Origin of the sequence: Psychrobacter sp. TWR1-1-1, assembly GCF_049895865.1 — a bacterium.
Classification (GTDB): Bacteria; Pseudomonadota; Gammaproteobacteria; order Pseudomonadales; family Moraxellaceae; genus Psychrobacter; species Psychrobacter immobilis_A.
On record NZ_JAFCTE010000016.1, the window covers coordinates 1 to 44,654 of the forward strand.

32 protein-coding genes, 1 tRNA gene and 1 pseudogene are annotated in these 44,654 nt (G+C 40.2%); 11 read left to right on the forward strand and 23 right to left on the reverse strand.

The window, feature by feature from the left end; all coding sequences use genetic code 11:
• Positions 1–94: 94 nt before the first annotated feature.
• The 3 genes from ACP69U_RS12105 to speB form a co-directional block, all read right to left on the reverse strand.
• On the reverse strand, positions 95–769 hold the full coding sequence (locus ACP69U_RS12105) for an FAD-binding protein (protein WP_426138637.1): 675 nt from the start codon (positions 767–769) through the stop codon (positions 95–97).
• 50 nt (positions 770–819) lie between these two features.
• Complete coding sequence (locus ACP69U_RS12110; RefSeq protein ID WP_314885027.1) at positions 820–2,553, reverse strand: 5-guanidino-2-oxopentanoate decarboxylase; 1,734 nt, start codon at positions 2,551–2,553, stop codon at positions 820–822.
• 124 nt (positions 2,554–2,677) lie between these two features.
• Positions 2,678–3,646 carry an agmatinase gene (speB, locus tag ACP69U_RS12115; RefSeq protein WP_055125012.1) on the reverse strand — a complete coding sequence of 323 codons (969 nt, stop codon included), beginning with the start codon at positions 3,644–3,646 and terminating at the stop codon, positions 2,678–2,680.
• 233 nt (positions 3,647–3,879) lie between these two features.
• Here speB and ACP69U_RS12120 point away from each other — a divergent pair, with 233 nt between their 5' ends.
• On the forward strand, positions 3,880–4,779 hold the full coding sequence (locus ACP69U_RS12120; RefSeq protein WP_060491318.1) for a LysR family transcriptional regulator: 900 nt from the start codon (positions 3,880–3,882) through the stop codon (positions 4,777–4,779).
• 40 nt (positions 4,780–4,819) lie between these two features.
• Here the strand turns inward: ACP69U_RS12120 and ACP69U_RS12125 are convergent, their stop codons facing one another.
• From ACP69U_RS12125 to ACP69U_RS12135, 3 genes are all read right to left on the reverse strand, one after another.
• Complete coding sequence (locus tag ACP69U_RS12125; RefSeq protein ID WP_426138638.1) at positions 4,820–6,595, reverse strand: potassium/proton antiporter; 1,776 nt, start codon at positions 6,593–6,595, stop codon at positions 4,820–4,822.
• Positions 6,596–6,809: 214 nt separating this feature from the next.
• Positions 6,810–7,145: a GlpM family protein gene (locus ACP69U_RS12130; protein WP_227676529.1), complete on the reverse strand. Its 336-nt coding sequence runs from the start codon at positions 7,143–7,145 to the stop codon at positions 6,810–6,812.
• Positions 7,146–7,338: 193 nt separating this feature from the next.
• Positions 7,339–9,009: an alpha-keto acid decarboxylase family protein gene (locus ACP69U_RS12135; RefSeq protein WP_314885028.1), complete on the reverse strand. Its 1,671-nt coding sequence runs from the start codon at positions 9,007–9,009 to the stop codon at positions 7,339–7,341.
• Positions 9,010–9,270: 261 nt separating this feature from the next.
• On the opposite strand from ACP69U_RS12135, the gene ACP69U_RS12140 reads away from it, so the two are divergent.
• Positions 9,271–9,345, forward strand: a tRNA-Gly gene (locus tag ACP69U_RS12140).
• Between the two features lie 428 nt (positions 9,346–9,773).
• On the opposite strand, the gene ACP69U_RS12145 is transcribed toward ACP69U_RS12140, so the two are convergent.
• Positions 9,774–9,998: a helix-turn-helix domain-containing protein gene (locus ACP69U_RS12145; protein ID WP_105245245.1), complete on the reverse strand. Its 225-nt coding sequence runs from the start codon at positions 9,996–9,998 to the stop codon at positions 9,774–9,776.
• Positions 9,999–10,194: 196 nt separating this feature from the next.
• Between ACP69U_RS12145 and ACP69U_RS12150 the strand changes: the two genes are divergently transcribed.
• From ACP69U_RS12150 to ACP69U_RS12170, 5 genes and pseudogenes are all read left to right on the forward strand, one after another.
• Entirely contained in the window at positions 10,195–10,410 is a 216-nt protein-coding gene (locus ACP69U_RS12150) for a hypothetical protein (protein WP_011513303.1), read from the forward strand.
• Positions 10,411–10,426: 16 nt separating this feature from the next.
• A complete protein-coding gene (locus tag ACP69U_RS12155) occupies positions 10,427–11,650 on the forward strand; it encodes a tyrosine-type recombinase/integrase (RefSeq protein ID WP_426138639.1) in 1,224 nt (407 codons plus the stop codon).
• A complete protein-coding gene (locus ACP69U_RS12160) occupies positions 11,647–11,940 on the forward strand; it encodes a hypothetical protein (RefSeq protein ID WP_201613213.1) in 294 nt (97 codons plus the stop codon). Before ACP69U_RS12155 ends, ACP69U_RS12160 begins: the two co-directional genes overlap by 4 nt.
• A gap of 10 nt (positions 11,941–11,950) precedes the next feature.
• Positions 11,951–12,268, forward strand: coding sequence for a hypothetical protein (locus ACP69U_RS12165; RefSeq protein ID WP_426138640.1), 318 nt, complete (start codon positions 11,951–11,953; stop codon positions 12,266–12,268).
• A gap of 653 nt (positions 12,269–12,921) precedes the next feature.
• Positions 12,922–13,005 (forward strand): annotated as a pseudogene (locus ACP69U_RS12170) (IS5/IS1182 family transposase); the annotation flags it as partial.
• 167 nt (positions 13,006–13,172) lie between these two features.
• Here the strand turns inward: ACP69U_RS12170 and brxL are convergent.
• The 8 genes from brxL to ACP69U_RS12210 form a co-directional block, all read right to left on the reverse strand.
• On the reverse strand, positions 13,173–15,224 hold the full coding sequence (gene brxL, locus ACP69U_RS12175; RefSeq protein WP_426138641.1) for a protease Lon-related BREX system protein BrxL: 2,052 nt from the start codon (positions 15,222–15,224) through the stop codon (positions 13,173–13,175).
• Positions 15,225–15,320: 96 nt separating this feature from the next.
• The gene (locus ACP69U_RS12180; protein WP_426138642.1) at positions 15,321–17,591 is read right to left on the reverse strand and encodes a hypothetical protein; all 2,271 of its coding nucleotides are present in this window, start codon (positions 17,589–17,591) and stop codon (positions 15,321–15,323) included.
• 1 nt (position 17,592) lies between these two features.
• A complete protein-coding gene (locus ACP69U_RS12185; RefSeq protein ID WP_426138643.1) occupies positions 17,593–19,674 on the reverse strand; it encodes a GmrSD restriction endonuclease domain-containing protein in 2,082 nt (693 codons plus the stop codon).
• An 11-nt stretch (positions 19,675–19,685) separates the two neighbouring features.
• Positions 19,686–23,381 (reverse strand): BREX-1 system adenine-specific DNA-methyltransferase PglX, encoded by a 3,696-nt coding sequence (gene pglX, locus ACP69U_RS12190; protein WP_426138644.1) that lies wholly within the window; start codon positions 23,379–23,381, stop codon positions 19,686–19,688.
• Between the two features lie 12 nt (positions 23,382–23,393).
• Positions 23,394–27,059, reverse strand: a complete 3,666-nt coding sequence (brxC, locus tag ACP69U_RS12195; protein WP_426138645.1) for a BREX system P-loop protein BrxC — start codon at positions 27,057–27,059, stop codon at positions 23,394–23,396.
• A gap of 9 nt (positions 27,060–27,068) precedes the next feature.
• The gene (locus ACP69U_RS12200) at positions 27,069–27,626 is read right to left on the reverse strand and encodes a hypothetical protein (RefSeq protein ID WP_426138646.1); all 558 of its coding nucleotides are present in this window, start codon (positions 27,624–27,626) and stop codon (positions 27,069–27,071) included.
• Entirely contained in the window at positions 27,610–28,398 is a 789-nt protein-coding gene (locus ACP69U_RS12205; RefSeq protein WP_426138647.1) for a BrxA family protein, read from the reverse strand. The genes ACP69U_RS12200 and ACP69U_RS12205 overlap by 17 nt, the downstream gene beginning before the upstream one ends.
• 135 nt (positions 28,399–28,533) lie before the next feature.
• Positions 28,534–29,601: a hypothetical protein gene (locus ACP69U_RS12210; protein ID WP_426138648.1), complete on the reverse strand. Its 1,068-nt coding sequence runs from the start codon at positions 29,599–29,601 to the stop codon at positions 28,534–28,536.
• 111 nt (positions 29,602–29,712) lie between these two features.
• On the opposite strand from ACP69U_RS12210, the gene ACP69U_RS12215 reads away from it, so the two are divergent.
• The gene (locus tag ACP69U_RS12215) at positions 29,713–30,609 is read left to right on the forward strand and encodes a competence protein CoiA family protein (protein ID WP_426138649.1); all 897 of its coding nucleotides are present in this window, start codon (positions 29,713–29,715) and stop codon (positions 30,607–30,609) included.
• 117 nt (positions 30,610–30,726) lie between these two features.
• Here ACP69U_RS12215 and ACP69U_RS12220 read toward each other — a convergent pair whose 3' ends face one another.
• The 3 genes from ACP69U_RS12220 to umuC all read right to left on the reverse strand — a co-directional run bounded on the left by ACP69U_RS12220 (position 30,727) and on the right by umuC (position 32,750).
• On the reverse strand, positions 30,727–30,930 hold the full coding sequence (locus ACP69U_RS12220; RefSeq protein WP_426138650.1) for a hypothetical protein: 204 nt from the start codon (positions 30,928–30,930) through the stop codon (positions 30,727–30,729).
• 194 nt (positions 30,931–31,124) lie between these two features.
• The gene (locus tag ACP69U_RS12225) at positions 31,125–31,439 is read right to left on the reverse strand and encodes a S24 family peptidase (RefSeq protein WP_426138651.1); all 315 of its coding nucleotides are present in this window, start codon (positions 31,437–31,439) and stop codon (positions 31,125–31,127) included.
• Positions 31,440–32,750, reverse strand: coding sequence for a translesion error-prone DNA polymerase V subunit UmuC (umuC, locus tag ACP69U_RS12230; protein WP_426138652.1), 1,311 nt, complete (start codon positions 32,748–32,750; stop codon positions 31,440–31,442).
• A 315-nt stretch (positions 32,751–33,065) separates the two neighbouring features.
• On the opposite strand from umuC, the gene ACP69U_RS12235 reads away from it, so the two are divergent.
• Positions 33,066–33,326, forward strand: coding sequence for a hypothetical protein (locus ACP69U_RS12235; RefSeq protein WP_426138653.1), 261 nt, complete (start codon positions 33,066–33,068; stop codon positions 33,324–33,326).
• A gap of 107 nt (positions 33,327–33,433) precedes the next feature.
• Here the strand turns inward: ACP69U_RS12235 and ACP69U_RS12240 are convergent, their stop codons facing one another.
• Positions 33,434–34,147 carry a hypothetical protein gene (locus ACP69U_RS12240; protein ID WP_426138654.1) on the reverse strand — a complete coding sequence of 238 codons (714 nt, stop codon included), beginning with the start codon at positions 34,145–34,147 and terminating at the stop codon, positions 33,434–33,436.
• 244 nt (positions 34,148–34,391) lie between these two features.
• On the opposite strand from ACP69U_RS12240, the gene ACP69U_RS12245 reads away from it, so the two are divergent.
• Together ACP69U_RS12245 and ACP69U_RS12250 are read left to right on the forward strand one after the other, a co-directional pair.
• Entirely contained in the window at positions 34,392–35,126 is a 735-nt protein-coding gene (locus ACP69U_RS12245) for a hypothetical protein (protein ID WP_426138655.1), read from the forward strand.
• A 499-nt stretch (positions 35,127–35,625) separates the two neighbouring features.
• Positions 35,626–36,489 (forward strand): leucine-rich repeat domain-containing protein, encoded by an 864-nt coding sequence (locus ACP69U_RS12250; RefSeq protein ID WP_426138656.1) that lies wholly within the window; start codon positions 35,626–35,628, stop codon positions 36,487–36,489.
• A 241-nt stretch (positions 36,490–36,730) separates the two neighbouring features.
• On the opposite strand, the gene ACP69U_RS12255 is transcribed toward ACP69U_RS12250, so the two are convergent.
• Genes ACP69U_RS12255 through zorA form a run of 4 tightly spaced genes read right to left on the reverse strand, consistent with a single transcriptional unit; the run spans position 36,731 to position 44,205 of the window.
• Entirely contained in the window at positions 36,731–39,958 is a 3,228-nt protein-coding gene (locus tag ACP69U_RS12255) for a DEAD/DEAH box helicase (protein WP_426138657.1), read from the reverse strand.
• Positions 39,959–39,967: 9 nt separating this feature from the next.
• Positions 39,968–41,389 (reverse strand): EH signature domain-containing protein, encoded by a 1,422-nt coding sequence (locus ACP69U_RS12260; RefSeq protein ID WP_426138658.1) that lies wholly within the window; start codon positions 41,387–41,389, stop codon positions 39,968–39,970.
• Positions 41,390–41,394: 5 nt separating this feature from the next.
• Positions 41,395–42,126: a type I Zorya anti-phage system protein ZorB1 gene (gene zorB1 / locus ACP69U_RS12265; RefSeq protein WP_426138659.1), complete on the reverse strand. Its 732-nt coding sequence runs from the start codon at positions 42,124–42,126 to the stop codon at positions 41,395–41,397.
• 18 nt (positions 42,127–42,144) lie between these two features.
• Positions 42,145–44,205 (reverse strand): anti-phage ZorAB system protein ZorA, encoded by a 2,061-nt coding sequence (zorA, locus tag ACP69U_RS12270; protein ID WP_426138660.1) that lies wholly within the window; start codon positions 44,203–44,205, stop codon positions 42,145–42,147.
• Positions 44,206–44,654: the final 449 nt, after the last annotated feature.

The window sequence follows — 44,654 nt, forward strand, 5'->3', positions numbered from 1 at the left end:
GTTCAAAATTGTTGCTCATAAATATCGCAACCGTCGTCAGCGCTATGATCTTAGAATGAAGCTATTCGCCGCTGTTGTGAATTTCGAGCTTGGTTTATGACTTTTGCAAGAGGTCTAATGTGCCAGTTTGTAAGTTTCTAAGCATCTCTTCTGGATCCGCACCTAAATCAATGCCCAAGTGATTGATTAATTCAAACTCACCCATGGCATTACGTTTGGCAAATAGCGACATCTCGGTATACGCCGGACCACGCTGCACCAACATACCGCCAGAGCTGTTGCAAATACCGCCAATCACCGAAGCACCAACACAACTTGAGCCCAGCACTGAATGCGGCTCACGCCCTAATGGCGCAAGCTGAGACTCCAACTGCTGGAGGCTAGCCGCAGGCAAAGCAACAAGCTCTGCTGCATCATTGAGCAGATGAACACCGCCCAATCGTTGCATAGAAATTACGACGACTGCTCGATCGTACTCTCCGTACGGTGTTGAGCCTCCGGTCAACCCTGTGTTAGCAGCCTGTGCAATAATAATCACATCAGCCGCCGCACAGAGATTAATGACGCGCCATAGTGCCACAAGAGAGTCTGGTATCACAACTGCCGCGACAGCATCGGTGATAGAAGCAATCGCCCCTTGTGTATACGACTGCTGCTGGCTGGGTTTGGTCAATACATTGGTCGCGCCAACAACGGCGGATAAATCCGTTAATAAGCTTGCCAGCGAGGTACTTAAGCGACCAGACGAGCGGTTAGCATGTGGCATCATAGACGTTCTTCCTTGAGCGACCAGCCTTTATTATATTTGACGTATTAACATTAGCTAAAGCAGGTAAACGTCATACCCATTTCAATCAAAAAGTCGTCGGCTTCATCAACTTCATAAATGATGGGTTGCTTGCCCTTGATGTCTTCTTTTAAAGCGTCGAGCAATTGCTGTTTGGCTGTGATTCTGCGATAACCTGCACCAAATCCTGCTGCCAGCGGCTCAAAGTTCGGCGTCTTAATATTAACCCCGATTAGTGGCAATCCGCCCTCTTCCATATAACGACGAATCTCGCCATAGCCTTGATTGTTCCACAGCAGCACAATCAATGGCAGCTCAAGCTCGGCGGCGCAGATAAGTTCTGCAATCGTAAACTGAATACCGCCGTCGCCAATCAAGCTGACCACTGGACTGTTGGAACCAATCATGGCGCCAATGGCAGCAGGCAAACCATAACCTAACGTGCCAAATCCAGTCGATGAATTAAACCATCGACGCGTCGCCAATGCCTCAAAACCAAGATTGCCGCTATAGACAGGCTGCGTTGAATCACCAACGAAGATGACGTCTTTCACTTCATCTCGAATCAATTGAAGTAGCGCATTTTGACCCGCAAAGTCTGGTGTCATTCCTGCTAATAGTGCTTGTTTTGCCTCATTTACTCGTGATACCGCTTGATGATTTAACACCTGACCCTTTAAACGACTACATAGACCACTTACCGCCATTTGCGCATCGGACAATACCGCGATATCGGCTCTAAAAGGACGCTGTAATTGCTGGGCATCGCAGTCGATACGAATCAGCGTGCCATTGATTTTGAACTGGCCGTTAAAGAACACATCATAATCAGTTTCACCCAGCTCAGTACCAATCGCCAACACCCAATCAGCCTCAGCAATAACGGCGCGACCTGCCTCTAATGACTGATTGCTACCCAAACTTAATGGGTGGCTAGGTGGCAGCAAACCTTTGGCATTGATGGTCAAAAACGTCGGTGCATCGATAATCTCTGCTAGAGTCTGCGCGTCATGATCGACATCGACGCAGCCACCACCATAAAGTATCACTGGATTTTTTGCCGCTTTTAGAGATTCAACGATCAAATCTAATTGCGCAGGATTGGGCAGCGGTCTCATTACTTGAGGTGACGTTAAACCATGTGCATCAGTCGAATTTTTTGCAAAGTTATTTAAATAAGGAGTTAAATCAGAGGGCTTTGCGACATGACTGGCATCGGCGGTAATCACATCAATGGGCAGCTGGATATGCACTGGCCCTGGACGTGCGCCATTAAATAATGCAAACGCTTCAGCGATGACCTTGGGTAACGATTCAGGCTGCCAAATAGTTTTGCTCGTGAGCGCTACCTTGCTGACCATACCTTGCTGATCGTGCAATTCATGCAAGTGCCCTTCACCGCTGCCCGTATCTGCCACTTTATTAACACTAGAAATCACTAACATCGGGATGGAGTCAGCCAACGCCTGCGCCATGGCCGTCATGATATTCGTCATACCCGGACCTGTGATGATAAAACACACGCCAACTTTGGCAGACGCGCGGTAATAGCCATCAGCCATAAACCCCGCACCTTGTTCATGACGCGGTGTCACGTGGCGAATGTTGGTGTTTGGCAGACCACGATATAGCTCGACCGTATGCACACCCGGAATACCAAATACGGTCTCTACCCCATAATACTCTAGCCACTGTACGAGCAGCTCACCACATGTCAGAGACGGCGTGGCGGGCGCTGAAGAAGATGTTTGAAGCGTTTGCGTCATGAGTTAATCATCCTAAAAAGTTCAATCGCGTTTAAATAAGTTGTTCAGTGTCAAAACCCAAGCTGCCCTTTAATCCATTATAAAAAGCAGCTTGATAAAAGCAGTTTGCGATTACAAATCATTCTTAATACACCGCCTTTACCTTATCGTCATAGCGCACACCCGGTAAGATACATAACATCTCAAACAGTAAGTTTGCCGCCAATACTGAGGTGTTACCAAAGGGGTCATAAGGAGGAGACACTTCTACTAAATCGCCACCCACCACATCAAGTCCGCGCATACCGCGAATGATTTCTATCGCTTGCGTTGAGGTCAAGCCACCGATTTCAGCAGTGCCCGTACCCGGTGCAAACGCAGGATCAATACCATCGATATCGAAACTTAAATAGACGGGGCCATCACCGAGCTTTTCGCGTACTTCTGCCATCAATGGCGTCAGAGACTTGTACCAGCATTCCTCGGCAGGGACAACACGAAAGCCTTGTTGGGTTGACCAATCAAACTCTTCGGCGCTATAGCCTGTACCACGTAAGCCAATCTGTACCACGCGGTTGCCATCGATTAAGTTCTCTTCGACAGCACGGCGGAACGGTGTACCATGAGCGATTTTTTCGCCAAACATCTCATCGTTGATATCTGCATGCGCATCGATATGCACCATGCCGACAGGGCCGTGTTTTTTGGCAAGCGCACGCAAGATAGGCAAGGCAATGGTATGATCGCCGCCCAAAGTCAATGGAATAGCACCATGATTCACGATTTTATCGGTATAGAATTTTTCGATGATATCAATACTTTTTAAGAGATTAAAGGTATTGATAGGCACGTCGCCGATATCAGCAACTTGTAAAGACTCAAAAGGCGCTGCACGAGTGGCGACATTATAAGGACGAATCATGCGTGATTCATCACGAATTTGTCGTGGGCCCAATCTCGCACCACTACGGTTTGACGCACCGATATCTAAAGGCACACCCACAAACGCCACATCTAACCCTTCTGCATCGGCCTGAGTCGGCAAGCGCATCATAGAAGCAAAGCCGCCAAATCTTGGCATATCGTTGCCGCTTAATGGTTGATTGAATTTCATAAATCACATCCTTGTTTCAGTTTGTTTAAAATAGGCAATTTTTTATATGCTTTGACAATACCTAAATATTTGAAGTCAGACCATGGTAAAATTTAGAAGTAAACTTCTGATTTTTCGTAGTAATTTAGATTTAACCGTTATTATCAGAAGTTTGATATAAATTTGATGTTAGAAAAGTGATAAATAGAAGATGCATTTTGATGGACATCAGAGGTACTGAGGAATAATGACCGATGCTAGATGAATTGATAAAAATAGACATCAAAACCTTGCGTAGCTTTATGGCAATCGTAGAATGTCAGGGCGTGACAGCCGCACAGTCTCGCTTAAATGTGACGACCTCTGTCATTAGTGGTCATTTGACCCATTTAGAAGATCGCTTAGGCATGACGCTTTGTCATCGCGGACGCGCGGGTTTTAAGCTCACAGAAGATGGTGCAGCAGTATATGAAGCTTGCTTGAGTTTTACCGAAGCGGTTGCCAGTTTTCAGCATCAACTGCACTATATTCGCCAATTGGATTCGGTGCGTGGCGGTCATATCCGACTGTGTCTCATTGACCAGATGCCGACGTTTTTTTATGACGCCTTGCGCCAATGCTTGGCTGCTAGCTATCGTGACAATCCCCTTATTCACTTTTCTATCGATGTGCAAAGCCCTGAAAGCATGCTAGAGAAGCTGCTAAGCAACGAGAGTGATATTGGTGTGGGATATTTTGGCAGTTTTCCACCACTACTCACTTTTCAACCAGCGTTTATTGAAAAACAAGTGGTGTGCTGTGGGCGCGAGCATCGATTGTTTTATGAATCAGAAGGGTTAACATTTGAGGATTTGGAACAAAACTATCCATGGATAAAACGAGGCTATATTACCGATTTGAGTATCAATCATGTCCGCCCAAAAACTTTGAGTGCCACCACTTATCACATGGAGGCAACTGCGCAGCTCATTCTGGCGGGTCATCATGTTGGTTACTTGCCCAATGATTTAGCCAAGCGTTATGAAGAAATGGGGCTGATGAAAATACTACTGCCCAATGAGGCCAGTTACGAGGTCAAGCATCATTGGGCTTATCGAGAAAACTTACACAAACAAGTCGCCGAATTCTTAAGTCAAATGACGCGTCTTTTGTGAATAATGACGGCAAATAGCTACATAGCTACCCTACTGTTAATCACTTTAGATGCTTTAAACCAATCGTTCTAAGCTTTCCTTTATCATCCACTTCTTTTATGACCAACGACCATTCGTCATTGATATCGACCGTATCACCCGATACTGGCTTTATCTCTAAGCTATCATTGATATATTCAGCGACTGTTTGATCCCACATGCTTTTGGCGCTGTCTTCAGATTTGGATTTGAGTTTATCGACAAGCGACTCAGACGCCATAATACTGGTAAAAAACGGTAAATCTCCAAGCTTCACACTTGGGGATAGCAGCCAATCGCCATAAAAATCATCCATGGCTTTATGGTCAAGGGTCGTGTCATTGAAAATCTTAGCAATTTGGGTGGCGTGGTTCCCTGTCATCGCATACCACACCCTATCACCGCATTTGAGCTTGGTATTTTCATCAACAACGATAATATGCTGCCTGCGTACCAAGGCAAAGACACTTATTTCATTAGGGCTTATGCGCTTAGAGATGGCCATTGGATGACGATCAATCGCAAATGCCCCTGACTTTACTTCAAACTCATATAAAGTAATGCTTGCTTTGTCAGATACCCAAACCTCATGCTCTTCTTCTGGGTCTTTATTACTAGGAATACGCACTTTGAATAAATTTGCCATAAAAGGAATGGTTGTGCCTTGTAAAACCAAAGACAAAACCACCACGCCAAAAGCAATATCAAACAACATAAAAGCGCCATCTATTCCCGCCATCACCGGTAATATGGCAAGCGTAATAGGAACCGCACCGCGCAAGCCAACCCAAGAAATAAAGCCAATTTCTCTATCTTTAAATTTAAAGGGTTTCACACTGATATAGACCGCAATAGGGCGAGCAATAAAAATCATAAAAGCGGCAATCGCGACGGAGTAATACCAAACATCAATCACATGCGATGGCGTCACCAATAACCCTAGTACCACAAACAATACCGCTTGTGACAACCACGCAAAGCTATCCATCACCCGCATCACATGCTCAGTTGAGCGCACTTTATGGTTGCCAATTAGCACACCAGTGAGATAAATTGCCAGAAATCCGCTACCGCCAATCAGATTAGTCGCGGCAAAAACTGCCAGGCTCGCAGACATGATCAAAATGGCATACATACCCTCTGCCAAGTGTATTTTTGGTAATAGCCTTGCCAATAAATAACCAAACAGTAAGCCCATGCCCAAACCAAAGCCAAGCTGCTGTAATAACAACCCTAAAAAGCCCAGTATTGTCTGTCCAGCGGGATCAACATTTAAAGCGATTAATCCTGTCACCAGCAAAATAGCCAAAGGATCGTTCGCGCCCGATTCTAGCTCCAATGTGGCTTGCACACGATCGTTAAGTTTGACGCCGCCATTACGCAATAGCGAAAACACCGCTGCTGCATCGGTTGAACCAACAATGGCCGCCATCAACAAACCAAGACGCCAATCAACATCGAGTAGCCAAGTGACGAATATACCCAGTATTATTACCGTCGCAAGTACGCCCCAAGTGGCTAAGGTAATAGCAGGCTTGAGACCCACTCGAAATGACTTAAAAGACGTGCGTAGCCCACCATCTAACAAGATACAGGCAAGAGCCGCCTGCCCGACAAAGTTAGCAAGCCCGTATTGGGCGAACTCGATACCTAAAATGCCATCTTCGCCTGCCAACATCCCTACGATCAAAAACAACAGCAATAGCGGAACGCCTAAGCGCGCCGATAACGTACTTGCCATAATACTGGCGAAAATTAACAATGCCCCTACGAGATAGATGATATTTAAGGTATCCATCTTTTTTTAAGCCCTATTTTTATAAATTGTAATGAGTGGAGTTATCGTGATAATTCTAATCTTAGTTTGCTACAGGTCACACCATAAAATCGCTCTTAAGCATAACATCTACGACCGAATCTATAAAAATTATCTGTAGAAATATGTACCGAATTTTATATATACCTTTGATATATTGCCCTTTGACAGAGTTTACGTTTTTTTCTAACCACAACTAAGCCTGAATGTACTGCCATGTAAGGACCAAAATCGCTGCGGCTATTGTCCAAGCGACAACGCCGAACAGTAATGCCTTATATAAGCTGACGTAACCGATGCTAAAAAATACCACAAAGGTATAAATAAGGTGCGGTATGACACCGAGCATACTAAATATTAATGCGACTTTTAAATCAGCGGGGCTACGCTCAGTACCTACAATAAAGTGACTGATTAATGTAAATGTGGGGAACAATGGCGCGAGTGCTGCCAAATAAAAAAATCTGGTTTGCGCGAATAATTGAATCGCCAATACCATTAGAGCACCAATAAGCATTTTTAACCAAATCACGACGGGGTCATCTCCTATGGAATGATAAGGGCTGGAAATAGCCCAATCCACCATGATACTAAAGTCTGCAAACCGACATAAGAGCCATCGCTGATTAATTAATCTATATGATAAAAAAGTGCAAAAAACCCCATCTAGCAATGGGGCTAAATGGGGCTATTCATTTTTATGAAGCGAGTTTTTTATTACTCACTCAATCATTTTTTGGCTTCAGTGCGGCACTGATATCGGCGAGTAGTGGCGGGATATCATGCTTATCAGCGATGACCTCTAACATAACCAACTTGTCTTTTACAGCCGCTGCTTGCGTAAGAGCCGCTTTTAACTCGCCTGCTGTTTCTGCTTTTAGCAGCAGACTATTATCATCGGTGGCACCAAAAGCTTTTGGCATCATCTGCCAGTTACACTTAGGAATGTCATTATAGCGCTGGTTTTCACCATGAATCGCCCGCTCCACGGTATAGCCATCATTATTAATCAGTACAATCACTGGATTGATATGCTCTTGAATCATCACCGCGATTTCTTGAATGGTCAATAATGCTGAGCCATCACCAATCAATAAGACACTGCGCTTGTTTGGCGATGCAATAGCCGCACCCAAACTTGCCGGCAACGTATAACCAATCGAGCCCCACATTGGTTGTCCATAACAAGTCACGCCTTCTGGTAAACGCACATCACTGATGCCAAAATACGCCGTTCCCTGTTCTGCAAACACCAAATTATTATGATCTAAATGATCGGCAATGATATGCCATAGATCATCTTGAAGAATAGCCTCGCTGTCCTTACCCTGCTGCTCATGCGGCTTGACTTCTTTACAGAACTGCTTTGGCACAATATTAATATCTGAGGTCAAGACTTCATGTAGCGTTTTTAGGGCGTCTTTTAGGGCAATGGGCGCAAAATTTTTGCCAGCAATGCTCGCGCGCTCATAATGCAAATCAACCACTGTATTTTCATCAATGTCTTGGCTAAAACCCGCCGTCGTAGTATCGGTATATTGCACACCGATTTTTATTAAGCACTCACAGTTTTCGACTGCATCCTTGACCACGGGACGTGATGCCACGCCAGCATAAGTCCCTGCCCAGCGCTCACTATTTTCGTCAAGCAAAGTTTTGCCCCATGACAACGTCGTATAAGGAATATCCGTATCGGCAATCAATGCCTTAAGCTGATTTTGCAGCCCTAAACGATGCACCATCAAATCTGCCATCAGCGTCGTGGTTTTGTTTGGCAGAAATTCTATGAGCGCTTGTTTGAAATCTGCCAATGCTGCTTGACTGGTGATGTCTTCTTGGCTATCCACAAGCTTTGTAGTCGGTGGATAAATAGGTTGACGAGCAACGTCAGGCGATAGTAACAGATAGCCCGGGCGATGTTTTTTAAGAATTAAGCGAATCACACGATCGATTTCTGAGGCAGCATTTTCAGGGGTAAGCTGCGCTCGTGCTACCGTGACCGGCTCTACCATTTTAATAAAATGATTGAACACGCCGTCACCAAGTGAGTGATGGATGCGGCGCTTTGAATCTTGTAGAGCCGTACTTGGCGCGCCCACGATATGAAGCACTGGTGCATACTCAGCAAAAGAGCCTGCGGTCGCGTTAATCGCTGACAATTCTCCCACCCCAAAGGTCGTCACCATCGCCGCAAAGCCGCGCTCACGTGCATAGCCGTCAGCTGCGTAACCTGCATTTAACTCATTGGTGTTACCCACCCAGCGCAGCTTATCAGAGGCGATAATATTGTCTAAAAAAGTTAAGTTGAAATCACCAGGTACGCCAAATATCTCTGACGCGCCTGCTTCTGCGACACGATCAAACAAATAATCAGCGATGGTATATTGTTGACTCATAGTACTTATCCTTAAGTGTTATCTTTATAAATCATAAAAATGATTAATATGGTTAAAGTCATTATAAAACTGTATTCCAGCCTATTTATAGAAAGCAAAGCTTTTGGAATATAGATTACAACAATCTGTTATATCACAGATGAAGGCTAGGATAATATGGCAATTTACTATCTTTTACTTTTTTTCATACTAACTGTTGACACGTTCAAAAAAATGCGTATAATACGCCTTCATCAACTAACGATAGTTAATTGATAATTAGCGGGAATAGCTCAGTGGTAGAGCATAACCTTGCCAAGGTTGGGGTCGAGAGTTCGAATCTCTTTTCCCGCTCCAAATACTTAAAAAGCCTCACTTAACAGTGAGGCTTTTTTTTGTCCAATTTTCAAGGGCTGTAGCGTTTTTCAGCATGAGCTATTCAGTCTAATTGTTAAGTTCATCTAACATATTAAAAGCTCAAAAATCAGCACCGTGACCAAAACGTGACCATTTCGTGCCCACGCTATAAACACTAATTTCGTAATTGACCCCAACTTATTATTCTTATCTTTATAAAAAGCGATGCTAAGAAATATTTTCTTAACATCACTTTTCCTTTTTTACTGCTTTTGTATGTTGAGCTCATAGCGTGACCAAAACGTGACCAAATCATGAAAAAGTAAGTTTTAAAAATAACCCCAACCTTAATTGTAGGCCTTGGAACGTCATATATATAAGGCTCTCACACTTATTGCTCTGCGCATCTTTTTCAACTTTGTAGGTCCTCAAGACTCTTCATTATCTTTATTATTTGGCTTATAAATAAATAAGTCACCCACCTGCACATCTAAAAACTCACATAACTGGTCGATGGTATTGAAGTCAATTCTTGATGACTCTTCATTGTATAACTTATGAAGGGTTGATTTGCTCATACCTGTTGCTCTTACAACATCTGCTACACGCAACTTTTTCTCTGCCAAAATTACAGGGAGTTTAGACACAATCATAATTAATACCTCTTTTCGGGTAAAAATGCTTTACATTGAGGTAAAAAGATAATATAGTACACAAATCGGTTACTAATTACCTCTAAGCAGGTAAATCACAGCTGATACTTCAAAGGTGCATTTTTACAGGCTGATAAAATATTTTCTATTCTATCACTTAATGCAATTACTTAATAACTGAAAAGAGGTAAACACTATGAGCAATACTTATTTAACAACTGATGAGTTAGCCGAACGCATCAAGTACGACGCACGTACTATCCGCAATCAAATGAAAGACACCGTTTTGATTGAAAACATCCATTACATTCGTCCTTTCGGCGGTCGCAAGATTTTGTACGTATGGGAGCGTATCGAAGAGGATATGTGTAAGCCAGTTATGAGCGCCATCAACGGTATGGCACTTCAGTAATAAAAGGAGAATTACTATGGCTACTATGCGAGGACGGTTTGGCAAGCTGGTCGTTGACTTCCGCTACTTAGGTAAGCGCTGTCGAGAGAAAACCAGTTTAGAAGACAATCCAGCTAATCGTAAAAAATTAGCGCAAATCTTGAAAAAAATGGAAGCTGAAATCACCTTAGGTATCTTTGACTACGCTACTTACTTCCCAAAGAGTGAACGAGCACAAGAAATGAATGCACTGGCTGATAGAGCGGAAGCTTGTATCAGTCGCAACCCTACCTTTAGGCAGTTTTCAGAGATTTGGTATGAGGAGAAGAAGATTGAATGGCGGCCAAGCTATCGGCAAAAAATAAAGATTATTCTTGATAAGTACTTGTTGCCTGAGTTTGGTGGTAAAGCAGTACATGCCATAAAAAAACCAGACTTGCTGACCTTCCGTAGCTCTCTCGCCAAAGTTCGTTACGGTAAAGATGGTCAGTCAAGTCTGTCAGTAGCACGAATCAATCAGATCATGATACTTCTTCGTATGATACTAGAAGAAGCGTCAGATCGCCATGAGTTTGAGATGCCTTATAAAAATATTAAGAATCTCAAGCAAGCTCGTCCGGATGTAAACCCGTTTACATTGAGTGAGGTATGGCTGATTTTAAAGCATGTGCGCGCGGACTATAAGCCCTACTACACCATTCGCTTCTTCACCGGGATGCGTACCAGTGAGATCGATGGGCTTAAGTGGGACTGCGTTAACTTCGATCGGCGTGAAATCAGTATCCGTGGTGCGTTAGTAAACGGTGAGATGGGTCCGACAAAGACATTAGGCTCACAACGTGATATTGCGATGTCGCAGTTGGTCTATGACGCCCTACTAGAGCAGAAGGAACGTACCTTTGGTAAGTCAGAGTTTGTATTTTGCAATTCACAAGGCAATCCGATGGAGTACCGTAATGTGAACAGGCGGGTATGGAAGCCTACGCTTGCCCTACTCGGTCTCAAACATCGGCGTGCTTATCAGACTCGGCATACCGCAGCGACGCTTTGGCTCGCTGCTGGTGAGAACCCTGAGTGGATAGCTCGGCAGATGGGTCACAGTAGTACAGAGATGCTGTTTCGGGTATATAGCCGCTATGTGCCTGATATCACCCGCCAAGATGGCTCAGCGATGGATAATTTGCTACTGGCGAGCAAGGAGAAGTTAACCAGCGCAGCAAATAGCTCTAATGCACAAACTGACAAGGAGACGTCACTATGACAATTATCAATTATGAAGAGCTATTTGCTGAGTTTAAGCCTGACGGTGCAATCAGTGAAGATGCGAATAAGATTGCTAATGCATTGATGCGTGAGTTTTATATTTCATCGGGTCATAACCTCGCACGCTTCTTGGGAGTGAAGCACTGCTTTGATAACGATATGGCGATGCGTATATGGGTGCAGAAGCGCTTAGATGACAGTCTTGACTATGTGATTGAGGATATGCGTTTTCAGCTTCAGAGCGAGCTTTATGAGCTATTACCGCAGCCTGGCTATGGCGGCTACTGAGGAGAATGTGATGAGTGTAAAGCTTCAGCCAAATATGACGCAGAACGCACGCGATCTAAGAATCTGTGAGGATTACTGGGCATATGATAACGAAAGTGATTATATCGCACATGTAGAAACCCTCTGTGAGAAGTATGAGATTGGCACACAAGTACTATTCAAGACAATCGGTGAGTGTTTTGCTTATTTAGATGATGTGCGATGCGAGTACTGTGGTTATGTGTGTCCTTTACAGATACCAGCAGACATTCCTTATATGCGAGCAAAAGATAATTGGTGCTGTGAGGTATGTGAGCATGCTGTATGGCGGGAACATAATCATAGATAAGTCGTTCAAATTTTAAAGCCAGGCAGCTTAGACTGCCTGGCTTTTTTTCTATTACTCTTTGAGTATTAATCAGTTTAATAATCCTATTTGACATAATAATTAGCGCTCATAACAACCATGTTTTAATAAAAGACTAGGGGTTGTCCTAAGGCGTGGGATAAATTGGTACAGTCATTTTAGGATAAGCTATACTAATTCTATATATAGCAAACTGGGCTCAACTACTATGACAAGGCGAAATGTCCTAAGTGATGATCAATGTGAGAGGATTAAAGACATACTACAAGGTCGATCAAGTAACATTGATGTTACCGCAATAGACAAAATATTATTCGTAGAAGCAGTTCTGTGCCACTATAGTCAAGGAATTTTAGAATCGCTACAAGGTGACCGACCGCAGATAGTATATTGAGTACATCTAGGGCGGGTAACACCGTAGCGGTTTAAAAGTGCTGTGACTATATAAAGAAGCATCCATTGGCATGACCTACCATAACGCTTTGGCTACTTCGTAGTTATTCATACTCGTTTTATTCGCTAGTCAAAAAAGGCATATGGGAGTAGATTTTTAATCAGCTGTCCAAACAATCAGATGATGAGTATGCCATGATAGATGCCAATATTTTTACAGTCCATTAGCATTAGCATGCTAGGGCAAAAGAGCTCAAGCCATTGGACGCAGCAAAGGTGGTCTGACAACTAAAACACATACTCGAACAGATGCATTAGGCAATCCTAATCATCTGCGTAAGTTTAACGGGGTGCCAAAAGAGCATTCCCATCTGAACGTGAGTGGTGCTTTAATCGCAGTGACCCACAGCATCAACTATTGAATTTAAAACAATCAGTTAAAAAGGGGATGTAATAGTTATGTAGGACACCTCCAATTAATAGTTATTAAAACCTAATCCACAAGAATAGCTTTTTGCATTAGCAATTGATTGTTTTGATAAAACTGTATGTCAGTGTTACCCAACACCGTAGCAGGTATACCTGTTAGCTCTGATAAATTATCAATTGGTACGACCACAGACTTCGCACCGTTATCAGACAGCATAGTAATTTTATCTGCAAAGTTAATAGCTCGCTCCACAGCACCACCGACAGAAATATTCCCAAGTACAGCAAGTCCAGACTTAAGGTTCTTTTTATATAAAGCTGACACTATGGCTATGTACACAGCTGAGCCAATACCTGATGATATTGAAGCGCCTAGCATATTGGTGATCTGAATAGTTATATCGTAATTCTTAAGAGAATGCTGCTCATTCAAAATCGTTTTTTCATTGGCATTTATATACTGGTAGGTGTTTTTGATATTGTCTTTAACAACCGTATTATTAACTCCAGATATATACATCTTACCTGATCCAGAGGTGACTACAGCCTCGATTCTAACCAAAGCCAAACTATCACCATCACTAGTACAGGTGTAACAGACGCCTGGTGGTAATGGTGTATTTTCTATTAAGTTCGAGCCTTTCTCTTCTGGTAAACCAACGAAGTGCTCTTCTTGAGTTTCTTTGTCGATATAAGAAAAGTTAGTCTCCCAAAACTCCATACCGCCAATACGCTTAAGCTGCTCTTTGACACGTCGTCGCATTTCGAGTGCAATTTCTAGATACTCTCGAACATCTTCTTTGGTGTACTCCCCATCTGGATGCATTAGCTTAATAAAGCCAGAGACAGTCTTTTTAACAGGCTTGGTATCACGCTGCTTAAGATGAGACCCTAACGAAAAGTAATCCTCTAGGACGTCTGTATAGGTCACTCTACGTAAAGATTTGAGTGCTTCTGAAAAATAATCCGTACTAAAGCCAAAATTAGAGGTGAAATGATGAGGTGAAAACTTGATCATCTCCCAACCCGGAAGATAAAAATGGATACGATCCAAAAATGCTGTATCGTTATTTACCTCATCTGAAAGCGGACTAAATAGGTGAGAAGTCTGTAGGACTGTTTCCACTGGTTGGTTAATATTACCGTTAAAAATTATCGAAGCGACACCAGTAATTTCTCCTCCCGCTCCAGCTCGTGAGAACGATCCTGACTCCATGTAATCTTTCATTAGGGGGATGGCATCTCGATCTTTGAAAATCTTATCTGTCGCTTCATCGAAACAGATAGCATCCCATTGTCCTACTGAACCTACCTTATTGGTGGTGCCATGCACGAACAGCTTGGCAACTGTTCCTTGTCCACCAGATATCAATACTGCGTAGGGTGTTAGCTCTTTGAATACAAATGATTTACCAGTCGATCGTGGTCCAAGTTCAATGAAGTTAAAATTACTTTCAACCATGGGCAGTAGACGAGATAACAACAACATTTTGATGCGGTCGGTTACACCTTCTGCATTAGGCTCATAACCACAGCTTCTCAATAAAACATCTAGCCACTCACTTTTAGTAAACTCTTTACGTTTACTAATTATTTTACTGTTGTCAAATGTAGATAGCTGTATTGGCTTGATATTACTGATAACAAAGGGATAGATATTTTGGCCTATTTTGATATCAGAGTCGTATTCAACGTCAATGATCGCCCATATGCCACCCATCAACATTTTTTCATGCTCTGTGACTAAACGATCCGAGATATTGCCATTTCTTATATTACTATTTTGTAGCTTAGCCCAGTACACATCTCTATTAGAGTCCAACTCAACTGAAATCTTATCAATGATCTTGAAGCGACCTTTTTCTCGTATCTTAGAGTGGATTAAGGCACTTTCTTCAGGATTCACATAGTGCTCGCTAAGAATCTTCTTAACGTTACTCATCCCCTCTTTAATCTTTTCTTCATCATCAGTCGAGCAAGAGTTAGCAATTAAGTACTCTAATACAAAGACAGGTACATTAGCCCCTACCTTGACTGAGCGTACTAAGTCTTTTTTTACCACATAACCTTTAAAATGCTCTAAGAGTTTTTGGTCTAACTCATTTAAGACAAACATTGCCAATTCCTTGTTTTAACTCTTAGTAAATACCGCTAGGAAAATTAAAAGAAGCTCTAATAGTAATATCGATACTGATAATGAAGTATGAGCTTTTTAGAAAAGCCCACCCAAGTCACGATCATTATTCTTTTTGACCACAACTCGATCAAGCTGCTGTTTCGTTACCGCATCAATGAGTTGCACCTCAATTTCGTTATGACTATCAAAGGTATACTCTTTACCGATCTCGCTGTTACTTTGAATGGCTATCACATCACTCTTATTGATCATGCTCTTATTAGCTGAAAATAACAGCATGACCTTTCGCTCTTGCGTGAACAGATCTACTTCACTTGCATTTGCTTTCAGTGCTATTCGATAGAGCTCTCCAGTGACGCTAAACAATTCACTTTTATTAGCAATAGATACCTCTAAATTCAATCCTTCGTCACTGTCTTTTGACCAACAAAAATATGGCGTTACCAGCTCTTGAGGAGCTAGCCCACCGTGAGCAAACCCATAAGTACTAGGCGTTTTGAAAGGACTCATACTTTTAGCAAAGTAAAGATAATTAAAGTTTTTGTAGCTTTTAGCTTTCTCAACAAACTTCTCTGCAAAATTGTTATCCTGCTTGTTCACAGTCCACATATAACGTTCATATATACTTGTGTCGCCTGTAGGCTTACTAACAATCTTATCAGCTTCAGTTAGAAGCCCAGTTAGTACAAAACCATGATCAGTAATGAGATAAACTTTTGCATAACCAATTTTTAATAACTGGTTGATTTTTTCACCAAAAAAATCGATGGATTCAGGGAAGTATTTTAGTGCTTTACTGTTAAGCTTATCTCCCATGTCATCGATGTCTTTATAAGTACAAATTAGTACTCGACCTGTTAAAGCTTCATCGTTCACTTCATCTAGACGTATATAGTCGATACTAGTTTCAGAGTTTTTCGCTGTGAGATATTTTTCACGCTTACTCTGTATAGGCTCAACGGTGCCATCAGAGATATAAATATGGCTCATGTTGTTTTCAGTGACAGAAGGCCAATCAGCAAGAATGTGTTTCCGTGTTAGCTTGCTGTCGCTGCCTAAGCTTTCGACCTTTATCGCTACCTGTTCAGCGATCTCATAAGCGACCCCATCACCTACGATAACAGCAATCTTACCGCTGTTTGAATCGATGAGGTCTTGTAATATGCCAGTTTGATCTTCTCGATACTGATCGAAATACATAAACCATTTATCTAAAAATAAGGCAACGTAGCCTTTATACAACTCTTGAAAAGGATCAAGAACATCGTCTTGTTGCAAAAACTCAGTATATAGATTACGTATTGCTGTATCTAAAGGGCTAAAGTGATCTTTATAATAATCAACACATTCAGCAAAAGTATTTAGGTAGGCAATGTTGTTAGGCTCAAACTCAAGCAAGGTAGTGATATCTTTCCAAAAGGTAATTCCCAAAGCTTGAGCCTGCTTGCTCTTATTGCGTTGTTTGAGTCTAGCTATAAGCTGTGACTTCTCTCCTTGCTCAAGCTTGTTATTGGCCAACTTGTGACCTATTTGCTTTAGCCAATTATTATCTACCTGCCTAAAAGGGTGGTTTGGATCAACTCGCCATACATCCACGTTCGCATCTAACGTGTATTTAGCCAGGTAAGCTGCAAATGAATCACGATAGCTCATAGAGTCTAACCAAGTGCAGTACACTTCCATTAGCGTGCCATTAGAGCTATTGGTCGCTAGACCATCTAATAAAGCCTTGACGACTTCATCAGCTAATGTTTTGGCTGGCTTGTCCATATATTCTTGGCCAAGAAGATCGTTAACTTTACGATAAAAAGTTGTACGTATTTCCTGATCATACTTTTCTGTTTCATAAGCCTTCGGGTCATGAACGAAAGGAAGCAGCTCTTTTTTAAGATCAAATATCTCAGAAGCACCTTTATGACTTAGATCCATCCAATAAGTACGATCCTTCCCAACACTCACTTTAGCGGCCGCTATCAGGTCTTCTTTAGGTAGGTTGATATTAATGTTCAATGTTTCGTGAACATTATCACTGATATACTTTTGTAAATAGCGTATTTCGATACAACCATTAGTCTCACAATACTCACGTATAAAGGTAAGCTTACTCTTAGCTAGATGAGTATAGATCACAAAATTTTGACCCAACATAGAGTTTTGCTGTAGCGCTTTTTCAACCTTATACTTAGCCTCTAGCTCACCCAACTCACTATTGGTGCGATAAATCGTACTATCATTTCCCAGAGTTTTTAGTAAGAATTCAGCTTCACCGCTTTCATCAACGAATACTGCTACTGGATGCTTTTCATGGATGCGTGATAAGTCTTTCTTAAACCAAGTATCAATCACACTAATTTTCCTCTACAAGCTGCTGAACATTATTATTAATCATGAACTCTAGACCTAAGATGACCAAAGCCTCTTCCTCATTCAACTTATCAGTAGTTTCACCAATCATGATCAAGAGCGCTGTTAGCATTGAAAGTCCTCTTTCTTTTATAGTCTCTGGTGTCCAATCAAGATATCTATTAGCAACTATCTGTGCACTCATTGAATCGTAACGATACCCTCTTGCTTTGTAACCAGGACCTTTATTTGACTGGTCTACCTTATGGTCAAATTGGTCATTACTAAAGCTAGCATTATCACTATGAGATATAGCGAGTAAGTTGCCCAAACTATTACAGAGCCTCAATTTTTGATCAGGTGTATAGTCTTCAAAAGCTGACCATTTCTGCTGTATTTTTTGATAGGCTAACTTTTTTTCAGGAGTATCTTCACCTTTACAGTATTGATCATAGCTTAGGGCTGCACTTTGAGGGTATATATGCTCAATAGTGTTCTTATCTTTAAAGTCCTGCCAATTTATTTTACTAGCATGGGTAGAAGTGAGGTTTTTATCACGTAAAAAAGAATCATACTCGAATAGAAAATAATGTATCCCTGACCAACCGTAGAAGCCTTTGGAGCCCCTCGCTTCATGAATATTTTGCATCTGATTTTTGAAAAATAAAAAAACATAATAATCTTTAGTTTGGTTCTCTATTTCATTGTAAGCATCTTGAGCAGATATGTTTGAGTAATAAACTCTTGGAGCACGACGATAAAGCCTACTGTTACCTGTATGAGAAAGTCTGTCTGATACGTCAAACACCTTGAATGCGTAGCTCTCTAATGCTTGAATCATTGGCAGATAGTCGCTAGCATTAGTTTGTCTTAATGCGGCTAGTACAAGAGGTTTAAACGATGCTTGAAAACCCACACGATGAAGGCCTAGAATACTTGATTTTATGTTATCTTCATGAGCTTCAAAAAACCTAGGGTAATGGATTTTATTCCATATAACGGCGCAGCTTTGTAGTGACTTAACATAGTGGCGAATATCATTTGCAGTAAGCAACCCTTCATAGACACGCTCAAGCGTAAAGTACTCATTGAATAGATGTATTGCATGAGCATTTGACTCACTACGGTTATAGCGGTCAAAATAAGTGATCCAATGGGCTTTGATAAAATTATTATCACTTAAAGGAGATTTTTTATTTGCTCCCAAAGCCTGATAAATGGTTATCCAGCCTTTATTGATAGAATCTATAAGGTCTTGCTTCTGTGCTATTGTAAAATACTCTGACGACGAACTCTCTGAGTTGTCTGCTTTCATTTCAAACTTATCACTTAAATACATTAGACGGTTTTTTAACTTTTCTAGCTCAGATAATGGTTTGCCACGATTGTTCATCGTTTCAAAAACGACGTATTCATCAAGGTCCTCTGGTAATATATATTCATTAAAGCGTAAGCCACCAGTTACTCGATCAAATAGCTCCTGCAAGCATTGCTCTTCGTTATCAGACTCTTTCAAATATTGACTGACCATTTTCTCAAAGAAGGATTTGGCATTTTTTAAGTTCTCGGTATAGACGCTTTCACGGCTATCGTCTTCTACTCCATCTAGCCCTAGTATATGTTGTCTAAAAAACTTATCACTTGGGTTATCTTGGTCATAGCCAAAAATATACGCATATAGACCATCTTTTTCGATATGTAAGTAACGAATGGTTGTATCGCCCTCTCGTATCCCAAACTCTATGCCAAGCTTTTCAGCTTTTTCTAACATGACTGTTATAAGGATAAGAATGCTAGTGATGCGTTGCTGTCCGTCTACAATAGCAAATTGCTTATATCTTGGTAGCCATGGATACTCGCAGTCTTTGACCCCTACTAGAGTAAGTAGGCCTGTATAGTGCCATTTACCTTGAGGGATATTAATAATATCGTTCCAGAGATCTATCAGTTCACCTTTTATTTTCTTTAAATTTTCAGCTTTGACGTTGTCGCCAGTTTCACTGTTACTCCAAGAATAACCTCGCTGATAAGACGGTATCCTTAGGATACGACTTGTAAAAATATCGTGTATTGATTTTAAGTCCATTTACTTAATCCTTACCAGTCAGCGTTGAGGTATTTTTTTAGTTGTCCAGCATTGAGCACATCGTAAGCCAGCATTTTTTTCTGCTGTAATGGTGCAATATTCTTACCTACGCCATCATCTAGGATTGGGTTATAACCCTCTTCTAGCAACTCATCAATCTTACCCTTAAAGACTTCAATCTCTTTCAACTGCTTAAAGATACGGTCTTTTTCATTCTGAGCACTGGCACTCTCATTCTCAGCAAGGTCACTCTGACGATTCTGTAGGGCACGTTCACGATTCTCAATATAGACTGAGCGAAGACGCATCAAGTTATCACGGCTCCATTTATAAATAATAATATAGCAATCAAACCCCTGCTCTGGACCACTGGTTAAGTGCCAGATAAAGGGAGTCTTGGGTAAATACATAAATAAATTTAGATGATCAGATAGCTCTGCAAAAAAGTATTTATTGATATAATCGTTGAGTGGTCGCCCAAGCACCGAATCAAAATTAGAATACTGAGCAGTGCTAAAACCTTTTTCGTAGAACTTTTCTTCTATCAAGTCTAGCAGTTGCTTACCACCAGAATTTGGCATTAATGAAACAATACCATCCTCATCTTCAATAAGAATTTTGCGGATCATGTCTGCTAAAAACTCCATAGCCATTGTATTCATACGCTGTTTTGGTATCACATTACTTTGCTTAAACCAGTACCATACGTTGATAGGGTTTACTTGATGACGAATACAAAACTCTTCTAAGTTATTATTGCTTTGATAAAGTGTAGGGAAACCCGACTCTATTTTTTCACGCTCTTCTTCTGTAAATTCTTTTAAAGGTAAAGCACTAATAAACTGTTTAATATCATTCAGTGGAAACTCTTTTGCTGCTTCTTCTGATAAATAAGCTAGATGAGCCTCTTCTGATATTGGAAGTTCGCCAATACTAACTCCTTCTTTTACGAGCACCATTTCTTTATCTTTTTCCGTCAGTTCATAAATTTCAAATATTTTCTTATTAATTCTTGCCTCAAGAATAGCAACTTGAGATAACAAATAGTTTTCAAAGCTAAAGAATTCTTTAACTTTAATATTAATATCTTTTTTATTGTTAAGATGTTCGATGGGTGTTTGTATAAAATCTGGATTTATTAGTTCTGTTTTTTGAAGCTCTAATTTTATTTTGATACAAGCTTGAGCATCAACATCACAGTCATATGATATTACAGCGGGAAGCCTTCTAATATCCTCAGGCTGCTTATTAACAGTAGGATTGAAGCAATTGAGTACATAGTTAAATAGTTTTGAGTTTGAGTAGGCAATCCAATAAAGACTTTCTTTATTATTACGATAAATAATTGAGCTAGCCGCCATATCAAACAATCTATTTTCAGTAAACGCCCTACCGCATACTCCTTTAACAGATCTAGTTGAAAGAGTGACCCCTTGTTTAAAAGCAAGACCTTTTTCTATTTGTTGTGAATTTTTTTGTTCTTTTATTCTCTTTCCACTATTTTCCCATTCAATTACTAACCACTCATTACCTGACCACCTATTAAATTCGCCACCTTTAAGATAATGAACCCATTTCTTTTTATCCGTTAAAGACTTAGATACTTTATTACTATCAATCTCCCAATGAAATCGGAGAAACTTGTTATTATTTGCAGTTTTAAGACCGAGAGCAACATCAGTTATGTCTCCAACTGTATTTGATATAAACTTCTTTCTAAACTCGTCAGATATCCAGTATATAAAAGGCCATGAATCGATTAGCTTTAGCTTCGCTTGATCTAACTTATAAGCACGCTCACTGTCTAAACTTTCTATAACATTAGTTAAATTATCAAAGAATACTGTTTTCTTAAACTTTTCTTGAAGATTATTCGTAAGGTTAAAATACAACCCATAATCTTCACTATCAGATTTACTTAATACATAAAAAGTAGCATCTAGCAATATTCCTGGCCCAAACATATTGACTCGATCTAAACCATAATCAACCATTACATCAATATGTGTATTATTAACAATGAATTTACGAACATCCTCGAATGACTTAATAAACATAAAAGTATGCGGATGAATCATGGCTATCATGCCATTATCATTTGTTAGTTCATAACAACGTTTTACAAAGGCCGCATAAAGATTAGCACTGAATTTATACGGCTTCTTATAATTATCATTAATAAACTTCTTTAATTCTGATCCGAAGTCAGCACTGTCTGTATAAGGAGGATTAGCAGCTGCCACATCATATTTTATAGTTAACAGCTCAAGAAACGTAATAGCATCCTGGGTTTGACTAGTTAAAAATGTATCACTGCTTGTACGTGCATATTGCTCTACGGCTTCAGACAAGTTCTTAAAGAAGGTTTCAGCAAAGCTTTGGTGCTCAGCTAAATCCGCTGCTGCGAATAAATCATCATGAGCTCGCTCTTCAACAGCTCTTAGCTGCTCCTGTATCTGCTCATCGATTTTCACTAGAGAGCCGAACTTATAAGCGTTCTGCAGATCACTCCAGACCTTCTCTATCAACTCTTTTTGGTTTTTATTTAGTGTATTACCTTGCTCGAATATTTGGCGGACACGATCATATTCAGGCAGGTAAAAGTCTGATGAGACGATGTTATAGTTTATCTCACCGATACTGCTGCGCTTCTTCTTAGCTTTGATAAATAGACCAAGCTGGGCTAGCTGAATGGCTCGATCATCAAGATCAATACCATGCAGATTATTTTCTATAATCAGCTTGGGTATATCACTTTCATCATAATCAGCACTATAGTTTTCTATCTGGTCGATATATAGCTCATAGAAGAAATCAAAGGCATACAGTAAAAAGTTACCTGAGCCGCAAGCTGGATCAATGATTTTGACTTCATGTAATGGCTTGAGAGTGCGAGTCTGAGTAGAAGGTGCGTTGGCAATTCTATGATTGTCTTTAATCTCAGAATCTGGGTACATTTCGAGATACATTTTACCCAGTGAGTTCTCAACAAGAAACTGTACTACCCAACGTGGCGTATACACTTGCGATTGCAGTGAGACCTTATGGTATTCAGTTTTATCTTTACTGTCTTTGTGGGCTTGTTTCTTTTGGTTGTTGTAGCTTTCATACATCCAACCTAAGACATCATCGCTGTTCCAAATACCATCAACATATTCTCTAGTGATTTGTTCATCTTTCTCGACTGCATTAAACCGATCAATGATATCGTTGAGACTGATAGTATCTGGCAGTAATGCATAGGCGTACGCTTTACTATAGAGCGGTAGCGTCCCACCTAACTCATCAAAGGCAAACTTAATATAGTCTCGGATGCCTTCAAGCTCTTCGTCACGCATGTGCGGATATATCTCTAACCACATTTTATGGCCAAGTGAGCGGTCTCCATGCTCCACCTGCTTGGTTAAAATAGGTGGGAATAAGTTAGCTGCTTCCATGACTTTGATAGCAGCTAGGCGGTTAAATAGGGTAAAAGTTAGCTCATCTAAAAGCTTTTCACGACCACTCTCGTAGCTACCTGTCTCACTGATATGATTATCGAGCATAGCGACAAAACGTTCACGCTTAGCTTTAACCTCGTCAGGTAGGTTGGCAACTTTGTCGTCGTCCATTTGCTTAGTCTTGCCAAAGCCTAATCGAGCAAACTGTTTGTCAAAAGAGGCTTCTATCAGTTCTCTTATTTGCCCTACGTGATCAGCTAACTTCATTCCATTTCTACCTTAGTCTTGTATTTCTATTTCGAGTTCGATTTCATCTTCTGGCTTTGCACTCACTAGCGCACGCAGTTGGTCACTTAAAAATGTTTTATAGTCCTGCACAGTCATTACACGGTTCGGTAGATTAAAAGCAACCTTGCGAGGTTTTTTGGGTGCTGGTGGTGTGTATTGATCAGAGTCATTCTCGTGATTACTTTCTATATTAGTGACAAGTTCTGAGACGTCTGGCTGTGGTGGCAACTCTTTAATAAAGCCACTTTTTAGGATCAATAGATCATTGTCTTTTAGAGGTGCTTGAATAGTGTAATTCAAAATATCAGACAATGAATAACCACTATTTGAGCAGTTGGTACTATAGCCTAGAGTAGGTTCACCAACCACGCGTTTGTCAACGGCACTCTTTATTAAATCCAATTGTTGTAGGTTTCGCTTGTTAGGTTCAGCAGGATACTTTTGAAGCTCACGCTGCGCTTCATCAACCTTACCTTGAAGTGATCTATACTCGTGGCTCATTGCTTCTGAAGCCGTTTTAACGAGCTTATAGTAAGCATCCTTCACTACCTGTACTTGCTGTTGTAGCTCACCGAAGTTTCTTACTATATCTTGCTTAAATAGACGATCAAAATTTTGAGACGCGTCTTCGATATCTACATTCTTACGATCTGCCTTTGCAAGCTCTTGTTTGACACTATCAATAAACTGTTGGAAACCTTTTACTTTTGGCAGGTTGTTTTTGACAAACTTCTGTGTTTTTAGAATCGTCTTAATAGCATTACTAAACTCATCTTTATTAGCTAAGAGCAATTCAACTTTATCAATATAGTTACTCTCTATCACTTTCCCAGAAAAAGGCTGTAATATAGTTTTTAGCTCAACTACTGCTGGGAACATTTCATCGAAATTTTCTTCAGTACTATGAAGGCTGTTAATAGCGCCAATAAAATATGTCGCCATAGCGCTAATACTTTCAGCTAGATCAAAATCGTTAATGTTCCAGTCAATTTTCTTATCAACATAATCCTCAGCTGATAGATCCATTAATAACCGTACAGCTTGGCTCTTTTGTGTAGCCGTTAAATTAGCGGTAATCGACTTAAAAGAAGCAGACTTGAACTTAGTAGTATTAGTAAAGGCCTCATGCACTGCTTTCTGGTCATGTGAAAAATAAGGTTCATTATTAAACTTAACAGTTAGGCGACCAGCTCGAAGCAAAGCTGCAAGCGCAGCCGCTAACGTTCCATAGGTATAGCCCCATGGTGCTCCTGAAAAATCACTCTCTAAAGACTTGCCATCTATATAGCGCCCTTTGATTTTAGCATTCAGCTCTTCAACAACTTTAAGGTTATCACCGATAAAATTACCGTTTTTGTCAAAAAACTGAAAATCATTTGCCGTAAATAAATCGCTGACACTCTCCTTGTGTGCGCTAAAGATCTTAGGAATTAAGCTTTCAGACAGCTGGTTTGATAAACGCTTGGTAAAGATATTCTTCACTGCATCCCGTTGACTACTATTTATAACACTCTTGAAACCATCGTTATCTAGCAGATCATCATTGTACATATAAACTAGAGTAGCGTTGTAATAGGCATCCTCGATTAACACTCTTAGCGCTCTTTGTTTTTCTTCTCGAATTATTTGAAACTGTCGAACAATTTGACGCTTATTAATATCTTTTTCGTTTGAGTACTTATCCTCAATATGTTTATAACGCTCAACTTCACCTATTAACTTATCGATTTGAGAAAAGTCAGAAGTTTTGGGTATCAGAGTAATAGTATCTTTTTGATATTGTGTATCAAGCTTCAATTGCTCGACGACATCCTGCCTATCCTCATTAATATTAAATAAGCTATAAACAACAATTTTTAGCGCTTTATCGTTTGATGCAACTAACTCTTCACCTGAGTCTGTTATTACATGGAACTTAAAGGGATCGCTACCATCACTGTAAGATGCTACCGAATTAAATATTTTATAATCAATTAAGTGCTTAGTGAGCTCACGCTTTTTTCTGAATAACTCAATGTCAAAACTATTCATCTCCTCTAGCATCTTACCTTCAAGGTCAGAGGTAATCTTGTAATTATTATTAGAAGACAGTAGAACTTTCGCATCAAGCAATAGACCCAAAGCTGACTCAATTTTAGGCTTATAGTCGTAATAGCTGGTTATATCTGAAATAAAGCTCTTGGTAATATTATCTAGATTTGGTTCAACCACTTCAGAATCAGAGAGTAAATGTATGGTTTTTAGTAACTGTTCACCATCAATTTCGATATCACTATTTCTAAGTGTCTTTTTAGCTGTATCGTATTTATTCACTAGATCGATTGGTGGTGCAGTTTGAGCCTGATCACAAATCTCAAAACCTCGAGTAAAAGCATATAGCTCCTTGTCTCGCATCTGCTTGCGTAAGATATCAAACGTAGTAATAATCATCCCACGAGCAGCGACCTGTGTAGCTACTAAAGCATTTGAGCTGAATAGGAATTTTTGTAAAATATCAAATTGATACTTATGGAAAGGATAGTAAATCGCGAAGTCATCGGCTGATTCTGTTATCGTTGGAAATGAAGACTTTAGATTAGTAGCATCACTAATGAGACCTTCATTCTTTTTATAGTAAGCAATTAGGTCTGCATTAGCTTGCTCTGTTTTCTTTAGTAGGCGACTACGAATGATAATATCTACTTCGGTTGATTCAAGATGAATCTTGGTTTTGAAGCGATCCGTTACTTTTATTAAGTTACTTCGACTTATGTTTGCGTTATTAATGACGTCATCAAGCTTTTCTTGGGCAATAGCAATCGTCCAAACTTTATTGCTAACACTTGAAAGCGCTTCACTAATACCCTCTAGGTCTAATAGTGTGAATTTTTTTTGACTAATAGCTTCACTGGCTTCATCAAAAATAAACACTAAAGTCTCGTCAGAGTTAAATTTAAAATAACTATTTAACGCTTCTTTAAACTTACTGGCCGAGAAATCATCTATCGCAGCACTGTATATATTCTTGGTATCTTCATAATCATCCTCGCTATCACCCATTTCGATATAAGCTCTACGCATGACTCCAGCAACTCTACGGTTACTTTTTTTAAGCTCATCCCAAGGCTCTGACTCAATTCTCTGTACTATGGCTTTAAGCTCATCAAGCTTGCCCTCAATCAGAAGATCGAACTCCATGTAGCCATAGATGTCGTCTCTTAAACCTAAGTTCTTTAATAAATTAGCGAATAGCGTAAAAGCTAGACCACGCTCCGTATTTTGTTTTGCAACATCTAAAAAAACGACACGGCTATTAATCTTATCTAAATTTCGAATAGAGTTTTCGATAAGGCTGGCATCAGTTACGCCTTTTAATCTTGGGATAAAACGCTCTCGTGCAGGGGTACCATTAATAATGGGATTATCGATAATATAACCAAGCATTTTACCAAAGTATGACTTACCAGAACCGTAGAAGCCCGACAACCAAACACCAGTCTCTTTTATGTTTGAGGTAAACTCATCAGAAAATTCACCTAAGTGCTTACCAATCCCTTCAGTAACAATATAAGACTCAATTTCTTGCTGGATCTCTGCCTCTGACCGATCCTCAAGATCAATCACGTTTTTAATATCTTCATTAAGATCTAATAAAAGTATGTCTTTTATAGTTGTCATGTTTTTTCCTTACATTACCAAAGTGCAGCGGTACTTAGATGCTGGCTTAAAGTTTAAAAAGTGAATATTGTCTTCAGAAATTGCTGATGGATAAAATATGACTAAAGGATGCTGAAGGCTCATGACATCTCTGTGTTCCATAATATTTACGTTTTCAATTCCAGTACCATAGAGGCAGCCGCTCCGTATTAAAAACGGTATCCTACCATTAGCACTAGCTGTTTTAATCGCTTTTATAATCAAGTCAAACAGGTCTTCTTCTGGATCATCTGATTTAAAAACAATGTGGCTAGGCTTCATGTCATTATAGTAAGCGGAGAAATCCTCCCAACCATCCCTATCAATAAAAGTAACAAGCAGTTTACTAATATCGATAAACTCTACTTTGAACTCAGATTTATCACCATAGTGCTGTCTGGCACCTGAGATATACTCTTGCTCTTTTTCTGGGAGGTAAGAGAACAAGATGCTGTTGCCACCATTAGCCTTTCTAACGATTTGATCACTATTTCTAAGTGCATCGTCTAAGCTTGCAAATCTGGTTTGATAGTTACCCGTATAAGACATCAATTACTCTCTCAATATCATCATTCAATTTAAATGCTAAGGCTTCACCATTAAAGCTCATATCAAACAATCCATTTTTTGATAGCTTCTTATACTTATGAACCAAGTCATCTTGTGAGATGAAGCTTAGCTTCGCTAACTCATTAGACAGAACACTACTACTTCCAGACGGATAAAATCTAGAAAAATACAGTGCTATCACTTGTAGCTCAGGCGATAAAGTGGCATATACAAAAACTCTTTTTCTACCTTTTTTTTCTAAGAACCCAAATTTAGCCATCAGGTTAAGATACTTATTGGCAATTATTTTTATCGTGCTCTCAGACCAATCTACTGTTTCATTTTTATTTTTAAGCTCTACAACATATCCTAAAACGTCATCTGTATCGATGTGCACCCGACCTTCAAAATAATACTTAATAAACAGTCCCTTCGTTATCTCTCGAAAGAGTGGGTTTATGACTAAAAGCTGCCAATACAATATGAATGACATATCGGCTTTATTAAGGTCTTTACTAAATATTTTATGAAAAAACTGTTCATGCTCCTCACTAACGAAAGACAAGAAAGCTTTTTTGACGCCATGCTCAACTCTTGAAATACTCTTTTCAGTTCTAATTCCAAGCTCTCGCTTAACCAGCTCTATATCCATAATGTCTGGGTATAACTCAGCTTTAATAAGATTAGAAATTGTATCTAGCTCTTTAATACTTCCTATAATATTTATAGAAGTATCATATTGCTGTTCGTAGCTATAAGCTTCAGAATCCATACGCACCTTCACTTATTATCAGAATTCTATAAACTTTGTTATGAAAACTGGATGTAGACAATAATTTGGTTCACATCTTAACAGCATCTTAGAAGGGAGCCTAATATATAGTCGCTGTTCCTTACTATTAAAGATTTAGAGTTTATCAGATAAGTAGTTCGGCACACCTAAAAAGTACCCCTTCATGCTCATTCTATCAAAGCTATAGACATGTGCATGAGGCGCTTCTCTACAGCGCCCTACTAGTGGCTGCTTTTGATCCGGCTTGCCATTAGCCAGCTCTATCAATCCTGAGCAAATTGGACAAGTTGCAGTAAACTCTGTGACTCTCGCTACATTCAGCTTATCTTTATCCCAATACATTTCAATATCTGCATTAACGACATTAATATTTGCAAAGAACATAGGCGCTTTAACAACACGGTAATAAGGCAGTCTATATAACGGCACAAAGAAATATCGCCAGTTAAGATAAGCCAGAGGAATAAATGCTACAAAAAGTATGGCTTGCCAAAGCTTAAAATTTGGCAAGTCGCTTAGCAATAAGATGACGAGTAAGGAAAATATAGCAATAAAGATATCCAATAAAAAACTTAGCATCAGCAAAACCATTAGCAAAACGCCTCGAAAGCTTAAGATCTTTAGCTCACCCTTTTTGAAGAAAAGCCGAGTGAATAAAGATGGCTTAATCTCAGAAGCCGCTTTTCGCTCATAAGTAACACTACTTAAATATTCATCATCCTCAATGTCATCAGAGTCAATGACGGCAGATCCAGCTATCTGCTCTTCATCTACTTCCTCATTTTCAATAGCCTTAATGCTCATCCATACGAGGGTTCTGTTCTTGGCACCACCCTCTGATAAAGATGAGATAACTTCTGGCAAATAGCCTATATCATTAAACGCCTGTTCACAGTCTGGTTGTGACTCAATAAACTTTACTAACTCTATATTTAATCTATCCGTTTTTATCTTATTTTTAGCGATTTCACTGCTTACAGTATTTTCATTTACGCCCTTGGCTTTGGCGTAGATAACTTGCCTCGATAGCTTTTCAGGCTCAAACTCTTCATCTGAATATTTTAGTTTATTGAGCTGTGCGTCAACTATTATTCTTAGACAGTGATCATAAAAAGTGTTTCTTGGAAAATTAAGCAATTGTTTTTTGAGCTCTTCAAAAACAACTAAGTGTATGTTTTTCATAGATAAATACCGATTAAAACTCTATTACATCCCCTATAGCAGTCTGTTCCAGAGGCAGAATTCTTCTCATAATTACCTCACTCCTAACCAACTAACAAGAGGATGGTAACTATGTCAATGTCAATCGCTGTTAATGAGCAAAAGCAAATCGTCAATGTTAAGCAAGTCGAGCGAGGGCTGGCTTGTATGTGTTTTTGCTTTGAATGTGGTGAGCCTGTAGTGGCTCGTAAAGGTGAGAAAAATGAGCATCATTTTGCGCATCTCAACAATAAGGAAAGCTGCACTATCCACCCTGAAAGTATCCTACACAAGTTTGCCAAGCAAGTCATTATGGAACAGAGGTATTTAACACTGCCATCACTACCTGATGACGAAAATAGCGAGGATAAAACTTGGGAGTTTGATCAGCTGATTGAGGAACAAGCTGTTGGCTGTATTCGGCCTGATATAGTCGCAACGGTTGACGGGGAAATGATGTTTATTGAAGTTGCTGTGACTTCTTTCATCGATACCGATAAAGCGGATTTTATTAAGCAATTAGGTATTAAGACCGTTGAGATCGATTTGAGAGAAATCATTACGCAAGGTATTGAGTTGCCAAGTGAGGAAGCAAAGGATCATATTTTAGACTGCGTCACTAATAAGCAGTGGATATTCCCATCACCTAACTTATTATCAATACCAGTAGCCCCTACACCATTACCTGAGCCTCTTTATAATTGCCAGAGCAGTACTGATGAGAATAGCAACGAAAGCTTTGATAAAGGCTATACGATCTATCGCTTTACCATCAACCATGCTTGGGTAGATGTCAGGGTCTTTAATTCAGGCATGGTGTCTATTAAGTGTGTGACCTATAACCATGATGTTGTTGAGATACTAAAGCAATGGCGTAACGAAGGGGGTGGTCAGTACAATCAAAAATATAAGTCATGGAATTACTTCAAGCCGTTTTCAGACACTGTCTTTCAGCGACTGCAAGAAATGGATATGTCACCGAAGGATTAATCTGGAGTATTGCAAAATATGAAAGTACCTCATAGATAGCACTTAATTGATTATATCGTTGTCGTTAAAGACAACGATATCATTTGTATTTATGTTTTTACTGACATCTGATTATAACTATATCTCTAAATGCGGCGCTTGTGACTGTCTGATCCGCTGATCTGATTTCGCTTGAATATCCTTACCCCAATTTGTTGCTCTTGCAGACACCAGCTGACGGTAGTTCTCATCTTCGCTCATTTGTATGGCATTCAGTGCTGACCTATCTATCCATCCTTGTACCAAATCATTAGACTCATTTTGCTCAGTTTTATCAGTCATTGTTTTGCTCCCTTGATTGACGTCAATAATGCTCGTTACTACTGTGTTATCTGCTATAAATTTGACTTCGCTTATTATCCTACCCTCACCGCTTAAACCGTCTAATGCTACTCGCCACCACCCCAAACAATTCAAGCGACCCCTTGACCACGATATCAGCATAATTCTCATTATGCGCTCGCAGTATGATGTTTTCACCCAGTATCAGCTGTTTGGCAGTAAAGCCGATCTATCAGCGCAATCACGATGTCCTTATGACAGGCTGTCAGTGAGCGATCAACGATTAAGATGTCATTGGGGTAGATACCGATATTGACCATACTGTCCCCTTCCACTTCAACCAGATACGTCGATGCAGGATGACGTATGAGCAGCGTGTTTAGATCAATACAGTTTTGCACATAGTCAGTGGCTGGACTTGGAAAGCCCGCTTTAACTTTATCGCTGTATAAAGACAGCAATACCGTTTCACCTTCATTGGTGAGCTTACCGATTATTTTGACGGTCATCTAATGCACCTTAGGCAATTGATTGATATTGGTGGTATAGCACGGTGATAACATGTTACGACTCATCTGCCACGACTGCTTATCTTTAATCCCTTCACTGGCGATAAACACCGCCGCTTGTTGATTGCTGTTCTGTCCGTACTTTCGATTCAGCGCATCCATGATGGCAGTGACCTCACCTCTTTTCTTTGTACTTTCATTCCCATTGTTGTCTTTGCTCTGATCTTCTGCAAACAAATCAAGCTGCACCTCATCATGCTGGCAGATACCAAGCAGCATCACACCTGCTTTCGCGTAGTGCACCTCCTCTTTATAGATTACCTTTAGTACTTGCCTAGCAGCGGTGACCATCACTCTGGTGTCTGCGGTAGGCGTGATAAAGTGATAGTCACCAGAGATAGAAACGTAAGGCTCATTTTTACTGAAGGGGCTGTTCTTAGCAAAGACCGTGATATAAGCACAGACGCTGTCTTGCTTACGCAGCTTACTGGCAGCTTTTGCCACATGAGCACAGATTGACTCACTAAGGGCTTGCTGATCTGTGATGCGCTCGGAGAAAGAGCGTGAGGAGATGATTTGTTTCTTAGGCGCTATGCTGTCAATACCCAGACAGGATTGACCGTTTAGCTCTAAGCAGGTGCGCTCGAGTACCACGCCAAAGTGCTGTCTTATCTTACCAGGCTCGCAGATAGCCAATTGATAAACCGTCTGAATGCCCATCTCGTTAAGCCTCACCTTGTAACGACGACCCACACCCCATAGCTCACCGACATCGGTTATCTGCATGATGCGGCGTATCCATCTGATACTATCTAAGACACAGACGCCTTTGGTGGCGGGATACGTCTTAGCCGCATAATTGGCAAGCTTTGCCATGGTCTTGGTAGTACCAATGCCAACACCCACTGGAATACCCGTATGCATCTCTACAATGGCTTTAAGCTTATGCCCGTAAGCACTGAGATCTTGCATGGCGACAGGGTAATCAGCTAGGTATAAAAATGCTTCATCAATGGAATACACCTCAACCGTTGGACAGAGGGTCTCAAGTGTCATCATGACACGCTGGGAGATATCGGCATAAAGGGTGTAGTTGGAGCTAAAGACAGTGATGTTATTGTGCTCACAGAAGTCTTTGACTTGAAAGTACGGCACGCCCATCTTAATACCTAATAGCTTTGCCTCAGGTGATCGAGCAACGACGCAGCCATCATTGTTAGAGAGCACGACCACAGGCTTGTCCTTTAAATCAGGACGAAAGAGCTTTTCACAGTTGGCATAAAAGCTGTTGCAGTCGATGAGCGCATACATGGCAGACTCTTTAGGTGAAGGGCATAAAAGATAAGGTGAACCTAAGCACACATAACTATGTTTGGACAAGATGACTTTGATTGTAGGGACAGCCGCTTGCACAATTCAAGGGCAGATGTGATTCATGCGACGACGGTTGTCGCGAGGTTTTTAGGCGATGTGTTTACACAGTGAGAGCACAAGCAACAGTCGTAACCTTTCGTTAATCTTCATCAAGCTACTTAACGCTACAACCCGTTATCATTCTCGTTGTCGATAGCCGGGGCTTTATAAAAACACCCCCGCCCTGATTTTTAACTGAAACGAGAGAACACCATGAAAAAAATAATGACCAGCTCAATCTTAGCCCTGACTGCCTGCTTTACCATGGTTAGCCAAGCCAATGCGGCGCCGCACGTTACTAAGCATCATGTCACTCAAGTCAAGCATCAAAAAGCCAGCGTGAAGTTTAACAACAAACATCCGCATGTTAAGAAAAAGGTGGTGGTATCAAAGCATCAGTCAAAGAAAGCCGCGACTCATCTAAAGGCGAAAAGTAAGTACCAAGCGAAGCACACTCATAATCGCCACTCTTAATCACTCAGTTTACTGATGTAAAAACAGCGCCCATGTTAGGCGCTGTTTTTTATCGTTGCTATGTGACCAAGCTTAGCCATTCAAGGCTTCTAGGACAAAGACAATCCCTACTGACTATTGAAAGTAACCGTCTTAGTATTACTACCATTTGGCTGCGTCAGTGTCACTTTACTTGCTAGTACATCGCCTTTAGCATTAATCTTATAGCACTCTGAAGAAGTGCCTTTAGAATCAGAGCTGAGTAGTAGATTGTCTGAGGTTTCTATACAGAACCATGCCGTGTTATTGGTATCTCGCGCTAAAGACCAGTTTTGTTTGTATGTGCCTATCTTTTTACGCATGCTGCTGTCGCTATAAACCTTTTCAGTGATCAGCTCAGCAGAGTCACCTACCCTAGCCACCTTAGGAATCGTGGACGTTTGCGTGGCTAGCGAATACTCACCTGAGCTGTCAGTAAAGCCATGAAATACCAAGGGGTTCTTGGTAAAGTAATTGATAGCAACCGATTGATTGATGATTTTATTATTTGACTTGGTGATGGTGTTCACTTCAGCACCTTGTACCGATTTATTATTAAAGACCATGCGGCCTTTAGGTGTGACTTGAATGTCTGCTGATATGCTCTGATTGCCCACCGTAGCCGTTAATGTTTCGCGACTCTCTTTGGTATAGATGTTGAGCATGGCAGCTTCAATAGGGTATTGGGTGACAGCATTGGTATTATTATTCTGGTTGGTATTACCTGTTGTGCCACCACTCATACCACCAGCACAAGCGCTTAAACCCAGCCCTACTGCAATACACAATCCTAGTGCTTTCATGGTTTGACCCCTTCGTTTGATTAGATGTTTGTGATAGATGTCCACTATAATCGAATCTTTAGCCAATGACATCTGGCAACTACTTTAGAGCCTGCTATTATTACAGCACTATAACAACCTGTGATTTTACAGCGCGCTTAGAAACGGTAGTTGGTTTAGAGTGGTGAGCACTTACCATGACAATCAAGCTTGAATTTAGAAGATATGTACTTTCTCTATCATATAACGCCATGGACGACACTATATGAAACACAGCACTCAAGAGTCTTTAGAAAATCAGAAGTTGTTGGACAAGCAGAATATAGAATCAGACAATGACTCTCATCACGATCTGCCTCAAGATAATAGAGATGTCTGCAATGGAGAGTCAGATTGGAGAGAGGTATCTGTTGCGGCCTTATACCGACCAGACATGGATCATTTTGTGCCCTCTATTATCGGCTACTTTATAACCAGTGATGATTGGAATGAGCAAACACTATTGGCACTTAAAGAAAAGGCAGGGGCTGATTTTTTAGTAGGCATACAAACAGATGATAGTGAGTGCAAATACTTATTTGGCCATTTAGATATCATCAAAGGTGTTATCAGATGTCAGCCGGATGACGTAGAGGATGTCATCAAGCTGCTAGATGTCTACTCCCCACGTTATGACATTTGTTTGAATGCTTATGATATCAAAAGTCTATTTGAGTGCAGCCATTCATTTAGATTTATTCAAACGATCGCAACCGGTGACTGTGCGTCAGATTTGATTAAAAAAGCCACACAGCAGTTAGTAAGCAAGCTGCCTAGTGCTGCTAATATTAAAGGAATATTCGTCAATCCAGAATGCAGTCAAAGCCTTTCATTAGATGAGTTATCTCATATATCAGACGCTATTGAATCGTCTTATGATGGTACAGAGCTCTATTACAGTCAAAGCTTCACTGATGAGTCTATGTCTTTTCGATTGAGGGCGATATACGCTGAATCATAGATACCTGTTTTTAAGATACCGACTACTTCACTTTTGACAAATAATAAGCCGCTTGCTATCATAAAAAAACATCGTGGGTTTACCGCTACTTCCAGCGCGATGAAAAACAAAGACTGGTAAAACGCACACCTCCTTTTCGCTCTGTAAGGTGACTGTGTCGTTTCAATTTGACACAGACAGAGCAACAGGAGATTTCTTTATGACTACCTCTAGTCAATTACATCCAAACTTTAAACCTCTCAATCATTTTCCTCATACTCAGCGACTGAGTCTTATGAGCACTTTCTGCTATTCCGCTTTTTTAAGCAAACCCATAAAACCGCTTCATAAACCTTTATCAGTCTCAGTCACTGGTAGTCTAAGCTTTGTTAAAAATATGGCTTACCTTGGTTTTATTACTGTGCCTAACGACTCTTAAGTTTGGCACATAGCAATAAGAGCAGATAAAAATTTGAATGCACTCACCTCATTTAACCATCATTATTTAACAGGTAACCTTATGACAGCATATAGCGATAAAACCAACCAAGATGACAACACCATTCGCAAGCAGGATACGCACGTTGAAGACTGGATGATAGAGATATGGGACTGGATTGATAACCATAATATAGCAGGCAGCTCTGACAGCGCCGTTCCTCGTGAACCTGAAGCTTTACGCCAGTTAGAGCGACTGGATTTGGGATATGGAAAATCGACGAGTTATAGTTATATTGATAATAAGTCAGTATTACAAAGCGAAAGTGAGTCCACTAAGCCATTACCTGGCGCTATCGGCAATTTAACAAATCTAAAGTATCTTAGACTCAGAGGTTTTAATGAGCTGCCGGACGAGATTGCTCAACTAGAGAACTTAGAGACGCTGGTGTATATGAACTGCGATTTCACTGAATTCCCAAAAGCACTGTGTCAACTAAAGAATCTTAAATCGCTTAATATCTTTTCAAAAAGCTTAGAGAGTTTTCCTGATGAGCTCGGGGATCTCTCATCGCTTACCCATTTTGATATGAGAGGAACGCAGGTTCAGGAGTTACCAGATGCTATTGGCAATCTAAGCAAGCTTACTAGTATTGAGCTATATGCCAATGAATCGTTAAAAGCTTTGCCTGATAGTTTTGGTAATTTAACAAACCTTGAAAAACTAGAGATACGTGCTTCTGATCTCAAAACCCTACCAAGCTCGATAGGCAATCTGAATAGACTAAAAAGTCTTGGACTCTATTACAATGGCCTACAAAGTCTGCCCGATAGTATTACCAACCTAAAAGCATTGGAAGAAATTGATGTTAAGGGGAGTCCTCTCTTGGATGTATCAGAGGCTGTCAGTCGATTTATGGCTGGTGTTGGTAGTAAGGCAACTTAGACGATATTGTATGTGAGTATACTTTATGACGGACGGATAAAACAAATTAGTATTGACCCACAAAAAGCCAGATAGCTAAGCTGTCAGGCTTTTTTGTGGGTAGCGCTTCTTCTCTTAAACACAGTCCTAAGTTAGTTGATCACTACAGTTCGGTGTCTGCTAGAACTTTACAATCGGTTAGCTTCATAAAAGTAGTCTAGCATGGCGCCTATCTACTACAGCCCATTGTTAAAAATCTTACTCAATAAATCGACTGAATCAGTTCTTGAGTAAGCTCTACGTTTGGTTTCAACATATCATCAGCCAGACTGCGCTTACTAGATAGTAGCTTATCCAGTTTGATTTCAAAGGTTTCAAAATCATCTGCTGCAATAGATGGGTAATAAACAAAAACCTCTTTATCTTGCCCAATACGGTAAGCTCTATCAGTTGCTTGATCTTCCTTAGCTGGGTTCCAACTGCGTGTATAGTGGATAACATGGTTTGCTTTTTGGATATTCACACCAAAGCCAACTGCCACCGTGGATAAGACAATTACATTGAAACCATTCACTTCTTGGAACTTATCAATAATGCCCTGTCGGGTTAAGCCTTTTCTACTATTGGTATTCGAATCTCCATTCACTGTAGTAACATTTAATCCAAATCGCTCAAGGAGAAGACGTTTTAAAAATACTTGAATAGGTCTGAACTCAGTAAAGATAATAACCTTTTCATCTTTTTGCTTTATGACCTCTAAAGTGTCTATTAACCACTCAGCTTTAGGTGAATCTTTGATAGTTGCTTGCTCTTGCAATTTTAGAGGGTGAGCGCAAATCATTCGCATACTATGTAATGCAGTTAACATAACACCCTTATGCCCTTGTTCAGACAAGCTTCTACAATCATTTGATACTTGTTTATAGAGTGTGCGTTGCAGCGTTGACATTTCAATGTTTTTGCAATCATTAACTTCGTGTTTTGCTGGTAGCTCAGCGACATCATGCTTCATACGTCTTAATACTTGTGGTTCAATCAATTGACGAAGCTCATCTATTATCGCACTATCTTCATCATCTTTCTTTTCAATAGGACGACGATACTCTTTATTAAACTCACTAAGCGAACCCAGTAGATTTTCTTGTATAAAATCAAATAAACACCATAGGTCAACCAGTGAGTTTTCTACAGGCGTGCCTGTACAAGCAATCTTAAAGTCTGCTTTTTGGGCTTTAGCAGCTTTAGTAACCATTGCAGTAGGCACTTTTATTTTTTGGGCTTCATCACATATCATGATACTCCAATCCACCCTCCCTAAAGAAAACTCAAGGTCTCGCATGGTTTCATAAGTAGTCAGCACGATATCTGCCCCACCTAACCAATTATCTTCAAGTAGATTTGTTATTCCGTAATCGTTTCTTAATTGAGGAGATATTAGGTGTTTGGGTATTTTTCGCTGTTTTAAGTTATCGCCATATAAACTTAACCCTTTTCCGAATTTTGCACTAAAAAACCTATTGATTTCACTCTCCCAGTTCTCTAATAAAGAAACTGGTGCTACTACTAATGCAGGTTTTTTATCTTCTGCAGCTTCTAAATAATCACCAATGAAACAAAGTAACTGCAAAGTTTTTCCTAATCCCATGTCATCCGCTAATAAGCAGCCGCTAACCTGAGTTGGCGCATACTGATATAGATTTTGTAGCCAAGCGATACCATACTCTTGATGCTTTTTTAAACTAAATTCTTGGCTTCTAAAACTTGATGGCAATCTGGCCTGAGGGCGGCTGCTTTCATCAAAAGTTAGAGTCTCGGCTCGCTTCTTAGTAAAGTCAGCCTCATCGATATTATTGGCAATCAATAAGGTAGATTTTTTCTTTGTTCCATCAGCTTCTGGCTGCTCTTGCTCTATGTCGTTTTCCGCTGGGTCATCACTCTTTGAATCACGCAGATCATTAAGTAATTTTTTTGCATCATCTAATGGAATGGAGACGTTGCTGTCCGGATGTATAACAAAGCTCTCGCCTTCTGCCTCTGCATGCTGGATACGTTGCTCAAGTAGCTCAGTAGTGGCATCAGTATTATCAGAAGTAAATTGAGATAAGTCGGCTGACCCATCTATAAGATTCTGTGGTAACCACTCAGATTCACCACTATCTTTTTGAATGGCTTCAGAACTCAATTTTTCGGCTTCACCAATACCAATTACTCGATCGCTGTAATTATTTAAATCTAGTACATTTTTAGTTTGTAAATCATCTTCATGCTGCTGAATTTCTTCTAGATCACTTTTCAGTTCTTCCACTTGGTTATCTAAATAGTTTGTTCTATCTATACTGTAGCCTGCCCATAGGAACACTGGTGATGATTTCTCATAAGTAGCAATAAAGTGTTGAACTTGCTCTATATTTGAAAGCTCTAAAAAAATAGGGTCTTGTGCTCTAATTGAGTTTTCATGCAATATTAATTGAGCGGAACTAAAATGTGATAATTCATCATAGGTTTTATCTATTAGCAAACGATAGCTATAGATTTCTGCTTCTTTTTTGGATTGCTCAAAGCCCTCTGGGGATATAACCTCTATGGCATCTTCACCTAACTGCGCAAAAGGATTATGCAAAAAGGTTTGTGCACGCTCACCAGTTATCCGACGATTTGGCATCTTCTTAATTTCATTGAGTACACTTTTAACTTGTGGATCGACGATAACGTGTGCCAAACCACCTTCTGGTAAGCTGATCGTATACTCGTTTTGAACGTCATTATATTTATCAAAAGTTTGTAGCCAATTTGAGGGCGAGTCTTTAAAGTCAGGCTGCACCTCTACCACTGACTCTGTACTCACTAAGTTTTTACGGAGATTAAGTTGCAACTCCTCTGGGGCAAGTACGATAGTTTTACGCAGAAACTCATCTAAGTTCGCCTCACTTTTATTCGCTAAACTGCGTATTTGTGCCCAGTATTTTTGGTTTAATGATTTGTTTTTATCCGTGACATGAGAGAATTCTTTGATTTTCTCTAATAGCTTCCAAGTCGCCTCACTCAACAGATACTCTTTACCGGCAAGACTAATGATTGCCCCTGTACGCTTGACTGAGCCTTTGAATTTAACCTTGTTGTTATCACACCAGCCTTCCAAAATAATTTGAAAATCTGAATCACTGAGGCCATTTTCACTACGAATGACCGGGTATAAATCATTTGATAACGGCAGGTTGAGCAGATCAATAACACCCTTATGCTCAGAGTCTTGTTGGATCTGAAAAAGCTCTTCCCATGGTAAGATATAGTTATCATCCGACTGATAGACAACCTCCTCATCAGCCAAGCTCTCCCAATAGAAATCTGCATCAGTTTTAGCCACAGCTGTATAGCCGCGCTTTAAGCCAATATCATCGTATTGCAGCTGCAAAGGCATGATACTTGCTATTTCAGCTTCTACAGCAGCAGGCTCAACGGATTTTTTTCTTTTCCAGAACGCTAGTTTCATATCAGCTCTTTAATAACGTTTTTTGTATTTTGGACTACTGGATTGGCTGGCAAAGACGCCTAGCTCAGCGAGTTTTTCATCAAACTTTGCTTCCCAGTTTCCTGAATGACTCAAACTCGTTGCCCGACCAGAATCACTTTTAAATATTGAATGCTGTTTGCTCTTTAATTCATGAACCGTTATGTTTTTCTTACTAAGATTAAAAGGTAAGTCACTATACCCATAGCAAGCATTCCCAGTATCTGAAAAATCAACAATATGAACGTTGTCAATTTTTAATAGAAAAGCATTATTACTAGCAGTAGAACCCGTAAGATTTTTTAATCTGCCGCGGTTTAGTTCCCTGAACTTTCGATGCTCAGCATGTCTAGATTGCACAGCGGCTGGGCCTAAAAATATCTGAGAGAACGAGATCTTATCAATAAATTTGATCCAATAATCAAAGCGGTCGACATCAGCTGTTTGGCTGAATAATTTGAAGAAAGCTTCTAAGTCGGCTCTGACAAACCACTGAACCACCATTTTTCTAGTATCTGAACCGACATTTCGCCAGCCTGCTGATGAGTCGTATTGCGGATTATCCCATTGCGTCAAACAGACGTGCTTTAAAGCTTCGTGTACGACCGCGCGCTTTGAGGTAGAGGCGTAACGTTCAAGTAAAGCTGTTAAAATAGCGGTGGTATAAATTGGATTTCTTTCTAATAGAAGTAAAAAACGTGGAATCACTTTAAAGTAATCCTCTTCTTTCATGGTCTTAACAGACTTGATAGATGAGTTGACCAAACTGTCCCAAAACCAGCTGTTTGGTGCAATGCTCAAACTTTCTAACTGATTGCTAACTCTGCTGTCATCGCTATTCTGTAAAAAATCACGAATGAATCGTTTTGAAGGATCTAGTGAGAGCACTTCAGGATGATCCGTTAACGTGGTAAGCCATTTTTTAGGCTTAAGCGTGGCTTGAAATAACGTAGAGCGATTGCTACTTAAGATATTTCTGAGCTGGATCCAGTTACTAGGCCGCTTGTTTATCTCATCTTGCTCTACTGCAAAGTAACCATACAGCAGCGGGAAATAAACAGGCTTTAGTGACTGAGGCTCCATCTTGCTAAACTGCTCAATAAGCTGGCCACCTATAAAGGTGAAAAGGATTTTATCCTCATAATTTAAAAGCTTTTTACTGAGTGACCAAGCTAGGTTCTTCCAATCACGTTTTGTCAAATAGTCTTTGCCATGCTCTTCTAACTTTAAAATCGATTTGGCAATTTTTTCTTCGATAGGCTGCGTATTTTCCATATCATCAAATTTACGTTCAATGAGCGCTAATGTCTTCATTAATTTGGTCGGTTTGGCAAATTTATTATGTACTTGGTCGGCTTCAGAAAAATTATCGACACTCTGATTCAGCCTCTGTTTTAATATAGCGATACTCATCACATTCACCTTGCCAGCTGACAGGTTTCAATAGGAGCAGAAACAAAAATCGGCTGCGCCTCAGCACTGTCTTTTTCTTTTAAACCATAGAATTGCATTCGTAGCTCTACACGGCGCGAGGCTTCTTTACTGTCTTTTGCTGAATTAAATGACACACCGCCCGCTAGAAACAGCTGTTTAATTTGATTTTTTTGCGTGTCAGTTAAATCCAGATCTTGATTAAATGTGGGATCCAACAAGCTACACATCACCCACTCCGAACGACGCAAGCTTAAATTTAGGTTATATAAATACGATCCATCTGTGTCTGTAAAACCTTCAATCACAATTTGCTTAAACCATTTTTTGCCATTCTCACTATTAGCAGCTTCTAAGACAACTGGCACCAAGGCACTTAGCGCTTTTATACCCTCTTCATTCAATCGATAATCGTTGTACCCAAACCGACCCGCTTCACCAAAATTTATACGGTTTTCTTTGCAGTCTACGGTGATCAGCTGATTCTTTAAAGTAGGGTCATCTTTAATACTAGTACAGATATCTAATACCTCTGAACTGCGTTCTTTCTCTGCTTGTGTGGCTTCATTAATTTTCTTAGTGACGACCATTAAAGATACTGCCATCACTACCAAAAATAATGTCATTAGCGCTGTCATCAAATCGGCAAATGAAATCCAAAAAGGTTTTTCACCCTCATCTTTTGAACGATGCTTCTTCGCGTACCTGTTACCAATCATTAGCGATACACTCCCGAATTAGCGTCTGGTTTTTTGCGTAAGGTCTTCAAGGTTTTCTACTACATCACCTAGGCCTTCAATGCCGGTTGCCAGACGTTTAATGGATTGGTCAAGTGTGTTATCAAAAGACTTTAGCGACTGATTTAGACTGTTTTCAACGGAGCTGCCAAAGCTATCAAAGCTCTTCACCAAAACATCACTCACTTCTGATAGATACTCTTGCATTTCCATCTTCACTTTGTCTAAAGCTGTGGTCATATTCTGCATATCATTAAGCATTTTACTACTCATGCCAGCTTCAGATTTTGACTGCTGAATAAGACTCTCTAGTGTTTCAATGGCAATATTAACGCTGTTTTGAGAGTTCTTATAATCTCGTATCAACTCGATGAGGTTGCTGCTAGCACTGGTCATGTTGGTTGAAGTGGTATTAACCTCTGCAATAAGCTCTGAGGTTTTACCAGTCACTGTGATTAGTGAGCTACCAGCCGTCGTAAACTGCTCAGAGGCTAAGCGCATCTTTTCTGCGCCAGTATTCATACCAGTAATACTATCGGTGGTCACTTGAGAGAGTTTTTGGATGCTTTCTTTATGACTCTGAACGGCATTTTGACTATGAACAATCAACTCTTTAATTTCACTGCCTAAGTTATCAATCAATATGGATGACTGCTCATTCAATTTTTGCTGATTGTCTAATATTTGGCGATCCTGATCGATACGTTGCTCTGCCACATTTGATAGCAAACCTGACATTGAAGTACCTAAACCCGACACCATTTCTGACACTTTACTATTCAGCTGCTCAACAGCATGCAGCCCTTGATCGCCAATCTTGGCCGAACCTGCAGATAGATTTTCTACCATTTCAGTCATTTGGATAGACATCTCATTCTGCTTTTGATGAATATCATCCATCATTTTTGCCATTTGGGTCTCTAACGTTTTGGTCGAAACCTCACTGTTGGTTTGCATGTCTGTCATTAATTGAGAAAATCCTGACTGCATCTCACGCATAGCCGTGACAGATTGAGTCATCATTTCGCTCATACCTGTCATTTGACCGCCAAATGTCGTTTCTAGCTTACTCATGAACGCGGCTAGCACATCAGTCATAAGGTCTTGTACAGCTGAGCCTTGGTCGCCGCTCACCTGCTGCACGCTCAAGGCAATCTTATCTAAAGGATCTTGAAGGCTATCTTTAATCGAATCGCCAATCTGGGTTGCCATCGACTGGCTCGTTTGAGCATAAGAGTCACTCAAATGAGTCGCAAAAGCTGTCTGATTCTTTTTATTTTCTTCAACTAAATTAATCATCATAGCTTTTAAATCATTAACTAAGCTATCTTTTAGCTGGCGCGCATTGGTTTCATTGGCTTCCGAAGATTTAAGCAATTTTGCAAGATACTCTTCGCCACTGTCATCAAAGGTAAAGGTATCATCAATGGCGGCATGTAAGCGCTGCAGCCGCTCATAACATTTTCTTAGCCAAAACTTCTCAAGAAGTGTAATCAGCATAGCGACTGCAATAGCCAATCCAGAAGCCATAAAAGCCTCTCCCACGCCTTTTAGCAATAATGTCAAGCTGTCTTGAACCTTGTCAGGGTTGCCAGCAGGGTCGAACGCTAACAATCCAATCAACAGGCCGGCAAATGTCACGATAATACCTACACCAGTAATCATACCGGGTAAGTGCCTATAAAACTCTACTTTTAGAGGAGTATCAACGATGATGGCTTCGCTAAAAAACACCTCACTGGGCACCGTTGCCCTTGAATAAGCTACCTTAGCTTCGCCATCCACTGTTTCATAAGTATTATGAAAGGTTTGTTTATAACTTATCCAAGCTTGCTTCAAAGAAGGGTTGCCATCAAACTTGTCGTCTAATGAGTCTTTATTGACATCACGATTGATGTTTTCTAAATCACCCACCAATTGTGAGAGTTTTTTATTTAATCCTACAGCAGGTACCAAATAACTGAAAATAAAAATTAAAAATATTAATATCAATAAGATAGAAACCAATATAGGAAATATATAAAATTCTTGCACAAATTGCGCCGTTTTGAACCAATCCATCAATATCACCTATGCCACCGAATAAAAGATTAAAAGCTACATGATTTATTAAAACCAAATTAGAATCAGCTCAATTGGATAATAAACATTTACGTCAAAAACATGCTTGAAAGTAGTCCATACACTTAATTACAAGCTGTAACTTATAAAAAGAGAATGGTAACATAAACAAATGACTAGAAAACGGTTAGCAAATAATTTTTAGTAAATAACAGATAGTTTTGAGAGTTCACAACTAAGGTAGAAGGTTGAAAATGTTTCAAGCCAGGATATAGTCGTCTAGGGCGTGCCATCAATTCAATCGATAATAATCTAAATGGGTTAAAAATGGAGCCCATCCCATATTCTGTGTAACTGCCCTTTAGATTAAATGCTTACTGATACGGTCATCAAACATAATCATAAAACGATTCAGAGCAGACGTCCAGTTACGGATTGGCATCGACCAC

Coding starts and splice junctions, on each gene's coding strand:
- ACP69U_RS12105 (WP_426138637.1), bottom strand. CDS start 769: ATGATGCCACATGCTAACCGCTCGTCTGGTCGCTTAAGTACCTCGCTG.
- ACP69U_RS12110 (WP_314885027.1), bottom strand. CDS start 2,553: ATGACGCAAACGCTTCAAACATCTTCTTCAGCGCCCGCCACGCCGTCT.
- speB (WP_055125012.1), bottom strand. CDS start 3,646: ATGAAATTCAATCAACCATTAAGCGGCAACGATATGCCAAGATTTGGC.
- ACP69U_RS12120 (WP_060491318.1), top strand. CDS start 3,880: ATGCTAGATGAATTGATAAAAATAGACATCAAAACCTTGCGTAGCTTT.
- ACP69U_RS12125 (WP_426138638.1), bottom strand. CDS start 6,595: ATGGATACCTTAAATATCATCTATCTCGTAGGGGCATTGTTAATTTTC.
- ACP69U_RS12135 (WP_314885028.1), bottom strand. CDS start 9,009: ATGAGTCAACAATATACCATCGCTGATTATTTGTTTGATCGTGTCGCA.
- ACP69U_RS12145 (WP_105245245.1), bottom strand. CDS start 9,998: ATGATTGTGTCTAAACTCCCTGTAATTTTGGCAGAGAAAAAGTTGCGT.
- ACP69U_RS12150 (WP_011513303.1), top strand. CDS start 10,195: ATGAGCAATACTTATTTAACAACTGATGAGTTAGCCGAACGCATCAAG.
- ACP69U_RS12155 (WP_426138639.1), top strand. CDS start 10,427: ATGGCTACTATGCGAGGACGGTTTGGCAAGCTGGTCGTTGACTTCCGC.
- ACP69U_RS12160 (WP_201613213.1), top strand. CDS start 11,647: ATGACAATTATCAATTATGAAGAGCTATTTGCTGAGTTTAAGCCTGAC.
- ACP69U_RS12165 (WP_426138640.1), top strand. CDS start 11,951: ATGAGTGTAAAGCTTCAGCCAAATATGACGCAGAACGCACGCGATCTA.
- brxL (WP_426138641.1), bottom strand. CDS start 15,224: ATGTTTGTCTTAAATGAGTTAGACCAAAAACTCTTAGAGCATTTTAAA.
- ACP69U_RS12185 (WP_426138643.1), bottom strand. CDS start 19,674: ATGGACTTAAAATCAATACACGATATTTTTACAAGTCGTATCCTAAGG.
- pglX (WP_426138644.1), bottom strand. CDS start 23,381: ATGAAGTTAGCTGATCACGTAGGGCAAATAAGAGAACTGATAGAAGCC.
- brxC (WP_426138645.1), bottom strand. CDS start 27,059: ATGACAACTATAAAAGACATACTTTTATTAGATCTTAATGAAGATATT.
- ACP69U_RS12200 (WP_426138646.1), bottom strand. CDS start 27,626: ATGTCTTATACGGGTAACTATCAAACCAGATTTGCAAGCTTAGACGAT.
- ACP69U_RS12205 (WP_426138647.1), bottom strand. CDS start 28,398: ATGGATTCTGAAGCTTATAGCTACGAACAGCAATATGATACTTCTATA.
- ACP69U_RS12210 (WP_426138648.1), bottom strand. CDS start 29,601: ATGAAAAACATACACTTAGTTGTTTTTGAAGAGCTCAAAAAACAATTG.
- ACP69U_RS12215 (WP_426138649.1), top strand. CDS start 29,713: ATGTCAATGTCAATCGCTGTTAATGAGCAAAAGCAAATCGTCAATGTT.
- ACP69U_RS12220 (WP_426138650.1), bottom strand. CDS start 30,930: ATGACTGATAAAACTGAGCAAAATGAGTCTAATGATTTGGTACAAGGA.
- ACP69U_RS12225 (WP_426138651.1), bottom strand. CDS start 31,439: ATGACCGTCAAAATAATCGGTAAGCTCACCAATGAAGGTGAAACGGTA.
- umuC (WP_426138652.1), bottom strand. CDS start 32,750: ATGTATGCGCTCATCGACTGCAACAGCTTTTATGCCAACTGTGAAAAG.
- ACP69U_RS12235 (WP_426138653.1), top strand. CDS start 33,066: ATGAAAAAAATAATGACCAGCTCAATCTTAGCCCTGACTGCCTGCTTT.
- ACP69U_RS12240 (WP_426138654.1), bottom strand. CDS start 34,147: ATGAAAGCACTAGGATTGTGTATTGCAGTAGGGCTGGGTTTAAGCGCT.
- ACP69U_RS12245 (WP_426138655.1), top strand. CDS start 34,392: ATGAAACACAGCACTCAAGAGTCTTTAGAAAATCAGAAGTTGTTGGAC.
- ACP69U_RS12250 (WP_426138656.1), top strand. CDS start 35,626: ATGACAGCATATAGCGATAAAACCAACCAAGATGACAACACCATTCGC.
- ACP69U_RS12255 (WP_426138657.1), bottom strand. CDS start 39,958: ATGAAACTAGCGTTCTGGAAAAGAAAAAAATCCGTTGAGCCTGCTGCT.
- ACP69U_RS12260 (WP_426138658.1), bottom strand. CDS start 41,389: ATGAGTATCGCTATATTAAAACAGAGGCTGAATCAGAGTGTCGATAAT.
- zorB1 (WP_426138659.1), bottom strand. CDS start 42,126: ATGATTGGTAACAGGTACGCGAAGAAGCATCGTTCAAAAGATGAGGGT.
- zorA (WP_426138660.1), bottom strand. CDS start 44,205: ATGGATTGGTTCAAAACGGCGCAATTTGTGCAAGAATTTTATATATTT.